The following is a 57,671-nucleotide window of genomic DNA, read 5'->3' as shown; positions in this document are numbered from 1 at the left end:
CCCCCAAAACCCGAAGGTCTTGGGGGTTTTCACGTCTGTTCGCGGGAAAGGTGATCCCGCTAGCGACTAGCGGTAGTCGCTGTAGCCGTAGTCATCCAGCGGCACGGCAGCACCAGTGGCCTGACCGAAGTCCGGGCTGTAGTACTGATCCTCGTAGGACGGGATCGTGTACGCCGCAGCGCGGGCTTCCTCGGTCGGCTGGACCTGGATGTTGCGGTACCGGTTGATGCCCGTACCAGCCGGGATCAACTTACCGATGATCACGTTCTCCTTCAGACCCTGCAGCTTGTCGCTACGGCAATTGATGGCCGCATCGGTCAGCACGCGCGTGGTCTCCTGGAACGACGCCGCCGACAGCCACGAGTCCGTGGCCAGCGATGCCTTCGTGATACCCATCAGCACCGGACGTCCGGCCGCGGGCTCGCCGCCCTCGGCCACGACGCGACGGTTCTCGGTCTCGAACTCGCTGCGCTCGGTCAGCGAACCGGGCAGGAACTCCGTCGAGCCCGAGTCGATGATCGTCACGCGACGCAGCATCTGGCGAACGATGACCTCGATGTGCTTGTCGTGGATCGACACACCCTGTGCGCGGTAGACCTCCTGGACCTCCTTGACGAGGTGAATCTGCACCTCGCGGGGGCCCTGGACGCGGAGCACCTCGTGGGGGTTCGCCGAACCCTCCATGAGCTGCTGGCCGACCTCGACGTGGTCACCATCGGCCAGCAGGCGCTCGGTGCCGTCGTCGTGCTTGAAGACGCGCAGGCGGCGGTTACGACGCGGCAGCTTGTCGTAGACGACTTCCTCGCCACCATCGTCGGGAACGATGGTGATCTTGTAGAACTTGTCGTCCTCCTCCAGCTGCACCCGGCCGGCCACGTCGGCGATCGGAGCGACGTTGCGGGGCACGCGGGCCTCGAACAGCTCCTGCACGCGCGGCAGACCACCGACGATGTCGGCGCCACCGGTAACACCACCCTGGTGGAAGGTACGCATCGTCAGCTGGGTGCCGGGCTCACCGATCGACTGGGCGGCGACGATACCGACGGCCTCGCCGATGTCGACCAGCTTGCCGGTGGCCATGCTGCGGCCGTAGCACTTGGCACAAACACCGGTGCCGGTGGCACAGGTCAGCACCGAACGCACCTTGACGTTGGTGATGCCCGCGGCCAGCAGGGCCTCGATCGCCGGGTCACCGAGATCGTGACCACGCTCGACGATGACGTTGCCGTTCGCGTCGACCGCATCGGTTGCCAGGGTCCGCGCGTAGGCGGACGTCTCGACGTGGGCGTCGCGCACCAGCGAACCGTCGGCCTGAACCTCGGCCAGCGTGACCATGACGCCGCGCTCGGTCTCACAGTCGGTCTCACGGACGATGACGTCCTGCGACACGTCGACCAGACGACGGGTCAGGTAGCCCGAGTCGGCGGTACGCAGAGCGGTGTCGGCCAGACCCTTACGAGCACCGTGGGTGTTGATGAAGTACTCCAACACCGTCAGGCCCTCGCGGAAGGACGACTTGATGGGCCGCGGGATGAACTCACCCTTCGGGTTCGTCACCAGACCCTTCATGCCGGCCAGGGTGCGCGTCTGGGTGAGGTTACCCGTGGCGCCCGACTTCACGATCGTGATGATCGGGTTGTCCGCCGGGTAGTAGTCCTCCAGCGCCTTACCGACCTCTTCCGTGGCCTGCTGCCAGATCTTGACCAGCGACTCGTTGCGCTCGTCGTGGTTCAGACCACCGCGCTGGTACTTCTTCTCGATCGCGTCGGCCTGGCCCTCGTAGCGCTCCAGAATCTCCTGCTTCTGCGGCGGCACCAGAACGTCGGCCATCGAGACCGTCACGCCCGAGCGGGTCGCCCAGTGGAAACCGGCATCCTTCAGCTTGTCGACGGTCTGCGCCACGACGATCATCGGGTAGCGCTCGGCGAGATCGTTGATGATCGCCGCCTGGACCTTCTTGTGCATCTGCTTGTCGACGAACGGGTAGCCCTTCGGCAGCAGCTCGTTGAAGAGCACGCGACCCAGGGTGGTCTCCGCGGTCCACGCGTCGCCCGGCTTCCAGCCGTTCTCGAACAGCTGGGCCTCGATCTCGGCCGGCGGACGCAGGTGCGTCAGGCGGACCTTGATCTTCGCGCGCACCGACAGCGCACCGCGGTCCATGGCCATGATGGCCTCGGCCGGGCTGCTGTAGACGCCCTGCTCGGCGCTGTCCTTCGTGGCGGCCACGAACTCGCCGGTGTCCCCGGGGATTTCGGTGGTCAGGAAGTACAGACCGGTCACCATGTCCAGACGCGGCATGGCGAGCGGACGGCCCGACGCCGGCGACAGGATGTTGTTCGACGACAGCATCAGGATGCGTGCCTCGGCCTGCGCCTCCGCCGACAGCGGAAGGTGCACGGCCATCTGGTCACCGTCGAAGTCGGCGTTGAACGCCTCACACACCAGCGGGTGCAGCTGGATGGCCTTGCCTTCGACCAGCTGCGGCTCGAAGGCCTGGATACCCAGGCGGTGCAGCGTAGGTGCACGGTTCAGCAGCACCGGGTGCTCGGAGATGACCTCTTCGAGGACATCCCACACCTGGGGACGCTGACGCTCGACCATGCGCTTGGCGCTCTTGATGTTCTGCGCGTGGTTCAGGTCGACCAGACGCTTCATCACGAACGGCTTGAACAGCTCGAGGGCCATCAGCTTCGGCAGACCACACTGGTGCAGCTTGAGCTGCGGGCCGACCACGATGACCGAACGGCCCGAGTAGTCGACGCGCTTGCCCAGCAGGTTCTGACGGAAGCGGCCCTGCTTGCCCTTGAGCAGATCGGACAGCGACTTGAGCGGACGGTTGCCCGGACCCGTGACGGGCCGGCCACGACGGCCGTTGTCGAACAGCGCGTCCACAGACTCCTGCAGCATGCGCTTCTCGTTGTTGACGATGATCTCGGGCGCGCCGAGGTCGATCAGTCGCTTCAACCGGTTGTTGCGGTTGATGACGCGGCGGTACAGGTCGTTCAGGTCGGAGGTCGCGAAGCGGCCACCGTCCAGCTGGACCATCGGGCGCAGCTCCGGCGGGATCACCGGAACGGCGTCGAGCACCATGCCCATGGGCGAGTTGCCGGACTGCTGGAACGCGGCGACGACCTTCAGACGCTTGAGGGCGCGCAGCTTCTTCTGGCCCTTGCCGTTCTTGATGGTGTCGCGCAGCGACTCGGCCTCGGCGTCGATGTCGAAGGTCTCGATGAGCTTCTTGATCGACTCGGCACCCATGGCACCGGTGAAGTACTCGCCGTAGCGGTCCTGCAGCTCGCGGTACAGCACCTCGTCGACGATGAGCTGCTTCGGGGCCAGCTTGGTGAAGGTGGTCCAGATTTCGTCGAGCCGGTCCAGCTCACGCTGGGCCCGGTCGCGAAGCTGACGCATCTCGCGCTCGCCACCGTCGCGCACCTTGCGGCGGACGTCGGACTTGGCGCCTTCCTTCTCCAGCTCGGCCAGGTCCTGCTCGAGCTTCTGTGCGCGCTCGGCCAGGTCCAGATCGCGCTGATCCTCGACGGCCTTCTTCTCGACGACCATCTCGGCCTCGAGCGTGGACAGCTCGTTGTGCCGCATCTCGGTGTCGACCGAAGTGATGACGTAGGCCGCGAAGTAGATGATCTTTTCCAGATCCTTCGGGGCCAGGTCCAGCAGGTAGCCCAAACGCGACGGAACGCCCTTGAAGTACCAGATGTGGGTGACCGGCGCGGCCAGCTCGATGTGGCCCATGCGCTCACGACGCACCTTGGCGCGAGTCACCTCGACGCCACAGCGCTCGCAGACGATGCCCTTGAAGCGGACGCGCTTGTACTTACCGCAGTAGCACTCCCAGTCGCGAGTCGGTCCGAAGATCTTCTCGCAGAACAGGCCGTCCTTTTCCGGCTTGAGCGTGCGGTAGTTGATGGTCTCCGGCTTCTTGACCTCGCCGTACGACCAATTACGGATGTCTTCCGCGGTGGCCAGGCCAATGCGGAGTTCATCGAAGAAGTTGACGTCTAGCACGTAACTCCCTTTCCCCTTGCGGGTGTATGAATCAGAAAAAGCTGACTACGGGCGGACGGTTTAGGCGAGGTCTTCAACAGACGCGGATTCGTTCCGCGACAGGTTGATACCGAGGTTCGCGGCGGTGCGCTCGAGGTCCTCGTCATCGCTGTCGCGCATCTCGATCGCGGCGCCGTCCGAAGACAGCACCTCGACGTTGAGGCACAGCGACTGGAGTTCCTTGAGCAGAACCTTGAACGACTCCGGGATGCCCGGCTCGGGGATGTTCTCGCCCTTGACGATCGCCTCGTAGACCTTCACGCGACCGACGGTGTCGTCGGACTTGATGGTCAGCAGCTCCTGCAGCGTGTACGCCGCACCGTAGGCCTGCATGGCCCAGCACTCCATCTCACCGAACCGCTGGCCACCGAACTGCGCCTTACCACCGAGCGGCTGCTGGGTGATCATCGAGTACGGGCCGGTCGAACGCGCGTGAATCTTGTCGTCGACCAAGTGGTGCAGCTTCAGGATGTACATGTAACCGACCGTGACCGGGTACGGGAACGGCTCACCCGAACGACCGTCGAACAGCTGCGACTTGCCGTCCGCGTCGACCATGACGTCACCGTCGCGGTTCGGCAGCGTCGCGCCCAGCAGGCCCTGCAGCTCGTTCTCGCGGGCACCGTCGAACACCGGGGTGGCGACGATGCTGTCGCGCGGGGCGCTGTGCATGCCCTCAGGCAGGTTCCGCGCCCACTCCGGATCGCCCTCGATGTTCCAGCCGGCCTTGGCGACCCACCCGAGGTGGGTTTCCAGAATCTGGCCGATGTTCATACGACGCGGCACACCGTGCGTGTTCAGGATGATGTCCACCGGGGTGCCATCAGGCATGAACGGCATGTCCTCGATCGGCAGAATCTTGCCGATGACGCCCTTGTTGCCGTGGCGGCCGGCGAGCTTGTCACCGTCGGAGATCTTGCGCTTCTGGGCCACGTAGACGCGGACCAGCTCGTTGACACCGGCAGGCAGATCGTCGTCGTCCTCGCGCGAGAACACGCGGACACCGATGACCTTGCCGGACTCACCGTGCGGCACCTTCAGCGAGGTGTCGCGGACCTCACGGGCCTTCTCACCGAAGATGGCACGCAGCAGGCGCTCTTCCGGCGTCAGCTCGGTCTCACCCTTCGGGGTGACCTTGCCGACCAGGATGTCGCCATCGCGGACCTCGGCGCCGATGCGGACGATGCCGCGCTCGTCGAGGTCAGCCAGCACCTCGTCGGAGACGTTCGGGATGTCCCGGGTGATCTCCTCGGCGCCCAGCTTGGTGTCGCGGGCATCGATCTCGTGCTCCTCGATGTGGATCGAGGTGAGCACGTCCTGCTCCACGAGCCGCTGGCTCAGGATGATGGCGTCCTCGTAGTTGTGGCCTTCCCACGGCATGACTGCCACGAGCAGGTTCTTACCGAGGGCCATCTCACCGTTCTCGGTGCAGGGACCGTCGGCGATGACCTGGCCGGCCTCGACGCGCTGCCCCGAGTCCACGATCGGGCGCTGGTTGGCGCACGTGCCGTGGTTCGAGCGGTTGAACTTGCGCATCCGGTAGGTGTGCCGCGAGCCGTCGTCAGCCATGACGGTGACGTAGTCGGCGGACACCTCTTCGATGACACCCGACTTGTCGGCGACGACGACGTCACCGGCGTCGATGGCGGCACGCAATTCCATGCCGGTACCGACCAGCGGGGCCTCGCTGCGCACCAGCGGAACCGCCTGACGCTGCATGTTCGCACCCATGAGGGCGCGGTTGGCGTCGTCGTGCTCGAGGAACGGGATCATCGCGGTCGCGACCGACACCATCTGGCGCGGCGAGACGTCCATGTAGTCGACGTCGTTCGCCGAGACGAACTCGACCTCGCCGCCCTTACGACGGACGAGGATCTTCTCCTCGGTGAAGTGGCCGTTCGCGTCCAGCGGCGAGTTGGCCTGCGCCACGACGTGGCGGTCCTCCTCGTCGGCGGTCAGGTAGTCGATCTGATCGGTGACGATGCCGTCGACGACCTTGCGGTACGGGGTCTCGATGAAGCCGAACGGGTTCACCCGTGCGTACACCGAGAGCGAACCGATCAGGCCGATGTTCGGGCCTTCCGGGGTCTCGATGGGGCACATGCGGCCGTAGTGCGACGAGTGGACGTCGCGGACCTCGAGGCCGGCGCGCTCACGGGACAGACCACCGGGGCCCAGCGCCGACAGACGACGCTTGTGGGTCAGACCCGACAGCGGGTTGTTCTGGTCCATGAACTGCGACAGCTGCGACGTGCCGAAGAACTCCTTGATCGCCGCCACGACGGGACGGATGTTGATCAGGGTCTGCGGGGTGATCGCCTCGACGTCCTGCGTGGTCATGCGCTCGCGGACGACGCGCTCCATCCGCGACAGGCCGACCCGGATCTGGTTCTGGATCAGCTCGCCCACGGTGCGCAGACGACGGTTGCCGAAGTGGTCGATGTCGTCGACCTCGACGGGGACCTCCACGCCGCCGGGGGCGGTCATGGTCTTGTCACCGTCGTGCAGGCGCACCAGGTACTCGATGGTGGCGACGATGTCCTCTTCGGTCAGCGTCGTCGCGGTCACCTGGGCCGGGTTGCCGTCGTGCAGGCCCAGCTTCTTGTTGACCTTGTACCGGCCCACGCGGGCCAGGTCGTAGCGCTTCTCCTTGAAGAACAGGTTCTCCAGCAGGGTCTGCGCCGACTCCTTGGTCGGCGGCTCGCCCGGGCGCAGCTTCCGGTAGATGTCCAGCAGGGCCTCGTCGGGACCGGCGGTCGGGTCCTTCTCGAGGGTGCCCATCATGATCTCGGAGAAGCCGAAGCGCTCGCGGATCTGCTCGTTGGTCCAGCCGAGTGCCTTCAGCAGCACGGTGACGGGCTGACGGCGCTTGCGGTCGATGCGGACACCGACGGTGTCGCGCTTGTCGACGTCGAACTCCAGCCAGGCGCCACGGCCCGGGATGACCTTGACGCTGTGCAGGGTCTTCTCGGTGGCCTTGTCGATGGACTCGTCGAAGTACACACCGGGCGAACGGACGAGCTGCGACACGACGACGCGCTCGGTGCCGTTGATGATGAAGGTGCCCTTTTCGGTCATCATCGGGAAGTCACCCATGAAGACCGTCTGGCTCTTGATCTCGCCGGTGGTGTTGTTGATGAACTCAGCCGTGACGAACAGCGGGGCCGCGTACGTCTGGTCCTTTTCCTTGCACTCGTCGACCGGAGCCTTGACCTCGTCGAAGCGCGGGTCCGAGAAGCTCAGCGACAGGGTGCCGGCGAAGTCCTCGATCGGCGACAGCTCGGCGAGGACCTCTTCGAGGCCACCGACCGGGTTGATGTCACCGCGATCGACTGCCTTCGAGCGCCAGCGGTCCGAGCCGATCAGCCACTCGAAGGAATCCGTCTGCACGTCGAGCAGGCCCGGAACCTCAAGCGGTTCGCGCAGCTTGGCGAACGAAACTCGGTTCGGCGCTCCTGGGACGGAGTTGTTGGAATCTACTGACTTGCTCTCGCGAGAGACTGCCAAGATGCGTCCTTCCAGCACCTGATGCGACCACTCCAGTGCCGGTCGAAACCGGTCCGAAATGCCGCTCTATCTGTGTCGGTCCGGCTGGCGTTCTCACAGTCCGGGCCTTACAAGACACAGGGCACGCGTCTAGATCACTGAGAAAGACTCAGGCTAGAAGGTGTCAGGTGCGGGTGAGGTGGGCAGGATGCAGCCAGCGCAACGTCCAACATTAGCGTAGGACGGCGCATTCCTCAACCACGGCATGCCTGGAGAGAGTTTTAACGGATAACGCTGGCTGGCGTCTGAACCCATTAACAAAACCCTCGAATACATGCTGCCCAACAGATTGGCCCGTTTGCGGGCGTCAGTCAAGACTTGCCACGGTGTTTGGTGTGGAGTTTTGCCGGTAAATCGCGAACCGGGGCGCTCTCATCGTGACGCAGCAGGCGCCGCGGCGCCACCCGCACGGCGCCGCCGGCGGATGCGCCGTGACCAAGATCACCGACCGCCTACGCCCTCGGAACCCCTCGAGTGCGCCCTCAGCGCCCGCGGAGTGGAGATTTCGCGGTCTGTGCGCACGCTCGCCGAAACAAATCGCGCCCGGGCTGGTATCAGCCCGGGCGCGATTTCTCTGGTTCTGCGGATCAGGCCCGCGGAATCTGAGCGGTCACCGGGTCGTCTGCGCCGCGGCCGCTCTTGTTGAGGTCCTCGAGGATGGCGGCCTGCGCGGCGGGCGGCAAGGTGTGGAGGATCGAGCGCACGCGAGCCTGACGGCGGGCCACCGCCTGGCGGACCGGCATTCCCGGGGTCACCTCGATCTGCGGCGGCACACCCTCGATCTCCTCCACACCACCGTCGGAGTGACCGGCGTCGATCGCGGCCTGCTCGGCGGCCGCGGTCGCGGCGTCCTTCTCCTCGGACATACCGATGGGGCCGATACGACGACCGTTGAGGAACTGCTTGACCGCGGGCTCCTCACTGGTCAGCAGCACCTCGCGGGGGCCGAACATGACCAGGTGCTTGCGGTAGAGCATGCCGATGTTGTCCGGCACCGTACGCACGATGTTGATGTTGTGCGTCACGATCAGGACCGTGGCGTCGATCTGGGCGTTGATGTCGATCAGCAGCTGGGACAGGTAGGCGGTACGGACTGGGTCCAGACCGGAGTCCGGCTCGTCGACCAGGATGATCTTGGGGTCGAGCACGAGGGCGCGGGCCAGGCCGGCGCGCTTGCGCATACCACCGGAGATTTCGCCCGGGAACTTGTGACCGTCGTTGGGCATACCCACGACGTCCAGCTTCTCCATGACGATCTTGCGGATCTCGGACTCGGACTTCTTGGTGTGCTCGCGCAGCGGGAAGGCCGTGTTGTCGTAGATGTTCATCGAGCCGAACAGCGCGCCGTCCTGGAACAGCACACCGAACAGGGTGCGGATCTCGTAGAGCTCCTTGGCCGAGCACTCGATGATGTTGGTGCCGTCGATGACGATCGAGCCGCGCTCGGGGCGCAGCAGGCCGATCAGCGATTTCAGGAACACCGACTTACCGGTACCGGACGGGCCCAGCATGACGCTGACCTCGCCGGCGGGGATGGTCAAAGTGACGTCTTCCCAGATCTTCGACGAGCCAAAGGACTTACTCAGTCCCGTTACGTCGATTTGGACGCCCATATGAGATCCCTTCCGCCAGCGCTCGCGCGCCATTTGCTGCCCTGCCTGTGGCTTGAGTCACTGTAGCGCATCGATAGGGAGCTGTTGCACCTTGTTCCAACTATCGGACGGCCCGCCGAAAAGTCACCCCGATGGGTGCGGAGCCAACTCCCCCATGGTCCCCCGGACGGTCCGAAATGCCCCGATTTATATCCCTGAAAAGCGAAATCCCCCGGAGTCCGTGATGGACTCCGGGGGAAAACGTCAGTTCTGGCGAACTTACTTGACGGACACCGAAGCGCCGGCGGCCTCGAGCTTGGCCTTGGCGTCCTCGGCGGCCTCCTTCGAGACCTTCTCCAGCAGCGGCTTGGGGGCGCCGTCGACCAGGTCCTTGGCTTCCTTCAGGCCCAGGCCGGAAACGATCTCGCGGACGACCTTGATGACGCCGATCTTCTTGTCGCCGGCACCCTCGAGGATGACGTCGAACTCGGACTGCTCTTCGGCGGCCTCAGCGGCGGCCGGAGCGGCACCAGCGGCGGCAACGGCGACCGGAGCGGCGGCGGTGACGTCGAAGGTCTCCTCGAACTGCTTCACGAACTCCGAGAGCTCCAGCAGGGTCATTTCCTTGAACGCGTCGAGCAGTTCTTCGGTGGACAGCTTGGCCATGTGAATGGTCCTTCCTTAGTTCTTTATGGGTGGTGGTGGGGTTGGTCAGGCAGCCGAGTCTTCGGCGGCCTTCTTGTCCTGCAGAGCGGCCGCCAGGCGCGCAACCTGGGACGCGGGCGCAACGAACAGCGCCGCGGCCTGGGACTGCTTCGCCTTGAGGGCGCCGGCCAGCTTGGACAGCAGCACTTCGCGCGACTCGAGGTCGGCGATCTTCTCGACCTGGGCCACGGACAGCGCAGCGCCGTCCATGTAGCCGCCCTTGATGACGAGCTGCTTGTGATCCTTCGCGAACTTCTTGAGTGCCTTCGCGGCATCGACCGGCTCGCCGGTGATGAACGCGATGGCGGTCGGACCTGCGAACAGGTCGTCGAGGCCTTCGATCCCGGCCTCCGAGGCGGCGCGCTTGACCAGGGTGTTCTTGGCGACCGTGTAGGTCGTCGAAGCACCGAGGGAACGACGCAGCTCGGCGAGATTGGCAACCGTCAGACCGCGGTACTCGGTCACGACAGTGGCCGTCGAGGCCTTGAACTGTTCGGCGATGTCAGCGACCGCAGTGGCTTTATCAGCCGTGGCCATACATGCCTCCTTGTGGTGTATTCATCGGCCCACTGGAGACTGCCGGGGATTGCGGCCCTGGAAATGCAAAGCGCCCCGACACAGAAAGGTCGGGGCGCGCAGAATCAAAACTCTGGAAACCTCGTCCTCCTGCGTGGGCCGCCAGGCGTTGCCTGGACCTTCAACCGATTGCCGAGCTGCTTACTCTTCGCGCAAGCGGCTCATCGGTGACCGACGGTCTTCGGTGGAACTGGACAAGAGTAGCCGATGGCTTGCCGATCAGCCAAAACGGCAACAGACGCGGCGGGGCTACGGCTGCCCGCGGCGCACCTGGTCCGGTGTCGGCAGCCGCCACTGCCGGCCCTGCTCGAGGTCGAAGCTCATCGGCTCGTACCGCAGCATGCCGGTACCGGGATAGGGCGTGTACTCGCCGAACCACACGTCGCCGTCGACGGCATAGAGGTCGACGCGGATGAAATCCCAGTCGGCGCCCAGCACGCTCGCGATCTCCAGCATCTTGTCCAGCTCGAGCGGGCGTTCTTCGACGGCGACGGGATGGATGCGCCACCGCACCGGCAGTTGGCGCCAGCCGGCGTCCAGGAATGTGGTGGTCTGCTTCTTCCCGAACCGGCCGCGGTTCACCTGGATGAGCTCGACACGGCCGTCGAAGACGAAGAACTTGTAGTCGACGGGCGCTTCGCCGTCCGGGGTCGGGATGCGTTCCTCGAGCAGCAACAACGGGCGGGCTTCGCTGTAGCCCCACTCGCCGAGCTCCAGCGGCGTCTCCTGGAACCAGCTTCTGGTCTGGTCCCGCAGGGCCGTCAGGTCGGTCTGCGGCTCAGGGCCGAACAGCGCCCGTCCGCTGCTGGCATTGGGCTTGAGCACCCAGGGCGGCAGGGACGCCAGGTCCGGCGCGTCCCGCAGATCGGTACCGGACCAGTACGTGGCGGGGATCCGGAGGTCGGCGCCGGGATACGCCGCGCGGGCCATCTCCTTCATCCACATCTTGTCGCAGGCCCGCACGATCCGGTCCCGGCGATCGTGGAAGATGCGCCAGTTCACCTTTTCGTTGAAGGTCGCCGGCTCGCGGAAGTTGCCCGGCTTGCGAATCATCAACAGATAGAGGACGTGGCGCAGGAATCGGACCGGAATCAGCGCGAGCATCCGGCGACGGATGGACATGAGCCACGGCGGCGTCGCGATATATGTCAGCAGCGGCACGGGTTCACGCCTCGCTGGTGAGGTAGCCGCCGCGGCGGAAGAACTCCGTTCCGTCGTGCTCGACCCCGTCAGCCGTGCGGAGCCGGGTGATGACCAGGCCGCGGTTCCCCCCGCGGTGGGCGTTCGGCCCGCACACCACCGCGCCGCCGCCCTCCTGCACGATGACGCGGCCGGGGGTGCCGCCATAGCGGATTTCGGACACCTTGGCCGCGAGCACCTCGATCCGCTCACCGCCGTAGAAGGTGAACGCGGGCGGGTAGGGGTCCGACAGCGCGCGGACGAGGCGCTCCAGATCGTCGGCCGGCCAACTCCAGTCGATGAGGCTGTCGCGTTCGGCGCGCTTGTGGAAATAGGTCCGCTCGGCCTTGTCCTGCGGCCGCCACTGGACGGTGCCGGCTTCCAGCGCGGTCAGCGCCTCGTCGAGCGCGCCGGGAATCAGGTCGATGCCGCGCATCACGAGCTCGGTGCCGGTGTCGTCGGGCCCGATGGACATCGAGCGCTGGACCAGGATGTCGCCGGCGTCGAGCTCGGCGTTCATGCGGTGGATCGTCAGGCCGATGTGCGATTCACCGCTGATCAGCGACCAGATGACCGGCGAGAAGCCGGTGCCCTTCGGCAGCAGGGAGTCGTGCAGGTTCAAGGTGCCGTACGTCGGCAGGTCGTAGAGCTCCTCCGTCATCCGCGTGTACCAGCTGTTGACGACGATGACGTCGGGTTCGGAGCGCTTGACCAGGTCGATGGTCTCGTGGTCGGCCCGCATGGTCAGGTGCACCGGAATGTCGTGCGTCATGGCAAGTTCCTCGACCGAGTCCGAGAAGATCGCCTTGTACGACTCCGTGCTGGTCGGGTGCGTCACGACGAGCGGGACGTCGTGTCCCAGATCGATCAGCGCTTGCAGCGTCTTGACCCCCCACGTCTGGAAACCGAAGAAGACGACGCGCATGCCACTACCTCACTAAGTCTGATTCCGCTGCCGATCGGAGCGATGTTCACCGACCGTCCATCAAGATCAACTTAGCTAAGTCTTACCTAAAATTGTGAGCTACCTGTGAGCACGGCCGCCCCGCGTCATCCGGACATCGCCACGAGGACGAATATCGCCAGCAGCAGCGCCACCCGCACCCAGTGCAACCGGTCCCAGCGGCGGGCGAGGTCCCGACTCGTCGGCGCCTCGTCGGAACCGGCACCCGCCCACGCCGCGACGCGGTTGTTGATCGGGACCAGGGTCGTCAGCGTCAGCACCATCACCACCGCCATCAACACCACCGCGGCGATGGCGCCCGTCGCGGGGGCGAGTACCGCGTCAGCGACCAGCAGTGCGGCCGCGGCCGCGTACCAGAACGGCATCACCGTGCCGAGGATCCGGCTACCGGCGGCGCGCGCCTGGCGGTAGGCCTCGTCGGGCAGCCGTTCCAGGACCGGATTGGTGAATGCGGCAACCCCGAACTCCACGCCGACGAGCGCGCCGACGACGACCACGGTGAGAACTTGCGCAATGTGCTCCATGACATCGAGCCTGGTCACTACACTGACAAATAACAAGGTACTGACAAATTAGTCAGCACTGGAGCTTTGAGGAGCGCAGTCATGGCGGTGTCGAAAAAAGAGATCGGCGAGTGCCCGATCGATGCCGCCCTGTCGGTGATCGACGGCCGGTGGAAGGGCACCATCCTGTGGCGGCTCTCCGACGGGCCGATGCGCACCGCCGAGCTCCGGCGCAGCATTCCCGATATGACGGAGCGCATGCTCATCCGGCACCTGCACGAACTGGTGGCCGACGGCATCATCGAACGCCACGACGCGGGCACGGTGCCGCCGTGCGTGCACTACTCGATCTCCGAATACGGCAAGACCCTGGCGCCGGTGCTCGGCGCGCTCTGCGACTGGGGCCGAAAAGACATGGCGCGCCGCGCCGCTCAGGTCCGCCACAACGCGGCCGCGCCGACGAGCCCGGCATCCCCGCCGAGTTCGGCGGGCACCACCCGCAGGCCGCGCAGGAAGCTCAATCCGGCGTAGCGGGGCAACGCCGCCCGCAGCGGGCCGAACAGCACCTCCCCCGCATTCGCCACGCCGCCGCCGAGCACCACCAGATCCAGGTCGCAGACCGCCGCTACCGAAGCGATGGCGACGGCGATCGCCTCGGCACCACGCGAGAATGCCTGCACCGCAACCGGATTCCCGTGCGCCGCAGCCTCGGCCAGCGCCCTCGCGTCGGCATCCGGCGGCGCGTCCCAGCCGTGCTCGTGCGCCCAGCCCGCCAGGTGCGGACCCGAAGCCACCGTTTCCACGCAGCCGTGGCCACCGCATGCGCACCGCGCGCCGCCGGGTTCCACCACGACGTGCCCGATGTGTCCGGCATTGCCGCTGCGGCCGTGGTACGCCGCGCCATCGAGCACCAGGCCGCCGCCGATACCGGTAGAGACGACCATGCCGAGCATGAAGCGGGCGCCGCGGCCGGCACCTGCCCACCATTCACCCATCGCCATGCACAAGCCGTCACCGCCGAGACGCACCGGCAGGCCGGTGCGATCAGCCACCCGCTGCACGATTGGAAACTGTTGCCAGTCGGCGATATTGATGGGGCTGGTGGTCCCTGCGGGCAGATCGATCGGTCCGGCCGAACCGATGCCCACCCCCTGCACCGCGCGCCCGGCAGCCGCGGCGAGAGCGTTACCGATCAACGCATCGACTGTCGCCCACACACGCTCGCCGTCCGTGTGCGGGGTCGGGAGCTGCTCGCGATGCACGAGTGCGCCGTCGTGGTCGACGAGGGCCGCGGCGATCTTGGTGCCACCGATGTCGAGGGCGAGGGTCAGATCGGACATCACGCGCCTTCAGTGCCGGTGGACGTGGTCGGGCTGACGCGGGTCGCCGGGGTGTTCATAGCCGGGCTCCAGGTGCACCGACTCCGCGCGGCGGGCATCGAGCCAGTGCCGGAAGGCCCGTCGGCGCGCGGACGCGATCAGGTGAGCGGCGATCTGCCGCCGCACCTGAGCCAGTTGCGGGCCGACCGTCGGCGCGGTGGACCAGCCACCGGGGACGGGTACGGGCGGCGCGAACCGCAGGGGGTTGCGGGCGTGGTAGCGCTCGATCTCCTCGTCGGCGATCCGGACCTCGGCGGTCACCCGGACGAACAGCGCCCGCGCCAGCGGCTGTTCGAGCGCGGCGGCGGCGATACTGCCGAGTTCCATCCGCGCAGCGGCGTCGGGGAGTAGGTCGGCCTCCGCCGGCGCCTCCCCGTCCGTCACGCCGAGTTCGTCCGCCGCCACCCGCACGATCTCGTCGGCAACCAGCAGCTGCGCCAACCAGCGCCGCAGTTGCCGGCCCTCACCGGTCCCCGGCCGCGGCAGCGATGACGCCAATGTGCCGGCGCGCAAACGTGATTCACGCTCGTCGAGCGCATCGACCGGAATTTCCCGCCCCGCGACGGTGGCGACGCGGTTCATCGGACCCGCACCGACACCGCCGGCGTGTAGAGCACCCGGCCGGCCGCGGCGATCCGGATGAGCGCCCACCACTGCCCCGGCCCCACCCACGACGGCGGCGCCACGTCGAAGTCGAATGCGACGGTGCCGCCCGCCGGGACGTCGGCGCCGAGCACATTGGGCCCCAACCATTCCCACGTTCCCCACGGACTGATCAGGTGCGCCTCCAGGCTCAGCGGCGCGCCGGCGGCAGAGCCGACGACGACGCTCAGGTCGGCGTGTTCACCGGCGACGACGTCGACGGCTTGAGGTTCCTCGACCAGCCTCAGCAGCGGGGCGTCGCCGGGTTCGCCGACCGTGACGACACAGACGTCCTCGACCATCTGCCGCCACGCGGCCGGAATCTGATGATGTTTGTCGCCGCCGGTGACCGCCAGCTCGACCCGCACCGGATACCGGCCGACGGGGACATCGGCCGGAAGTTCCAGCCGCACTTCGGTTTCCAGATAGCCACCCGGAGGCAGCACGAAGGGCAGTTCGTCCGGGGTGGCCCGCCATCGGTCGGGGCTCAGCACCCGAACGCGGCCGTGGAGTGCGGCGTCGGTGCAGTCGCTGGCGGCGGTGACGCGCAGCCGCAAAGGCGTTCCCGGTTCGACCGACATTTCGGTGGGGTGCACATGCGCCACCGCGGGCAGTCCGCCCAGCGGCGCCGGGCCGCGGTTATGTAGCCAGTATCGGGCGTAAAGCGGTTGGGCGATTTCGGCATCCGGGGCGAGGGTGTCGTTGTCGCCGTTGAGCACGTGCGGCAGGTCGAGCCGAGCCCGTACGGTGGCGATCTCGAAACCGTGCAGCCGCAGGTCATTTCCGGGGGCAGTGACCGGTTGTTCGAGCAGGTCCAGTCGTTCGACGTCCTCAAGGTGCCGCAGCCCTGAGGTGACGTCGACCGCCGTCGGCCGGCCCGAGGTCTGGACCAGGCGCAGGGTGATGCCCGACCTGGGGTCGACGGGAGCGCTGTGGCCCGTGGCGATCGGGTTGCCGGTGGCCTTCAGCGCGGCCAGCGTCACGTCGGACGCGGGTTCCACGCCCAGCAGGGACCCGGTGCCCGGCAATCCGCCGGCCACCGCGGGATGCGCCGTGTGCACCGCGAGCAGTGGCTGCGAGTACTCGGCGCTACGGCCCGGGATGCCGGCGGCGCGCCAGTCTCCGTCGCCGGCGGCGATGGCGTAGTCGAAGGTGTGGGTCCAGTGCTGCAGCTGGAAGTTCGAGCCGTCGGGTGCCGTGCGGCGCGGTGGGTCGATCCAGGTGCCCGACGGCCAGCCGGTGCACGACCGCATCAACGAGGTGTGCAGGGCGCCGTCCGGTTCGACGGCGAAACCCGGTACGCCGCGGTTCAGCAGAGCCACACTGCGGGCCTCGAAGGGTCCGATGCCTGCTGCGACATCCTGCTCGACAGCGATGTCGGCGGTGGCGAGCGCGGCGATCAGCTCGTCGATGGCGCCGGGTCCGGCGACGATCAGCACCGGCAGTGCCCGCACTCCGGTCAGGTCGGCGCCGGGGACCCAGCGCCGTACCAGGTCGGCGTCGGCGGGCACCCAGAGCCGGGCGCTTCCGGTCGTCAGGCGGCGCCGTAGTTCCGCACCGTAGGCCGGGTCGGCCGCGGCCAGAACCGCTGCGGTGAAAGCATTCTCGTCGGGGCCGCCGAGAGAGATGCGGGCGTCGGGCAGGTTGGAGTCGACGGCGAGATCGCCGTAGCGCGGCCTGTCGGCACTGCTGCAGGTGGCCGTCACCCCGGACCGGACGAGCGCGACCATCAGCTCGCGGGCCGGCGTCTCGGGATCGGTATGGGAGTTCCCGGCCGCTGGTACAACCACTTCGGCCACCGACACCGCCCGCACGCTCTCACCCTCCGCGTCGCGGACCCGGGCCCGCACCGCCGAAGACAGCCCGAACCATCCGTAGGCGGGGTTGTCCAAGGTGTAAGGGTGATCGGCCGTGTCGACGGCGTCGTGCGAATCCCGTTGGTGGAGTAGCCCGAAACCCCGGCCGATCACCGCGTCGCCGACCTCGCTGACCGGCAACGCGCCCGGCACCGGGCAGGGCCAGCGCAGTCGCAACAGCTTGTCGGCGCCGGCGAACTCGTCGATCACCGTCCGGCAGTCCACGCGGTCGATGCCGTGCCACAGCGTGATGGTCTGGGTGTAGCGCAGCACGTCGCCGATGCGCCCGGTGACCACCAGCCGCTCCCCCAGCGCGCTGCGGTAGGCCTGCACCGACTCAGCCGCGCGGTCGGCAGAGCCCACCACCGGCCCCTTGGGCAACAGGTGCCAGGGCCCTTCGTGTTCGGTCGGATGCGCGGAATGTTCGTCGTAGACGGCGATCTCGTTGCCGACCCGGCCCGTACCGATCAGCTCGAGGCCATCGCGCACCAGCGACGTCACCGCGCCGCCGCGGGCGGCGTCGACGGTGCAGCCGTACCGATCGTTGCCGATTGTGGTGCCGGACAGCGGTTCCCACGAGCCCGCCGCGCCGGGCCGCACCGCGGCTGCGCCGATCGTGTATCCCCGCCAGCCGAGCGACGGCACGTCGTGAGCCAGCCAGGTGACGGTATGGCCGTCGTCTTCGATCAGGACCGGGACGGGCGTGCCGTCCGCGTCGAGGACCGGCCCAGCCAGTGGTTCGTCGAGGTGGACGGTGACGATGTCGGTTCGGCTGTGCGCCAACGGGTTCCATACCACGATGTCGCCGTCGACGGCCCGCGACAGCAGTGCCACCGCATTGTCGCGGGCGGTCCTGCCGAGTTCCCAGGCGTCGCGCCAGCCGGTGAGCAGGTCGAGGTACACCTGGTCGGATTCCGACCCCGTGATGGCGTCGTGGTGTGCGCCGTAGGCCAGTTGCACCCAGGCTTTGGCCAGGGCGGCCTGCGGATACGTGGCGCCGGTGAGCAGTCCGGCGAACACCGCGAACCGTTCGGCTTCCAGCACGACGTTCTCCGCGGCCCGGTTGGCCTGCTTGGTGTCGATGTACGACACGTCCTTACCCGTGTAGATCGGGTTCATATCCCGCGTCTGTGGCGACGGCTGCGCACCACCGGCCGCGAGTTCGGCACGCACGGCGGCGAAGAACTCCCGCGGCAGCGCACACACGAAGCGGGGCCAGGTGTAGCGCGCCGCCCAGTCGCGGTGAATCTCGGTCACCCATTTGTTCGGCGGGGTGTAATCGGTACCCACCGGAAGGAGCACGTTGCGGGTCAGCGCAACCTTTTTCAGCTTCGCGAACGTGGCGTAGGTGGCCTCCTCGGCCTCCTGCAGCGAAGCCGACGAGTCCATCCACCAGCCGGCCGCGTAATGCGCAGGCATGTAATGGGTCAGCAGCCCGCGGCCCGACGGTGCGATCCAGTCGAATTCGCTCGCGAACTGCATGCGCTCGGGGTCGCCGTCGCGGTGCATCGGACCCCACTGGTGGTGCGGACCGCGGGCCCACGAGCTGGAGGTCAGACCGGCGTCGGCGGCCATACCCGGGAATTGCGGATCGTGGCCGAACACGTCCAGCTGCCAGGCCGTCGCCGGGTCGGCGCCCATGACGTCGCGCTGAAACCCGATGCCGTGCACGAAGTTCCGGATCGCCGTCTCGGGACTGGTGAGATTGGTGTTCGGCTCGTTGTACGTGCCGCCCATGATCTCGACGCGTCCCTCGGCGAGCAGCGCGCGCAGCTGGGCGCGCTGCTCGGGGTGGGTGTCCCAGTAGGGTTTGAGATAGTCGACCTCGGCGAGGACGAACTTGTATTCGGGCTCGCGCCTTGCCATTTCGAGATGCGCGGTGACCAGCTCGAAGCCGTTGGTCTGCCGGCACCGGCCGGGCGGGTCCTCGGTCCACACGCTGGTGTAGGCGGCCTGGGTGTTCCACCACACCGGGTCGTAGTGGAAGTGGCTGATCATGTGCATGGTCCAGCCGGGTTCGGCGACGGCGAACTCGAAGGGCATCTGCTCGCCGCCGATCTCGAGATGCGCGGCCCGGATCTGGCCCGGTTGTCCGCCCTCGACGACCACCGGAATCTCCACGAAGCCGTCGCCCGGTCGAGTCATGGCCTGGCCGCTGAGCCCGTCTCCGGTGACCCGGACCTCGGTGGGCTGCGCGCATCCGGTGTAGTCCACCCGGACGATCTGCAGCGGTTCATCGGCCGGCCCGACGAACAACTCGGTGGAAACTACCGCCGTCACTTGCAGGAGTCGTCCCGTCGACACCCCTGCCACCATACGGCGCATCGGCATCAGCTGGGCGGCATTGCCGCACGCAACCGGTCGGCCACCACGCCGGCCGCGGCGACCACCTCGGGCGGTTCGAGCACCTCGAACCGATAGCCCGGCATCGCAAGATGCAACACGATGCGTTCGGGTTCGTCGCCCCCGGCGGTCACGATGCAGCGGTCCGGCCCGTCCGCCTCGATCTGCGCCGATGACGCGGAAAACACCTGCGCCAGTTGGCTTTCGGATGCCTCATACCGAACCCGCGCGACGTAGCGGTACGGCGAAGCCGTGATGGCATTCCGGACGAACTCAGCCGGATCCGGCGCAGGCCGCGGAGCGAACGTCGTCCCCGCTGCGGTGACGTCAGCCATCCGGTCCAGCCGCAGCGTCCGCCAGTCCTGCTTGTCGCGGTCGTACGCCAGCAGGTACCAGCGGCGTCCGGTGGTGACGAGTTGATAGGGCTCGAGCCGGCGCTCGGTGCTGTTGCCGCGGATGTCGGTGTAGCCGAGTCTGACGTGTTCGCGGTCCCGGCAGGCACGGGCGAGCGTCATCAGGTAGTCAGGTGACACTGTCTCGACCGAGCCGCCGGTCAGCGTCACCGTCGCGTCGTGCACGGCGGACACCTGCGACCGGAGCCGCGCCGGCATCACCTGGTCGAGTTTGGACAGTGCGCGCAGCGCCGATTCGCCGACGCCCGCGACGCTGCCGCCGGCCGCCAGCCGCAGGCACACCGCCATCGCGACGGCCTCCTCGGGGTCGAGCAGCAGTGGCGGCAACGCGGCACCGGCGCCCAATTGATAGCCGCCGTCGCGGCCCTTGCTGGCATGCACGGGATAGCCCAGGTCACGCAGCCGTTCGACATCGCGGCGGACGCTACGGCCGGTGACGCCGAGCCGGTCCGCCAGCTCCTGGCCCGTCCACACCCGGCGCGCTTGCAGCAGCCCCAGCAGTTGCAGCACGCGGCTCGTCGTTTCGGACATGACAACACTCTGCCGCACTCATAGGACAAAAACAGTCCTAATTAGATGTCAGGCTTTCCACGTGACCGAAGAACTGGCCGACCAACTCGACTGGCACTGGCAACACCAGCTGCGTCCCCGTCTCGAGGGACTGACCGACGACGAATACTTCTGGGAGCCGGTACCCGGCTGCTGGACCCTGCACCCCGACGGATCCATCGACTTCAGCTATCCGCCACCACAACCCGAGCCGTTCTCGACCATCGCGTGGCGGCTGGCGCACGTCATCGTCGGCGTCCTGGCCATGCGGAACCATTCACATTTCGGCGGACCACCGGCCGACTACGAGTCATGGCCGTACGCGCTCGACGCCCGCACGGCACTGGAGCAGCTCGATGCCGCCTACGCGAACTGGATCACCGGGGTTCGCACGCTCGACGACGCCGCTCTGGCCCGGCCGTGCGGACCGGCCGAGGGCCCGTACGCCGACTTCTCAATGGCCACCCTGGTGCTGCACATCAATCGCGAAGTCATTCACCACGGAGCGGAAATCGCCTGCATCCGTGACCTTTACACCCACACCCAGAAGGAGAACTAAGCATGCCCGGACAACCCGCACCCGCCGGTGACGAGCGCCAGACCCTCATCAACTTCCTGGCGTTCCAGCAGGATGCCTTCGCGGCCGTCGCCCACGGCCTCACAGACGATCAGGCCCGTTCCACCCCGTCGGTGAGTGCGTTGTCGATCGGCGGCCTGATCAAGCACGTCACCGGCGTTCAGGCCGGCTGGATCGCGCGTGCGGTGGCCGCCCCCGACTTCCCGCCGCGCGACACGCGACCGATGGCCGAGATCATGGCCGAGTACGCCGACCAACACGTCATGCGCGACGACGAGAAGCTCGGCGACCTGCTGGACGCGCTGCGCGCACAGAACGCCGAGACACTGCGGGCCTTCGCGGAACTCGATCTGGACACCCTGGTCCCGATTCCGCACGACGTGCCGTGGTTCCCGACCGACATCGACCACTGGACGGTGCGCTGGGTCGGCATGCACATCATCGAGGAGCTGTCGCGGCATGCCGGCCACGCCGACATCATCCGCGAGTCCATCGACCGCGCGACCATGTACGAACTGCTGGCCGCCGAGGAGGAATGGCCGGAGACCGAGTTCATCAAGCGGTGGCGGCCCGCCGGCACCTAGCGCGAGATCGACGACATGGCTGCCCCGCGGTACCGCGGGGCAGCCATGTCGTCACTCTCGGCGCAGTACCAGTGCCAGCGCGGCGTCGACCACCACGTCCAGATCCGACCCCAAGGAACCGGACAGCCACTGCTGGGCCAGTTCGGCCATGGCGCCGGTGTACATGGCCGCGCCGACGCGCGCGGCGACAGGGTCCGAACCGGGATGTAGCCGGCCGCCCTCGGCCAGCACGGCGTCGAGCAGCAGGTCCTGCGTGACGGCGCGGCGCGCCGCCAGCACGGGGTTCGCGCGAGCTTCGGTGAACAGCACCCGCCCGCGGCGCGGATCGGCCGAACCGAAGCCCAGGACCGCGGCGATGCCCGCCCGGGTCCGGTCTCGCACCGAATCGCCCGCGACGGTGATCGCGGCGTCGACCACGGTGGCCAGTTCAGTGCTGACCTTGTCGTAGACGGCGCCCAGCAGGTCGTCGATGCCGTCGAAGCTCTCGTAGAAGTAGCGGGTGTTCAGTCCGCACTCGCGGCACACCGAGCGGACCGACAGCGCCGTCTCCCCACCGGAGCCGAACAGCTCGAATGCCGCGTCGACCAGTAATCCGCGCCGCTCGGTGCGGCGGTCGTCGAGCGGAACCCCCGCCCACCTGGTCGGTGTCGACATCCCCACAGCCTAGGTCTGGTCACACCCGTCACCAAATACTATTCTGGTTACGACCGTGACCAGAAAGGGTTGACGTGTACCTGCCGCACCAGTTCATCGAGCACCAGCTTCAGCACCGGTTCGACCAGACCATCCGGCGGAACTACTTCCGCGGCATGGAGTTCGCCGGCCCCGCGGGAGATCCGGGCTGGTTCGGCCCCGGCAGCGCCGTCTGGCATGTGCACTCCCACACCGAGGCCCTGATCTTCGGCCTGCAGTGCGCCGCGTTCATCGAGCGCCTCGACCCGTCCATCTACTGGATGGGCATGCACCACTCGCGCCTGGTCCAGCGCGACGAGAACGGCGATGCCGTCCCGGTGATCGACCCGAAGGGCGCGGTCGTCCGGCTGGGCCACTCCATCGCGTTCTTCATCGGCACCGCGTACGGCAGCACCGAAACCGCCGAGAACCTGGCCCGGACCGTGCGCGCCATGCACCACACCATCAAGGGCGTCCGCCCGGACGGCGCCGCATACGACGCCGACGACCCGGACTGGCTGCGCTGGAACTACGCCACCGTCGTGTGGGGCCTCGCGACCGCGCACGAGCTCTACCACCCGAACCCGTTGCGCGGCAAGAAACTTGACCGCTACTACGGCGAGTTCATCCGCGTCGGGCACGCCCTCGGCGGCACCGACCTGCCCACCACCAAGGCCGAGACCCTGGACTGCCTGAAGTCCTATCTGCCCAAGCTGGCACTGACGCACGGCGCCGCCATGGCCACCGGCCCGAATCTGCCGATGCCGCAGAGCGCCGTCGACTGGGCAGTCCGGGACACCATGCCGAAGTGGGCCAAGCAGCTGCTGGGCCACACCGACCCCAACCCGCTCGAGCGCACCGCCCGCCGCGCCGTCGTGTGGTCGATCATCAACGGCCTGCACACCGCTGCCGGACCGTTCCCCGAGTTCCGTCAGGCGAAGGCCCGCGTCAAGGGTGGGGTCGACCCGGAGCTGGCGCCGCACACCGTCCCGACGTACGTGCCCGGCAGCGACCCGGTCCGCAGCCGTGCCGACATCGAGAGCGTCTTCGTCTGATCAGCACCGACGAAAGAGAGTGACGCCGGGCACACCTTTTTGGCGGTACTCGCGGTTTTGAGACACTTCACCAATGGGTTCGAAGACACCGCACCGTGAGGGCGCCCGGCTGGACCGGGTGCCGCTGCCCGTCGAAGCCGCCCGCATCGGTGCCACCGGGTGGCAGCTCGCCCGGACCGGCGTACGCGTCGTCGGCAGCGCCTTCGCCAAAGGCAGCCTGCAGCAGAAGGTGATCAAGCAGGTCCCGAAGACCTTTTCGGACCTGGGCCCGACATACGTCAAGCTGGGACAGATCATCGCATCCAGTCCCGGCGCCTTCGGTGAGCCCCTGAGCCGGGAGTTCCGCAGCCTGCTGGACCGTGTCCCACCCGCCGACAAGGGCCAGGTCCACAAGCTCCTGCGCGAAGAGCTCGGCGGCGATCCGGCCGACCTCTTCGCCAGCTTCGACGACGAGCCTTTCGCCTCCGCTTCCATCGCCCAGGTGCACTACGCGACGCTGCACTCCGGCGAAGAGGTCGTCGTCAAGATCCAGCGCCCGGGCATCCGCCGGCGCGTGGCTGCCGACCTGCAGATCCTCAAGCGCGGCGCGCAGATCGCCGAACTGGCCAAGCTCGGCCAGCGCCTGTCCGCGCAGGACGTGGTCGCCGATTTCGCCGACAACCTCGCCGAGGAACTCGACTTCCGGCTCGAGGCGCAGTCCATGGACGCCTGGGTCGCGCACATGCACTCCTCGCCGCTGGGCCGGAACATCCGGGTGGCGCAGGTCTACTGGGACCTGACCAGCGAACGCGTGCTGACCATGGAGCGCGTGGAAGGCGTCCGCATCGACGACGCCGCCGCGATCCGCAAGGCCGGCTTCGACGGCGAGGAACTGGTCAAGGCCCTGCTGTTCAGTGTCTTCGAAGGCGGCCTCAGGCACGGCCTGTTCCACGGCGACCTGCACGCCGGCAACCTGCACGTCGACAAGGACGGCAAGATCGTCTTCTTCGACTTCGGGATCATGGGCCGCATCGACCCGCGGACCCGGTGGCTGCTGCGCGAACTCGTCTACGCCCTGCTGGTCTCGAAGGATCACGCCGCGGCCGGCCGGATCGTCGTCATGATGGGCGCCGTGGGCACCGTCAAACCGGAGGGCCAGGCGGCCAAGGATCTGGAGGCCTTCGCCACGCCGCTGACCATGAAGTCGCTGGGCGACCTGTCCTACGCCGAGATCGGCAAGCAGCTGTCCACCCTCGCGGACGCGTACGACGTCAAGCTGCCCCGCGAGCTGGTGCTGATCGGCAAGCAGTTCCTCTACGTCGAGCGGTACATGAAGCTGCTGGCGCCGCGGTGGCAGATGATGAGCGACCCCCAGCTGAAGGGCTACTTCGCCAACTTCATGGTGGATATCAGCCGCGACCACAAAAACGCCGAGGAAGCCGAGGACTAAGCCCATGCAGCCCGAACGAGACACCGACACCGAGGTCCGGACCGGATTCGCCCGCTCGGGCGACCTGGACATCGCCTACGAGGACATGGGCAATCCGGACGATCCGGCGGTCCTGCTCATCATGGGTCTCGGCGCCCAGCTGCTGCTGTGGCGAAAAGGCTTCTGCGACAAGCTCGTCGAGAAGGGCTACCGCGTCATCCGGTTCGACAACCGCGACGTGGGCCTGTCCAGCAAGATCGAGGGCAAGCGCTCCGGTTCCGCGCTGTTGCCCCGGATGCTGCGGTCGTACGCCGGTCTGCGCAGCGACGCGGTCTACACGCTGGAGGACATGGCCGACGACGCCGCCGCACTCCTCGATCATCTGAACATCGAGCAGGCGCACATCGTCGGCGGGTCGATGGGCGGCATGATCGCGCAGGTCTTCGCAGCCCGCTACCAGCACCGGACCAAGACGCTCGGCGTCATCTTCTCCAGTAACAACCAACCGCTGCTGCCGCCACCCGGCCCGAAGCAACTCAAGGCCATCACCACCCGCCCGCAGGACACGTCCCGCGCGGGCGTCATCGCGAACGCCGTCAACGTCGGCCGCATCATCGGCAGCCCCGGCTACCCGACGCCGCGCGAGCAGGCCGAGGCCGACGCCGCCGAAAGCTACGACCGCTCGTATTACCCCGTCGGCGTCGTCCGGCACTTCGGGGCCATCCTCGGCAGCGGCAGCCTGCGACGCTACGACGAGATGATCACCGTCCCCACGGTCGTCATCCATGGTCGGGCCGATAAACTGATGCGACCGAGCGGTGGTCGAGCAGTGGCCAAAGCAATCCGGCGCGCTCGGTTGGTGTTGTTCGACGGCATGGGTCATGACCTGCCCGAGCCCCTCTGGGACGACATCGCCGGCGAACTGGCAACCACATTTGCCGAAATCCCATAGACGTATCAGTCCGGTCACAGCCGCCGCCACGCTGGGGGAATGAACGCGGTTTCCGGCCTGAAGGTGGTTACGTTTGCTGTCCGGACTGACCGTGACGGCGCGTTACACCAACGTCAAGGAATCGGTCGGCTGCCAGGTATTGTGCGGTCACGATTGTGATTTAGTGACCGGCATCACCAGTGAGTGAGGAAGGTCAAGTTAGGTGTTACAGATGATTCAGGATTCGACTGGGGCCAAGGACATGCGGCCGCATTTCGAGGACATCCAGGCCCACTACGACCTGTCTGACGATTTCTTCGGGTTGTTCCAGGACAACTCCCGTAAGTACAGCTGCGCCTACTTCACCGGTCCGTTCGTCACGATGGAAGAGGCCCAGCTCGCCAACGTCGACCAGCATCTCGAACAGCTCGACCTCAAGCCCGGCATGACGCTGCTGGAGATCGGCTGCGGCTGGGGCCTGACGATGCAGCGCGCCATGGAGAAGTACGACGTCAACGTCATCGGCCTGACGCTGAGCAAGAACCAGCAGGCGTTCTGCACGGAACTGCTGAGCAACGCCAAGTCGGACCGTTCGCACCGGGTGCTGCTGAAGGGCTGGGAAGAGTTCCACGAGCCGGTGGACCGCATCGTGTCGATCGAGGCCTTCGAGCACTTCGGCTTCGAGCGCTACGACGACTTCTTCAAGAACTGCTACGAGATCATGCCCGCCGACGGCCGCATGACCATCCAGAGCAGCGTGAGCTACCACCCCATGGACATGGCCGCGCGCGGTAAGAAGCTCACGTTCGAGATGGCCCGGTTCATCAAGTTCATGGCGACCGACATCTTCCCCGGCGGTCGGCTGCCCAGCACCCAGATGATGATCGATCACGGCGAGAAGGCCGGCTTCAACGTCCCGGCGCCACTGTCGCTGCGCAACCACTACATCAAGACGCTCGGCGTGTGGGCCGCCAACCTGGAGCACCACAAAGAACAGGCCATCGCGATCTCCGGCCAGGTGAACTACGACCGCTACATGAAGTATCTGACGGGTTGCCAGTACTACTTCCTGGACGAGGTCCTCGACGTCAGCCTCGTCACCTACACGAAGGAAAAGGAAGCCGCGTAGGCATTTTCGACGAGTAGCGCCCCCGACCCGAGGTCGGGGGCGCTATTTTTTCGGGCTCAGTTGGCGGATGCCGACGACTTCGAACTCACGTCGCGGTGACCATGTGAGCGCTTCCCGACGACGGGCGAGGTCGGGTCGGACGCCTCATCGCCCGACTTGTCGGGTTTGGCCGCCTTGCCGTGCGCGCCCTTCGAGTGCGAGCTCGATCCGTCACCCTTGCGGGGTTCGGCGGTGTCCGAGGCTTTGTCGGACGGGTCGGCTGCCGCGACAGCGCCCGAAGCCGGGGTCTTGCCATCGGCGTCGATTGGCGAAGTGGTTGGCGCCGACGTGGTGTCGGCTGTCGCCGACGTGGTTGCCGCGCTGCTGCCGGTAGATACTTTCGGGTGCTTCTTCGTCGCCTTGGCGTCCGTCGACGTCGTCGCGGCTGCGGTGGTGGCCGTCGTGATGGTCGCGGCGGCGGTCGTGATGGTCGCGGCCGCGGTGGCGATGGCGGCCGCCTTCGCCGCGAGCGGCGTGGAGACCGGCAGGGTTCCGGTCAGGTGCGAACTGACCGCAGTCATCCAGGCATTGATGGCCTTGCCGAGCTGCTGGAATTCGCCCTGGATGGCCAGGCTGATCGACTGCAGCAGGCTCGCCAACGACTGGGCGATCGCGGTGACTCCCGAGACCACCCCACCGACAGTGGAGCCGATCCCGCCGGCCACACCGCTGGAGTACTGCTTGATCGCCGCCGCGATGACGGCGACTGCCAGCTTCGGCGTCCAGTCGGCGTTGTAGATGCCGTAACCGTCCGCGCCCGCGACACCGTCCTGCGCGGTGTAGATGAACACCGGACCGGCATACGCGATGGTCTGCCAGGTATCGATGAGGTTCTTGATCAGGTCGGCCTGGGTCTGCTGGCTCACGTCGTTGGTCGACGCGCCGAACTCGCTGATCCAGATCTTCAGGTTGCCGTCGCCGTACTGCTGCAAAAGCTTATAGATCGAATTCAACTGGGTCAGTGGGGAATTCGCGACGCCGGCGCCCGACGAGAAGGGCAACGACTCCTGATACGGGTGGAATGACAACGCGTCGAAGTAACCGGAAGCGCCGGCGGCCAGCATCTGTTTGACGAAAGTCACCGGGTCGAGCGTGATGCTGCCGAAGCTGATTACGCTGCCGAGTGCGCCGGCGACCACGGTGGCAGTGGGGTCGACGGCCTTGATCGCCGGGTATGCCGCCTTGAGCAGCGCGGCGTAGGCGGTGGCGTCGATCGGGTCCGAGGACAGTACGTAATTCGGCTCGTTCCAGATCTCGTATGCCGAGATGGTCGACCCGTAGCGTTTGGCCACCGCGGCCGCGAACGCCGCATACGTGGCGGGGTCCGGTGTACCTGCGCCCGTGATGGATGTGGACGAGCCCGCCCACGTCGGCGTGCTCGCGATCTCCGCCATGACGCCCATGTTCCGGGCCGCGGCCGCCTGCATGACCATGTCCATGTACGACCAGTTGTAGGTGCCCTGAGCCGGTTCGACAAAAATCCACGGGACGAAGACGCGAACATCCTGGACACCGATGGATTGCAGCGTGTCGAGCGTCTGGTCGATCTGAGCCTGGGTCTCGCCGTACAGTCCCGAGTCGGCGATGCCGATGGTCGACGGTGCCGACACGATCTCGGCAGTGTTCTCGACCTGGGCCGTCATCAGATTCGACGGCCCGGTCGACGGCGGGGCGTATGCGCAGATGATCGCGACAGGGAGTGCCGCGATAACGCCACGAAATGTGCAAGCCCGAAGAGATCCGCGCAGCGACCGATACATACCTGCCTCCTCACCCCGAACGACTGGCCAGCGAATTATTACGCGACCGTCGATGAATGGCGAAGACGTTACCGGTATTGCACGCGATAAATCTTCAGAACCGTCACATAAATAAACATACCTATGGTCAATAACCAGGTAGAGAGCTAATATCCATCCACAGTCTACAGAAAGGCGCCTAACAGGAAATACCAATGGTTTGACACAATTGCGATGCATAGCACACGTAATTACCGAATTCAGCAAATACTGATTATTGTTGCCAAACTCGCCGGCGCAGGCGTGAACACACGTCCGGTACATTTTCGAAATAGTTCGGCCGGCGCCGGTGCACATAACAACGACAGGGGCGGTCCATCGCGATGTGGCAGTCAGTTCTGACGTACGCGGGCGCGTTCTCGCTGTGCGCCGCCGTGGCCGGGCTCGCGGTGCGGTGGATTCCGATCGTCAACAGGTCGTTGTTGGCACTCGCGGCCGGCGCGCCGTACGCGCTCCTCGGCGCCCCGGTGGCGGCCATCCTGTTCGGTGTCACAGGAGACTGGCCACTGACAGCGGTCGCGGTCGCGACCACCGTCACCGCGGCCGTCATACAGCTGCCCCTGTTCCGGCGCGCGAAGGCGCCGTCAGGCACCGCGCTGCGGTTCCTGTCGGCCAATCTGCGCTACGGGCGGGCCGACGCCGAAGCCATCGTTCGGTATGCCGAGGATGGCGCGGATATCGTTGCGCTGCAAGAACTTACGCCCGCGGCGTTGACGCGGCTGGAGGCCGCCGGGCTGGACCGGCTGTTCCCGCACCGCGCCCTGCGCGAGATGGACGAACCCGGTGGCGTCGGACTCTGGAGTCGCCACCCGATCAGCGACATCCGCATCGACGACGGCTTCTGGCTGGGAATGCTGGCCGCTGACGTCCACCTGCCCGCCGCACCCGCCCCCACCCGGGTGCTCACCGTCCACCTGTCCGCGCCGTGGCCCGACCCGCTGCAGGGCTGGCGCGACGATCTGGCGCGACTGGCCGGCACGTTGCTGACGGCGGCCCGGGCAAGCACCGGCCCGGTGCTGCTGGCCGGCGACCTGAACGCGACGCCGGATATGCGCGAGTTCCGCCGGCTGCTGCGCCAGGGCTATCAGGACGCGGGCGCGCAGGCCGGCGCCGGCGTGGTGCGCACGCATCCGTCCGACATCGTCGCGCCGCCCGTGTTCGCCGTCGACCACATCCTGACGCGCGGCTACGTGGCCACGTCGCTGCGGACGCTGCAGGTGCCCGGATCCGACCACCGGGCCCTGCTGGCCCAGTTGGTCGCCGGCTGACTCAGTTCACCGGCACGTCGAGGATCGGGCGCGGCTCGGACGCCCCCGGCCCGTTGAAGTGCCACCACTCCCCCGGATACACGCTCAGCCCGCCGGCGACCATGGCGTCACGCAGCCGGGCCCGGTTGGCCTGCTGCTGCGGGGTGACTCCCGTGGTCGCGTAGGCCGTCGCGCGCGGCGTGAAGTCGTCGAAATCGGTGCCCATGTCGACGCCGGTGATGGTCACGTCCACCGACCGACCGGACTCGTGACTGCGCGCGAACTGGCTGGGTTTGGCGACCCAGTTGGGGTCCGGCACGGCCTGGAACATCCGGACCTGCACGTCATGCGGGCGGTAGCAGTCCCAGAACGTCAGCACCTCGCCGCGCGCGCGCAGAATCCGGGCGGCGGTGGCCAGCCCGGGCGCCATGGACTCGTGGATCAGGCAGCGGGCATCGGCCGGATACAGCGGGACCCCGACGAAGTTGTTCGGGGTGGCGTACCGCAGGTCGATCACCGCATCGGGGACGACGGTCCGGACGTCGATCAGTCCGGCCGCGGCGGCCTGCGGTGACACCGGCGGCGGGGCGGGCTGCGGCGCCGCCGAGGCGGCACCGACATCACTCACCGCGAGCGCGGCGCCCAACAGCACCGCGAGGGTTCGCACGAACATGTGTCGAGGTTGCCAGATCCCGGTGCCGGACAACTACCGGATCAGAGATGCGCCGTCGGCGGCGTCGACCGGAAACGACGGAACCCCGCACGACCGTGGGTCGTGCGGGGTTCCGGTGCGAATGCGGATTCGGCTTACGCCTCTTCGGTGAAGTTCCGGGTGACGGCCGGGTCGACCGGGATGCCCGGGCCGGTGGTCGTCGAGAGGGTGACCTTCTTCAGGTAACGGCCCTTCGACGACGACGGCTTGGCGCGCAGCACCTCGTCCAGCGCGGCACCGTAGTTCTCGGCGAGCTTGGCCTCGTCGAACGAGGCCTTGCCGATGATCAGGTGCAGGTTGGCCTGCTTGTCGACGCGGAAGTTGATCTTGCCGCCCTTGATGTCGGACACGGCCTTGGCCACGTCCGGGGTGACCGTGCCGGTCTTCGGGTTCGGCATCAGACCGCGCGGGCCGAGGACGCGGGCGATCTTACCGACCTTGGCCATCTGGTCCGGCGTCGCGATCGCGGCGTCGAAGTCGGTCCACCCACCCTGGATACGCTCGATCAGGTCATCGCTACCGACGGCATCGGCGCCGGCGGCCACAGCGGCCTCGGCTTTCTCACCAACCGCGAACACCACTACGCGGGCGGTCTTACCGGTGCCGTGCGGCAGGTTGACGGTGCCACGCACCATCTGGTCTGCCTTACGAGGATCGACACCCAGCCGGATCGCAACCTCGACGGTCGCATCCTGCTTCTTCGACGACGTCTCCTTGGCCAGTTTGACGGCCTGGAGCGGGGTGTACAGGTTGTCGCGGTCCACCTTCTCGGCAGCTTCGCGGTATGCCTTGCTGTTCTTGCTCATTCAAATCTCCAGTTCAGAGGTTGTGGTTAGCGAGCCGAAGCGGGCTCTTCCACGTATTGCTTGGGTCGAACTATTCGACGGTGATGCCCATCGACCGGGCAGTGCCGGCGATGATCTTGGCGGCGGCGTCGATGTCGTTCGCGTTGAGATCTTCCTTCTTGGTCTCGGCGATCTCGCGGACCTGGTCCCAGCTGATCTTGGCGACCTTGGTCTTGTGCGGCTCGGACGAACCCTTCTGGATACCCGCAGCCTTGAGCAGCAGCCGGGCGGCCGGCGGGGTCTTCAGGACGAACGTGAACGTACGGTCCTCGTAGACGCTGATCTCGACGGGGATGACGTTTCCGCGCTGGCTTTCTGTCGCGGCGTTGTACGCCTTGCAGAACTCCATGATGTTGACGCCGTGCTGGCCGAGCGCCGGACCCACGGGCGGGGCGGGGTTGGCCGCGCCGGCCTGGATCTGAAGCTTGATCAGCCCGACGACCTTCTTCTTCTTCGGGGCCATTGGTGTGGTGTTCCTTTCTAGGTAGTCGCGGCGCGACTACGTTCCTGCTAACCGGGAGCCGAGGCTCACGATTAAATCTTGCTGACCTGTGTGAAGGTCAATTCGACCGGTGTCTCGCGTCCGAAGATGGACACCAGCACCTTGAGCTTCTGCTGTTCGGCGTTGACCTCGCTGATCGACGCGGGCAGCGTGGCGAACGGGCCGTCCATGACGGTGACCGACTCGCCGACCTCGAAGTCGACCAGGATTTCCGGACGCGCCAGGGTGGCTTCGCTGTCGGCAGCCGCGGCGGCCGCGGTCGCCTTGGCGGGCTTCTTCGCGGCGCCCTGCGGCAACAGGAACTTCACGACGTCGTCGAGCGACAGCGCCGACGGCTTCGAGGTCGCACCGACGAACCCGGTCACACCCGGGGTGTTGCGCACGGCGCCCCACGACTCGTCGTTGAGGTCCATGCGCACGAGGATGTAGCCCGGCAGCACCTTGCGGTTGACCTGCTTGCGCTGGCCGTTCTTGATCTCGGTGACCTCTTCGGTCGGCACCTCGACCTGGAAGATGTAGTCGCCGACGTCCAGGTTCTGCACGCGGGTCTCGAGGTTGGCCTTCACCTTGTTCTCGTAACCGGCGTACGAGTGGATGACGTACCACTCGCCTGCCTGACGACGCAGCTGCTTCTTCAGCGCGACCGCCGGATCCTCGTCCTCGGGCTCCTCGGCGGCGGCTTCCACGGTCTCGTCGACGACCACGTCGGTCGCCTCGGGCGCGTCAGCGGCATCGGCCGTGTCCACGGTCTCGGCCGCTTCTTCGGTGTCGGCCGCTTCTTCGAAGGTCTCCACCGACTCGACTGCCTCGGCGGTCACGTCGGACTCGTCCGAAGGTGTCTCGCCATCGAAAGTCACGGTAGTCAGTCCTCTCTTACGTTCTTGAGCTCGTCCCGGCGGGCGCTCGGCGTCAGCCGAACACCCACATGACGAGCTTGGCGAGACCGAAATCGACCCCACCGATCAGCGCCACCATGAAGACCAGGAACACCAGCACGACGGTCGTGTAGCCGATCATCTGCTTGCGGTTCGGCCAGATGACCTTGCGCAGCTCAGCAACGACCTGCTTGAGGTAGTTCCAGACGAACACGAACGGGTTCCGAGTGGGGCCCGTCTTCTTGGACTTGTCAGCCTTCTTCGGCTTGGACTTCTTGCCGGCGTCGGCTGCGCTGTCTTCGGCGTCGGAATCCGTGTCGCCGGTTTCGACGTCCGATTCGGACTCGTCGACCTCGACGGCCCGCCGGGCCCGCTTTCCGGTCGGACGCGCCGGGCGCGTCACAACTGCGGTCTGGCCCTGCGACTCGCTTTCGCCCGCGTCGGTGCCCGCACCAGTACCGGCGCCTGCGGAGCCGGCACTATCGCGCTCGTCGCTCACCGCATGCCTTTCGTCTGTTCCAGGTGGTCACAATTCCAGTGTCCACATCGGTATTCAGTTGAGCAGGGGCGACAGGACTTGAACCTGCAACCTGCGGTTTTGGAGACCGCTGCTCTGCCAATTGAGCTACGCCCCTTCAACACCGACCAGGTCGGCGCTTCCGGTTGGGTCCTCACACAATTCGCGCGCTCCCCGATCGGTCGATGTGTAACCGACGGACAGCGCGCTGAAAAGGGTGGATCCCCGAGGACCGAGTGTACAACGGCCCCAGTCTGAGTTACTAATCCGCTCCGGCGGCCGAGCGCAGCACCTGGCCGCTCTCGCGGTCGTACCGCACCGACACGGAGTTGTCGCCCTCGTGGCCCATCAGCGTGGTGAAGGCCTCCATGATGATGGCGCCATCATCATCGGCAAGGGTGTTGCGGGTGACGACGATGTCGGCGTTGAAGCGGTTGTCCACCGACATGACTTCAAGTTCGGCGTGCAGCCGGTCGCCCACCTTGATCGGGCGGCGGTAGACGAATTTCTGGTCCACCTGGATGATCTGCATCGTCTCGATGCCGACGTCAACATTGCGGAAGAAGTCCTGCTGCACCAGGTTCGCCACGATCGATACGAACGTCGGGCCGGCGACGAGACTGTCATGACCCAGTTCCGCCGCGGCAGCCTCATCGAGGGATGCCGGATCCTCGGACTTCACCGACTTGGCGAACTGCTTGACCTGTTCGCGGCCCACCACGAATACCTCGGGGTACTTGTAGACCATCCCGAGGATGTTTGCTTTCAAAGCCATGTCAGGCCAACTTCGCGGTGGCGACAGCGCGGCCGAAGATCTTCTTTCCGCCGGTGGTGGCCGAAAGCGCGATGGTGACCGACTTGGACTCCTCGTCCACCGACTTCACGCGACCGGTGAAGACAAGTTCGGCGCCGATGCCGTCGTTGGGGACCGGGACCACCGCAGTGAAGCGGACGTTGTACTCGGTGACGGCAGCCGGATCACCGACCCACGAGGTGATGTAGCCGCCACCCAGACCCATGGTCAGCATGCCGTGGGCGATGGCGGTATCGAGGCCGACCTGTTTGGCGATCTCGTCGTCCCAGTGGATCGGGTTCAGGTCGCCGGAGACGCCGGCGTAGTTGACCAGGTCCTGCCGGGTCAGCTTGATGATCTTTTCGGGCAGCTCGTCGCCGACCTTGACCGAACCGAACTCACGAAGTGCCATCTGAGAATCCCTTATCTCCGTCGTCGCCCGACCGACCCGCCAGGGTCGTGTAGGCCTCCTGCACAACCTCACCACGATCGTTGGTGATGATGTTCTTGGTCACGATGATGTCGGTGCCGTGCGCCTGACGAAACGAGTCGACGTACACGTCGTAGAACAGCTTGTCCCCCGCCTTGATCGGCTGCAGGAAAGTCAGCGACTGGTCGATGTGAATGATCTTGGCGTCGGAAATGGCGATACCGGCGTCCTGGAACATCGCCAGCTGCGCCTGATAACCGAAAATGCTGATGAACGTCAACGGTGCCAGCAGCGCGTCATAACCGAGTTCGGCGGCTGCCGACTCCCGGTGGAAGCAGGCGTCGTCGTTCTGGACGGCGATCGCGTGCTCTCGGATCTTCTCGCGACCGACCTCGTAGCACTCGGGATGCCGGTAGTGGTACCCGACAAGTTCCGCCAGACCCACGACGAGTGGCTAACGCGACTCTTTGTGCGGCTGGTGCGTACCGCAGTTCGGGCAGAACTTCTTGATCTCAAGACGATCCGGGTCGTTGCGACGGTTCTTCTTGGTGATGTAGTTACGGTGTTTGCACACCTCGCAGGCCAAGGTGATCTTCGGCCGTACGTCGGTACTCGACGCCACGTCTCTGCCTCTTTCGCTTCGAATCTCTGTTGTGCTGGTAGCGGTGGGGAGGCTCGATCTCCCGACCTCACGATTATGAGTCGTGCGCTCTAACCAGCTGAGCTACACCGCCCCGACAGACACAGGCGGCGCAGCGGCGGCTTTTTACTTCCGTCGCTCCGCTCGCCATATGTCCACCGAGCCCCCTAACGGAATCGAACCGTTGACCTTTTCCTTACCATGGAAACGCTCTGCCGACTGAGCTAAGGGGGCCTGACCCTCGGTTTCGGACTGCCGGTTACGACCGTCTGCCCCGTGGGCCTTAAAGAGGTTACCGTCTCGCTGTTTCACCTGCCAAAACGGCAGCTCAATCACACTATTTTGGCTCGTTGGGGCGTACCTGCGACGGGTTTGCTCCTGGTTTTCCACTTGGCTTCGGCCACGACATGTCGCGCTGTTGCCGACAACTCCGGCCAGTCGGTGCCAGGTGTGCCCGGAAATCAGGTGCGAAAATCCCTGGCTTCCATCACGACCCGCGTTGTCACGCGCCGATTGAAGCCAGGTACTTCTGCGGCGCCGAAACGATCCCTGGGCTCAATCACCGTTCTTCATAGCCGTGCTGATTGCACTCAGGTACTGCTACGCCGCTCGCCACCCACGGCGGTACAAGGCCGCCGACACCCGGGCCAGGACGTCATCGTCGGTGTCCTCCTTGAGCACCTTGATGACGATCCAGTTTCTCGCCTCGAGCTTGGGCAGCGCCTTCACGTCGCGCACATACTGCTCGCGATCGGTCTGATGGTGACCTCCGTCGTATTGCACCCCGACCAGAAGCTGCTTCCACCCCATGTCGAACTTGGTGATCAGGCAATTGCCGTCATAGACCGGGATCTGAGTGTCGGGCGGGCGCATCCCCGCATCGGTGAGGAGCAGGCGCAGCCGCGACTCCCGCGGCGACTCGGCCCCGTCGTCGGCCAGCTCCAGCGCCGTTCGCAGCCGGCCGAGACCGCGCGCCCGCGGATACCGGGCGGCGATCGGCAGAACGTCACACACGCCGACCCGACCCACCCACAACAGTGCGTCGATCCGCGCGACCGCCTCATCGCGGTCGAGGTGCCGACCCAGGTCGAAGATCGTTCGAGCCGGTGTGGTGAGTGGAATGCCGTCATAGGTCGTGACCTCGGCCGCGGTGTACGCCTCGTTCCGGACGATCAAGCCACTCGGCGCATGGCCGTTCGCCCAGAGCAGCTCGATAGGGACGTCGTCGTCGACGTATTTCGCCCAGTGCAGCGCCGACGCCGCCACCCCCGTGACGACACCCCGGCGGCCGGACCACAACCACGCGCCCCGCGCCCGGTCCCGGATGGTGGGCTCAGGCGGTCCGTAGACGCCCGGGAACATGCGCCGGTAGTGCCGCCGCAGGTCATTGCGCGTGACCTTTCCCGCGGCCAACGCCTCGCTGCCGACGAATACCCGCATAGCGCGATGTTGTCGCCGGCCGCCGACACTGCCACGTTCACCGGCTGTCGCCGAGTCCAGACTGTGGATGAACGCCGGACTGTGAATTGCCGGTCCGTCGCGTAATCCCTGGCTTCAATAAGCAAGCGGCCCCACCGCTCCTGATTGACGTCAGGTACGCCGTGAGCCCGAAATCGGTACGCGGTTTCAATCGGCATGCGAAATGCGCCGCGAGATTGCCGCCACGCACTTCAACGCGCGCCGACCACCCTCCTAGGCTGTCGGCATGCCTGATGACCGCCTGTATTTCCGCCAGTTGCTCGCCGGCCGCGACTTCGCGGCGACCGATCCCATCGCGGCGCAGATGCGCAACTTCGCCTACCTCATCGGCGACCGCGAGACCGGCGACTGCGTGGTGGTCGACCCGGCCTACGCCGCGGGCGATCTGGTCGACGTCCTGGAGGCCGACGGCATGCACCTGTCCGGTGTCCTCGTCACGCACCACCACCCCGACCACGTCGGCGGCTCGATGATGGGCTTCGAACTCAAGGGCCTGGCCGAGCTGCTGGAGCGGATGAGCGTGCCGGTGCACGTCAACGCCCACGAGGCGGACTGGGTTTCGCGGGTCACCGGCATCGCGCCGTCGGAGCTGACGTCCCACCAGCACGGCGACGTCGTGCAGGTCGGGGCTGTGCCGATCGAACTGCTGCACACGCCCGGACACACGCCGGGCAGCCAGTGCTTCCTGCTCGACGGGCGATTGGTCGCCGGCGACACGCTGTTCCTGGAGGGCTGCGGCCGCACCGATTTCCCGGGCGGGAACGTCGACGACATGTTCCGCAGTCTGCAGGCACTGGCCGCGTTGCCCGGCGATCCGACGGTCTTCCCCGGACACTGGTACTCCGCCGAACCCAGCGCGCCGCTCGACGACGTCCGTCGCACCAACTACGTCTACCGGGCGCGCGACCTGGACCAGTGGCGCATGCTCATGGGCGGCTAGCGACGCAGCTACCTTTTGCGCTCCGTTGTACAAGTCAACCAGCGAATATTAGTCTCAGTGTCGGATAACCGATCGGTGACTTGACGACTGGATGGCGCGGTGGACTGGATAGCGCAACGCTGGGACGACCTGACAGGGCTGGGATCAGGCAGCTGGCTGGCCATCGCGGCGTGGGCCGCACTGGCATTCGGCATCGTCGTACTGATCGTCGTGAACCGGCAGCTGTCCAAGAATCGGCAGCTCAAGCAGGATCAGGTCCGCCCGCAGGTGACCATGTTCATGGAGCCGCACGCGTCGGACTGGCATCTGATCGAGTTGGTGGTCCGCAACTTCGGGCAGACCGCGGCGCACAACATCTCGTTCGAATTCACCAATCATCCGACGGTCGCCATCTACGAGGATTCCGATCACGACGGCGAGCTCGACGTCACCGAGCTGCGACTGCCCAGCGAACTCTCGGTCCTGGCCCCGGGGCAGGAATGGCGAACCGTCTGGGACTCGGCGATCAGCCGCGAGGAGCTGGGTGGGTCGATCCGGTCCCGGTTCGAGGGGACGCTCACCTACTACGACATGCCGGCGCCTGCGCAGGGTAAGAAATCGCGGTTCGGGCGCAAGCCCCGCGAGTTCGAGTCGAAGGCCGTGCTCGACTGGGCCGCGCTGCAGCCCGTGCAGCGGTTGGAGCTGATGACGACGCACGACCTCGCGAAGCGCGAGAAGCAGAAGCTCGAGCTGCTTCGCAGCGTGCTGACGTACTTCCACTACGCCTCCAAGGAGACGCAGCCCGAAGTCTTCCGCGCCGAGATCGACCGGATGAACCGGGCCGTCCGGGAGACGCAGGACCGGTGGCGCAGTCGCGCCACCGACGAGACCACCGAACTGGAAATCCAGTGGTTCGACGACGGCCCGAAGGGCCGGCACCGCAACGCCGTCCACTGACCGGACGCGACCGACGGCACGTCTAGCATCGGCTCACACCCGTTCCCGGCCCGGGAACCGACCGAGGGAGAACCGATGAGCACCGTCACCTACTCCGTGACCGATGCGGTTGCCACGATCACGCTGGACGACGGCAAGGTCAACGTCCTGAGCCCGACGATGCAACAGAACATCCACGACGCGCTCGACCGGGCCGAGCAATCGGACGAGGTCAAGGCCATCGTCATCGCCGGCAACAACCGCGTGTTGAGCGCCGGGTTCGACCTCGCCATCTTCGGCTCCGGTGACGCGGCAGCCGGGCTGGCCATGCTGCGCGGCGGCGTCGAGCTGAACGTCCGCCTGCTGCGCTTCCCTGTGCCCGTGGTGGTCGCCGCCACCGGACACGCGATTGCCGGCGGCTCGTTCCTCCTGTGCTCCGGCGACCATCGGGTCGGGTCGCCCACGGTGCGCTGTCAGGCCAACGAGGTGGCCATCGGCATGACGGTGCCGCAGTCCTGCATCGAAATCCTCCGCATGCGGCTGACCAATTCGGCCTTCCAGCGGGCGGTCGGCCTGGCCGCGACGTTCACCGGTGAAGAGGCACGCGCCGGCGGCTGGCTCGACGAGGTCGTGGCGCCGGAGGACGTGCTGAGCCGCGCGCAGGAGGTGGCCGCCGGATTCGCCGCGACGCTGCACACCCGGCACCACCTGGCGAGCAAGCTCAAGGCCCGCGCCGACGGACTGGCCGCGATCCAGGCCGGCATCGACGGCCTGGCCGCCGAGTTCGGCGGGTAAGGCCACACATCGACAAAGCTGTCGGTCGCCCGGCCTAGGGTGAGCCGATGGCGCTACACCTGCACCGAGCCGAAGACACCGGCGCGCTGGCCGCCGGGCTGGGTGCGCTGCTCGCCGAACCGCTGTCCGACCCGTTCGCGGCCGAGCTCGTGCTGGTGTCCGCGCGCGGCATGGAACGCTGGCTCAGCCAGCAGCTGTCACATGTGCTCGGCAGCGGCGCGGCGCACGACGGCGTGTGTGCGGGTATCGAGTTCCGCTCCCCCACATCGCTTCTCGCCGAGATCACCGGCACGGTGGATGACAACCCGTGGGAGCCCGACGCGCTGGTGTGGCCGCTGCTCGAGGTCGTCGACGCCGCGGTGGTGAGTCGTCCGGCGTGGGCGAACACCCTCACCGCGCATCTCGGCTGCGCAGAACTGGGCAATCCCGAGGAAACCCAGCTGCGGCAGGGCCGCCGGTACGCGGTGGCCCGGCGGCTGGCGGGCCTGTTCGACGCCTACGCCAAGGCTCGGCCGGCGATGCTCGCCGACTGGCTGGCGGGCGGCGACTCCGACGGCGCGGGCGGCCGGCTGGACGACGACCTGCTCTGGCAACCGCAGCTGTGGCGAGCGACCGCCGCACACGTCGACGCCGACCCGCCGCCGGTACGGCAGGCGAAAACCCTGGCCCGGCTGATCGATTCGCCGTCCGAGCTGCCACCGCGGCTGTCGCTGTTCGGGCATACCCGGTTGCCCGCGGCAGACCTCGAACTGCTCGGGGCCTTGGCCACGCATCACGATCTGCACCTGTGGTTGCCGCACCCCAGCGACCCGTTGTGGCAGTCGCTGTCCGACCTGCACGGTCAGGAGCCGCGGCGCGCGGACACCAGCCGGTTGCGGGTGGGCCACCCACTGCTGCAGACCCTCGGCCGCGACCTGCGGGAGCTGCAACGCGGCCTGCCCGCCGCACAGACCGATCAGTTCCACCCCCGTACCGGATTCCCGGACACGCTGCTCGGCCGGCTGCAGTCCGACATCTCGGCCGACGCGGTGCGTCCCGGCGGCCGACAGCTCGCAAAGGACGACCGGTCCGTGCAGATCCATCGCTGTCACGGCGCGGCCCGGCAGATCGACGTCCTGCGCGACGTGCTGCTGGGTCTGCTCGACGACGACGAGACGCTGCAGCCGCGCGACATCCTGGTGATGTGCCCCGACATCGAAACCTACGCGCCACTGATCACCGCGGCGTTCGGGGCGGGTGAGCATGCCGACCTCGGCCACCCGGCGCAAGGCCTGCGGGTCCGGTTGGCGGACCGCGCGCTGACCCAGACCAATCCCCTGCTCGGGGTGCTGGCCGAACTGCTCGACATCGCCGACGGCCGGGCCACCGCCAGTGCGGTGCTGAGCCTGGCGCACAGCGAGTCGGTGCGCCGCCGCTTCGCGTGGGGCGACGACGATCTGGTGGACCTCACCGAATGGGTTGGCGCAGCCGGTATTCGGTGGGGTTTCGACGCTGCGCACCGCACCCCGTACGCGCTGCAGCGGTACCCGCAGAACACCTGGCAGTTCGGGGTCGACCGCCTGCTCGTGGGCGCGGCGATGTCCGACGACTCGCAGGACTGGCTGGGTACCGCGTTGCCACTCGACGACGTCGACTCGAACCGCGTCGAACTCGCCGGCCGGCTGGCGGAATACGTGCAGCGGTTGTGCGGCGTCGTCGACCGCCTCACCGGCGCGCAACCGCTGGACAGCTGGGTCGAGGTCCTGCGCGACGGCGTCGCGCTGCTCACCCGGGTCGGCCCCGACGAACAGTGGCAGCAGGCGCAACTCGACCGCGAACTGGCGAAAGTGTTGTCCCACGCGGGCTCTCGGTCCGGCACGACGCTGCGGCTACCCGATGTGCGGTCCCTGCTGCACCGGCAACTGGCCGGCCGCCCGACCCGCGCCAACTTCCGCACCGGCACGCTGACGGTGTGCACCATGGTCCCGATGCGCTCGGTGCCGCATCGCGTGGTGTGCCTTGTCGGGCTCGACGACGGGGTCTTTCCGCGCACCAACATCGCCGACGGCGACGACATCCTGGCGCGTCGTCCGCTGACCGGTGAACGCGACATCCGTTCGGAGGACCGGCAGTTGCTGCTCGATGCCATCTGCGCGGCCACCGACACCCTGGTCATCACGTACACCGGCACCGACGAGCACTCCGGTGAGCATCGGCCGCCCGCGGTCCCGGTGCAGGAACTGCTCGACGCGCTGGACCGGACCACGACCGAACCTGTCCGCAACCGCATCGTGGCCGATCACCCGTTGCAGCCCTTCGATATTCGCACCGTCAGCGCCGCGCCTGACGGGCTGGTGCCGGACCGGCCGTTCACCTACGACCCGGCAGCGCTGCGCGGGGCCAGGGCCGTCCTCGGGGAACGCCGGCCGAAGCCGCGGCTCATCGACGGCCCGCTCGAGGAATCACCATGCGGAGACGTCGAACTCGCCGAGCTATTGAGGTACTTCGCGAACCCGGTGAAGGGGTTCTTCCGGGCGCTGGACTACACGCTGCCGTGGGACGCCGACGAATTGTCGGACGCCATCCCGGTCGCCATCGACGGCCTCGGTAGGTGGGAAGTCGGGGAACGCATGCTCGACGACCTCAAGATCGGCCGGGACCCCGACTTCGTCATCGGTGCCCAGTGGCGGCGCGGCACGCTGCCGCCGGGCCGGCTCGGCTGGCGTCAGGCCAACGAAATCCGCGGTGAGGCCATGGAACTGGCGACGGCCGCCCGATCGTTGCAGCGGGGCGAGGCGAGCGCGCTGGACATCAGTGTCGACATCGGCGGCGAACCGGGCATGGGCCGCCGGCTCACCGGCACCGTCGCCCCGTTGTGGCAGGACCGCACAGTGACGGTCACCTATTCGAAACTGGGTGCCAAACATCGGCTGCAGGCCTGGGTCACCCTGGTGGCGTTGGCGGCGGGTGTACCGGGGCGCGCGTGGGAGGCGTACTGCATCGGGCGTGGCCCGCGGGGCGGCGTGCATGCCACGGGGTATCAGCCTCCCGAGCAACCGCTTTCGGTGTTACGGGACCTGGTCGCGATCTACGACGCGGGTCGCCGCGAACCGCTGCCGCTGCCCTTGAAGACGTCCCTGGAATGGGCCCGGGCACGCCAATTCGACGACCCGGCACCGGAGCGGAGCGCCGAGTCGGAATGGCGGTTCGAGAAGGACGGCGCCGAAAACGTCGAGGTCTGGGGTCCGGCGGCGCCGTTGCACATGCTGCTCGATCCGCTGCGGCCCGACGAGGTCGCCGTCCGGGGTGAGACCACTCGACTGGGCGCCTACGCGCGCCGGCTGTGGCAGCCGCTGCTCGACGCGGAACGGCGGATCTGATGGACGCGTTCGACCTGCTCGGCCCGCTGCCGGAACGCGCGTCGACGACCGTGCTGGAAGCCAGCGCCGGTACCGGCAAGACCTATGCCCTCGCCGGTCTGGTGACGCGGTATATCGCCGAGGGCGCGGCCAAGCTGGACGAGATGCTGCTGATCACGTTCAGCCGGGCGGCCACTCGGGAACTGCGGGAACGGGTGCGGGCACAGCTTGTGAAGACCGTTGCCGCGCTGGATGATCCGTCCGAGGACGACGACGACCTCATCCGTCACCTCGCGACCGCGGGGCCCGACGAACTCGTGCTGCGCCGGGCCCGCCTGCGCGACGCACTGTCGGATTTCGACGCCGCGACCATCGCCACCACGCACGAGTTCTGCGGGCTGGTGCTGCGTTCCCTCGGCATCGCCGGCGACACCGATTCCGGCGCCCAGTTGGTGGAGAGCCTCGACGATCTGGTGGCCGAGATCGTCTCCGACCTGTACCTGACGACCTACGGTGACCAGCGCGAGGAGCCGGCACTGAGCTTCGCTGATGCGCTGGACCTGGCCAAACGGGTGGTCGGCGATCCTGGCGCGCAGTTGCGGCCCACCACGGCCGACCCGGACAGTGTTGCGGCGCAACGCCTGTCGTTCGCCCGGGCGGTGCTCGAGGAACTCGAACACCGCAAGCGCCGGCTGGGGGTGCTGAGCTTCGACGACCTGCTGAGCCGGCTGGCCACCGCGCTCGAGGACCCCGACGCGCCGGCCCGCGACCGGATGCGCCGGCGCTGGCCGATCGTCATGGTCGACGAATTCCAGGACACCGACCCGGTGCAATGGCAGGTGATCTCGCGGGCCTTCGTCGGGCACAGCGCCGTCGTGCTGATCGGGGACCCGAAGCAGGCCATCTACGCGTTCCGCGGTGGCGACATCGTCACCTACCTGGATGCCGCGCGCAGTGCCGACCAGCGACTGACCCTGGCCGAGAACTGGCGCAGCGACAAGGTCCTGGTGGACCGGCTGCAGACCGTGCTCAAGGGTGCGGCGCTCGGCGACGACGACATCGTGGTGCACCCCGTCGAGGCCCGCACCGACCGCCACCGGCTCACCGGGGCCCCGCGCAACGACCCGTTCCGGCTGCGGGTCGTCGCGCGCACGGAGTTCGGCACGCCGCAGCGCCGGATGGTCCCGATCGGCCAGTTGCGGCCGTACATCGCGAAGGATCTCGCCGCCGACATCTCGGTGCTGCTGGCCAGTGGCGCACAGTTCGACGGCCGCGCGCTGACCGCCGGTGACATCGCGGTGATCGTCGACAGCGGCCTCGATGCCATCCCGTGCCGGGATGCGTTGCTGGACTTGGGCATTCCGGTGGTGTACTCGGGCGACACCGATGTGTTCGCCTCGACGGCGGCGGCGGAGTGGCTGCGGCTGCTCGACGCTTTCGACACCCCCAACCGCAGCGGCGTGGTGCGGGCTGCCGCGACCACCATGTTCTTCGGCCACCGCGCGGCCGATCTCGCCGCCGGCGGTGACCAGCTGACAGACCAGATCACCACCACCATCCGGCAATGGGCCGGCCTGGCCAGGGACCGGGGCATCGCGGCGGTGTTCGAGGCGGTGGTGTCGTCGGGCCTCCCGGAGCGCGTACTAGGACAGCGGGGCGGGGAACGGCACATGACCGACCTGGCGCACGTCAGCCAACTCCTGCACGAGACCGCCCATCGCGAGCGCTATCACCTGCCCGCCCTGCGGGATTGGCTGCGCCGCCAGATGAAGGACCGCGGCGGTCCCGCCGAACGCAACCGCCGGCTCGACAGCGACGCCGCGGCGGTCCAGATCATGACGGTGTGGCGCAGCAAGGGACTGCAGTTCCCTGTCGTGTATCTGCCGTTCGGGTTCAACCGCTTCACCAAGACCGACACGGTTTTGCGGTTCCACGACACCGATGGCACGCGATGCCTTCATGTCGGTGGTGCCGGGGCCACAGACCGGGCCGCAGCCGAGGAGGCGGGCCTGGCCGAGACCGCCGGGGACAACGTGCGGCTGACGTATGTGGCGCTGACCCGGGCACAGTCGCAGGTGGTCGCCTGGTGGGCACCGTCGCGGGACGAGCAGAACGGCGGGCTGTCGCGGCTGCTGCGGGGCCGCCGGCCCGGCGCCACCGCGGTGCCGGATTGCGCCACGCCCCAAACACTTTCCGACGACGACGCGCTGGCGTGCTTCACCGCGTGGGAGCACGCGGGTGGCCCGGTGGTCGAGGCGGCCGAGCCCGTCACGCCGATGGCGCCGCCGGCGCCCGAGGCACCGGTGGACCTGGACGTGCGGCATTTCCATCGCAGCATCGACACGCATTGGCGACGGACGTCGTACTCGGCGCTGGTGCGCGTCGTGCACGACGACGGGCACGCGGTGAGCAGCGAACCGGACACCGCGCTGCGGGACGACGAATCAGCCGACGTCGTCCCCGAGGCGCCGCCGCCGCTGCCCGGCGACCTGCCGTCGCCGATGGCGCAGCTGCCCGCCGGCGCCGCCTTCGGCTCGCTGGTGCACGCCGTGCTCGAGCGTGCCGACCCGCTGTCCCCAGATCTGACGGCAGAACTGGCGGCCCGGATCGACGAGCAGGCCGGGCTGTGGAACGTCGAGGTGCCGACCGGTGAACTGGCTTCGGCCCTGGTGCCGATGCACGACACCCCGCTCGGTCCATTGGCGCCGGGCCTGACGCTGCGGCAGATCGGGTTGCGAGACCGATTGCGGGAACTGGATTTCGAGATGCCACTCGGCGGTGGCCAGGACCGGCCCGACGCCGCGCGGGACATCCGGCTCGGCGACGTCGGCGCGCTGGTGAGCGCGCTGCTGACGGCCTCGGATCCGCTGGCCGCCTACGGCGCGCGACTGCAGGCCGAACCGCTCGGGCACCAGCGGTTGCACGGCTATCTGTCGGGTTCCATCGATGCGGTGCTGCGGGTGCCGGACAAGGGCGGCCATAAGTATCTGGTGGTCGACTACAAGACCAACCGGCTGGGCGACTTCGGCACCGAGAACACCGCGGCGGACTACACCGCACCCCGCCTCGCCGAGGCGATGATGCATTCCGACTATCCGCTGCAGGCGCTGTTGTATTCGGTTGTGCTGCATCGGTTCCTCCGGTGGCGGTTGCCCGGCTATGCGCCCGCCCGACAGCTGGGTGGCGTGGCCTATCTGTTCGTCCGGGGCATGTGTGGCGCGGCGACTCCCCTGGTCGACGACCACCCGTGCGGTGTGTTCAGCTGGCAGCCCCCGGTCGAGCTGGTGACCCGGCTGTCCGATCTGTTGGACCGAGGAACGGCAGCATCATGACGACACCCATGGCAGCACCGGACCGGCTCCCCGATCCCATGGACTGGCGGCAGGTGCCCGCGGCCACCGGACTGCTGGCGGCGTTCAACGCCGCCGGCGTGCTGAATGCCGCTGATGTGCATGTGGCCCAAAGGTGTTGCGCGTTGGCGGAGGAGGCCCGCGATGTGGTGGCCCTCGCGGTCGCGCTGGCGGTCCGGGCGTTGCGGGAAGGGTCGGTGTGCGTCGACCTCACCACCGTCGCCGACGACATCGGCGGTGACCTGCCCTGGCCGGCACCCGGAGAGTTGATCGCCGCCGTCGCGGATAGTCCGTTGACAGGCAAGGCCATCCGGCTGGACCAGGAACGGTTGCTGTACCTGGACCGCTACTGGCGCGAAGAACAGCAGGTGTGCACCGACCTGCTGGCGCTGTCGGCACAACCATCGCAGCCGGTCAGTGACGCCGAACTCGAACGGCTCTTCCCACCACCGGGTTTCGCCGAGCAGCGCGCCGCCGCACAACTCGCGCTGACGCAGCCGGTGACCGTCCTGACCGGCGGTCCCGGCACCGGCAAGACCACGACCGTGGCCCGGCTGCTCGCGCTGCTGGCGCAGGCCGCGCACCCGGGCCGGCTGCGGATCGCGCTCGCGGCACCGACCGGAAAAGCTGCCGCCCGGCTGCAGGAGGCCGTCTCGGCCGAGGTGGCCAGACTCGAGCCCGCAGACCGGGAGCGGCTCAGCGGGCTGCGGGCCGTCACGCTGCACCGGTTGCTCGGCGGGCGGCCCGACAGCGCCTCGCGGTTCAAGCACCACCGCGGCAACCGGCTGCCGCACGACGTCGTCGTCGTCGACGAGACCTCGATGGTGTCACTGACACTCATGGCCCGGCTGCTCGAAGCCGTGCGGCCCGACACCCGGCTGCTGCTGGTCGGCGACCCCGACCAGTTGACGTCGGTGCAGGCGGGCGCCGTGCTGGCCGATCTGGTCGACGGCCTCACCGACCACCCATCGATCAAGATCGCCGCGCTGCACACCACGCACCGGTTCGGGGCGGCGATCGGCGCTCTGGCCGAAGCGATCCGGTCCGGTGACGCCGATCAGGTGCTCACCCTGCTGCGGGCCGGCGATGCGGCCATCGAGTTCATCGAGGATTCCGAGCCGGCCGCGTTGCTGCGCCCGGTAGTGGTGGGCCACGCGCTTAAGGTGCGCGCCTGCGCACTGTTGGGTGCGGGCGCCGAGGGTCTCGCGGCCATGGACGAACACCGCCTGCTGTGCGCACACCGCGACGGGCCCTACGGGGTACGGCACTGGAATCGTCAGGTGGAGCGCTGGATCACCGACGAGACCGGGCAGGCCACGTGGTCGCCGTGGTACCCCGGCCGCCCGCTGCTGGTCACCGCCAACGACTACGCGCTGGGCATCTACAACGGCGACACCGGCCTGGTCGCCGCGGAGCCCGACGGCGTCCAGGTGTACATCGCGGGTGCGACTGCGACGCAACGGTTCTCGCCGAGCCGGATCGCCGAGGTCGAGACCATGTACGCGCTGACCATCCACAAGAGCCAGGGCTCGCAGGCCGACGAGGTGACGGTGATCCTGCCGCCCGCCGACTCCCGGCTGCTGACCCGCGAGCTGTTCTACACCGCGGTGACGCGCGCCAAGAAGAAGGTGCGCATCGTCGGATCCGCCGACGAGGTGCGGGCCGCGGTGCAGCGGCAGGCGCTGCGCGCGTCAGGCCTGCGGGACCGGCTGCGCGCCGACGCCTAGGGCCGCACCGGGTGCCGGCTCAGGATCGACACCCGGTTGAAGGCGTTGATGGCGGTGGCGACCCAGATCACCGCGGAGATCTCGTCGTCGTTCAGTACCGCTCGCGCACTGGCGTATTCGCGTTCGGCGGTGTCGTGGTCGGGCAGCGTCGTGGTGATCTCGGCCAGCCGCAGCGCGGCCTGTTCCGGCTCGGAGAACAGATCGGTGTCCCGCCAGGCGCGCAGCGTGGCCAGCTGCTTGTCCGTCACCCCGGCCTTCACCGCACGGCGGTGGTGGATCTCCAGGCACGACGGGCAGCCGTTGATGAGTGAGACGCGGGTGTTGATCAGCTCGACCAGCGCCGGCGATAACCCGGCCTCGGCAGCGGTCTTGGTGACCGCGGTCGCGACCGCCACCAATGTCCGGTAGGCGTGGGGTGACTGCTTGTCGATGTGCACGTGCGCGAGGCCCGGTTCGGTGGTGTCCATCGCCTACTTTCAGGTTGTGGCCAGGACGGCGCGGGTATGGTCTGAGCGAACGCGACGATGGTACGCAGCCGGGAAGGCGAATCGTGAGCAATCTTGAGGCAGACCCCGTCGAATACGACTGTGCCGCCGGGCCTCCCAACCGAATCGAGATTCTGGAGCCGCGTGAGGTGCCGCTGGGCGGGCCGCGCGCCATGATGGTCCGTCGCACGTTGCCGCAGCGCGACCGCTCGCTGGTCGGCGCGTGGTGTTTCGCCGATCATTACGGTCCGGAAGACGTGCGTACCAAGGCCGGGATGGACGTCCCGCCGCATCCGCACACGGGTCTGCAGACGGTCAGCTGGTTGTTCAGCGGCGAGATCGAGCACCGCGATTCGCACGGCATCCACGAAATGGTGCGCCCCGGCGAGCTGAATCTGATGACGGCCGGTGCCGGCATCTGCCACTCCGAGGTCTCCACGCCCGAGACGACGATCCTGCACGGTGTCCAGTTGTGGGTCGCACTGCCCGAGGCCGCCCGCCACGGTGCCCGCGACTTCGACCACTATGCGCCCCAGCCGGTTTCATTCGGCGCCGCCACGGTGTCGGTGTTCCTGGGTGCGCTGGCCGGGCAGCAGTCGCCGGTGCGCACGCACACGCCACTGCTGGGCGCGCAGGTCGATCTACCGGCCGGCGCGACCGTCGAGTTCGAGGTCGATCCCACTTTCGAGCACGCCGTGCTGCTCGACCAGGGCGCGCTGACCGTCGCCGATACGCCGGTGCAGCCGTACGAAATGGCTTATCAGGGCGTCGGATCCACGCGGCTCACCCTCGCCAACACCGGCGGTGAGCCGGCGCGCGCCGTCATCCTCGGCGGCACGCCCTTCACCGAAGAGCTGCTGATGTGGTGGAACTTCGTGGGGCGCACCCACGACGAGATCGTCGAATACCGCAACCAGTGGCAGGCCGAGTCCGCCCAGTTCGGCGAAGTCATCGGCTACCAGGGCGAGCCGGCGCGGCTGCCCGCTCCCCCGCTACCGACCACCCGCCTGGTTCCGCGGAAACCACCCACCGGAGGAAAGGCCCGAGTGATGCTCACCGACAAGAACGGCGAACCTGTCGAGGTTGCGCAGGAAGCCGACCGATTCAGCATCGCGGTCGACGGAAAGCCCGTGGGGCTCACCGCCTTTGTCGAGCACGGCGAGCAGCGGGTGTTTTACCACACCGAGGTCGACCCGGCGTTCGGCGGACGCGGACTGGCCAGCGTCCTGATCGCTCAGGCGCTGGCGACCACGCGGCAGCAGGGCAAGCGCATCGTGGCGGTCTGCCCCATGGTCAAGGCGTACGTCGAGAAGCATCACGACTTCGACGACATCCTCGATCCGCGGACGCCGGAGATTCTGCGGCTGCTGCCGCACTAGGCCTTCGAACGGTCAGCCTGCGTGCAGGCGCCGTTCGGGATGTTCGGCCAGCCACCGCTGTTCGACTCGCTTGACCCGCAGGTGCTCGAACGTGATGATGAGCGCCCCCGCGGTGACCAGCGCACCGGCGATCAGGCCCAGCGGGAGCTCAAGTCCCGTGTGGCCGAACGCGGTTGCGAAGACGAAGCCGGCGATGGTGACGATGCCGAGTGCGATCAGGCCCAGGCCAGGCAGCCACAACGTGTCGATGAAGGATTCACCGGCATGTGGTTGCGTGGTTCGGGAATGGTCGACCGGATCATGAAACGCGCCCTTCATGTCGCATCTCCCTCCTTGCCGAAGATGCCCTAAGGCTACGCCCGAATCCCGGCCATTGTGAGATAGTTCACACTTGCCTGGCGCTGTTCCCGCGAACACGTCCGGCAGTTCCCGCGAGGGACAGGTGCGCCCAGTTCGCGACTGGAACGTGCCCTCAGTTCGGCGGGCGACTAGCGCGGGGGCAGCGGCGCGGCGACGGGCGTGGCGGGCGCGGGCGGCGGGGGCAGCGCGGAGCCGCGGACCCATTGGTCCCACGGCATGCTCCAGTCACCGTTCTGGCTCAGCATCTGCGGCGGGCCACCGGTGAACTTGACCTCGACGACGTCGCCGGGCACCGAGAAGTCGTAGAACCACTTGGCGTTCTCGCTGTTGAGGTTCAGGCAGCCGTGCGAGGTGTTCTGTTTGCCCTGCGCCCAGATGGTCGCATTCAGCTGGTGCAGGTAGATGCCGTCATGGCTGATCCGGGTGGCCCACGGGATCGTCTCCTTGTAGCCGAGGCGGCTACTGGTCGGCAATCCGAACGTCGACGAGTCCATGATCACCGGGTTGGCCTTGTCCATCACGGTGTAGACACCGGGCGGCGTCCAGAAGGAGATGACCGTATTGCCGATCGTCTCGGTGCCGCCCATGCCCATCGAGGTGGGCATGGTGCGCACCAGCTGGCCGTTATCGAAGACGCTGACCTGGTGCGTGTGGTCGTCGGCGACGGAGACGTGGGCATTGCCGATCCGGAACGAGACGCGCTCGTCCTGCTGGCCGTAGGTGCCCTCGCCCAGCCGCACGCCGTAAATCTTGGCCGCGACGGTGACAGTCGTGTTGGGTGCGTAGTACTTCTCGGGCCGCCAGTGCGCGTTGGCGTCGTCGACCCAGTGCCACGAGCCGGGAACCGGCGGGTTGGTGGTGACGACGAGGTTGCGCTCTGCGGCGGCCTTGTCCTCGATCTTCTCGTCGAAGTGTGCGGTGACCACGACGCCGACGCCGTAGGTGCCACCCTCCTGCAGCTGCGCACCGGACACAGTGTTGAGGTACACCGCGGTCTGATACGTGGGGTCCAGCGTGGTGAAGCTCGACGTCTGCCGCGACGGCATGCCCGAGGGGCCCCGCGCCTCGATGGTCATCGTGTACTTGCGGCCGTAGCCGAGCTGCTCGGCGGGCGTCCAGGTCTTGGCGTCGGCTGCGAGCGTCCCGGGAATCTCTTTTCCGGCGCCGTTGACCATCGACACGGCGGTGATGGTGCCGGTCGCCGCGGTGACGTTCACGGGCGCCGCGGGGCTGACGTCCTTCGCTCCGCCGGCCGGCGTGACGCGCACGACGGCGGGCTCCGGCGCGGCCGGCTGCGAGACGGACAGATCGCGCGACGCGGCGACCACCTTGCAACCTTCCTGGCAGCGCGACGTCGACGACACCACGGTCCCACCGAGCACGGCAAGGACGGCCAGCGCAGCCGCCAGCCAGGCGCCACGGACACGGCGGGATGAGGTCAACACAGCTCCAAAGTTCGGCGTCGGCCAGGGATTGTCGGATGGGTGTACTCGAGGTACTGCATCAGGGTAAGCGGTCGGCCGGGCTCTTTGCACGTCGGATCAGGCTCGTCTCGATTTCGCCACGGCGCCGCTTCGGCGTGTCGGCTGGCAAACGCCCGCGATTGTGTGATAGGCGTCGATTTCCGGCGAATTCACCGCCACCGGACGGCGACGCGCTGACCTGCAATTTCGGTCAAACATAGTGCCCGCCAACAAGTTTCGGTACCCCAGCCGCCCTCACAGCTGAATATGTTCCAGCACAACGCAATTCACGACACGAAGTGGACTCCGCGTCGTGAATTCAGTGCCGGACCGCGGGCTACTGCGCCGCGAATCGCCTGAGGGTGCCGCCGTGCATCGCGCGTCCGGCGCGGGCTTGCCGGAAGCCGATCAGCCCACCGGCGCCGGTCAGCACCAACAGGCCGGTGAAACCCGGAACCGCGACGGCGGCGACCTCACTGAGGCCCGCCGCGCGGAGGTCGTCGGAGTACCCGGCCCGGTACGGCGCTGCCGCGACGATGGCGTTGTCGGCCGCGAAGACCTTGTCAGCCGGTTCGGGTCCCCGTTCCGGCAGGTCCCCGGTGACGCCGGTGTGGCCGGCGAAACGTGAATCCGTCTGCGCCCCACCGGATGCCGGGGCCTGGACGCGGGCCGGGAGGTCCCGGCCGACGGACACGACGCGTGGCACTCCGGAGGGCGTGCCGGCCGCGGACGACAGCTCGGCCACCGCGGAGGCCCACCCGTCGACGACCGACGACGCCTGCGCGACAGCAAATCCGGGCAACGCGGCCACGCTTCGGATCGGATCACCCACTGCCGCGGGCAACGGCCCCGTCAGCGCGGTCACCGGCGCCAGCGGCGCATCCGCCACGACGAGGGCTGCCTGACCGGCCGCGGCGGTCGCCGCGACGAACGGGGCGGACACCGACTGGACCGAGGGCACGGCGGCAGGCGTTGCGGCAACGGACTCGGGTTCGCTGACAGGCGCGCTCTGGGTGGTGTTGACGACACCCGAGGGCAGGCCGGACGACGCAGTCGAGGACGACGTCGCAGACGAGACGTTGGAGCCGTTGCGGCCGTCGCCGAACTTCGGCGTCAGTTGCTGGCCGGGCGACTGCGTCACGCCGAAACCGGTGAGGGCACCGGTTCCGACGGTGGTCGCGGTGGTCGTCAGCCCGCCGAGCGCCTTGCGCAGATCCCCGATGGAGGACAACCCCGGATGCGACGTACCCGAGCCGTCCCCACCTGCATCACCAGAAACACCAGGCGAAAGCGGCACATCGATCGGTGCAGCGCTCGCCATACCGGCGCCGATGATCGGCGCGGCAACCAGCCAGGTCACCGCCGCCATGCGCAGGTGCGTCGCCACGCTGCATCCATCCTCTCGATGCCGCCTTGTCGGCGGCCTCAGTCCAGTTTGCCACGAGAATTTGCTATTGCGAAAATTTCATTGGCACCAGTAACCATATTAGGGCAGTCGGCGCCAGAAATCAGAACGGCACAGTCGGCAGGTACTTGCCGTCCAGTGTGATGACAGCGCGTTCGCCACCGTCGGGATCAGCAACCTTCTTCACATCCAGCCGGAAGTTGATGGCGGAGATGATGCCGTCACCGAACTGCTCGTGGACCAGCGCCTTGAGTGTGGTGCCGTAGACCTGCAACATCTCGTAGAAGCGGTAGATGGTCGGGTCGGTGGGCACGCCACCCGGGATCGATCCACGGGTCGGGATGGTCTGCAGCAACCGCACCGCGTCGTCGTCCAGTCCCAGCAGGCTACCGACGGCTTCGGCCGACTCCGCCGGAAGCGCGTGCTGGCCGAGAACGGCGGCCGTTGTGAAGGCCACCGACAGGCCGGCGGCGTCGGCGATCTGCTGCCAGGACAGGTCCTTGCGGGTCTTGGCTTCGACGGCCGCAGCGGCGAGGAGCTGACGAGCGGTCGGGTCGAACTGGGCGTGGATCATGATGAGGTTCCTTTCAGGGGGCGGTCGATGATTGGGAGTGGATCGCTGTGCGGATCAATGCTGCGCCCAAGTGCCGTACGGCACCATCGGGCTGGTCCCGAAGGGCACGTACGGGTTGGCGCCACCGAGGAACGTGTCCTGCGCATAGACCGGAGCCGGCCCGGGCAGCGCCACGGATCCGCCGGTGTCGGCCGTCGCCGGGGCGGCCAGTCCGATCCCGAGTGCGGCGAGCGCGCCGGCTGCCATTCCGGTGGTCACGGCGACGAGTTTGTTCTTCTTCATGATGGTGTCCTTTCTTGCTGCACTCACCATGTACGAACAGCACCTATAACGTCCAATAGCTGTTTTTCGCATCACCCATAGACAACATCTATATTTGAGGTCATGGCTGGACTCGAGCTCCGTCACCTGCGGTATCTCCTCGCCGTCGCCGAACACGGCAACTTTTCCCGCGCCGCCGAAGAGCTATATGTGTCGCAACCCACGCTGTCCCAGCAGATCAAACAGCTGGAAACAGCGCTCGGCGTCCAGTTGCTCGACCGGGGCGGGCGTGCCGTGCGGCTGACGGATGCCGGCGCCGCGTTCGCGGAGCGTGCCCGCGGCGCACTTCGCGAACTGGCCGCCGCCGAACGTGCCATCGAGGACGTCCAAGACCTTTCCCGCGGGCACCTGCGTCTGGGCATCACCCCGACGTTCATCACCTATCTGATCGGCCCGCTCACCGCCGAACTGCACGCCCGCCATCCCGGGATCAGTCTGACCGTGGTGGAGACGTCCCAGGACAGCATCGAAGCGGGCCTTCTCGCCGACGACCTCGACGTCGGCGTCGCGTTCGTCGGCGCCCCCGTCGCCGGCATCGACTTCGTCGCCCTGTTCACCGAGCACCTCGGGCTCGTGACCAGCGACCCCCGGGCCCGGAACCTGGCGGACCCCCTGCCCGTCCGTGCGCTGGAAGACGTCCAGCTGGCGCTGCTCACCAGTGACTTCCTCACCCGGACCCACGTCGACACCTATTTCGCCGCGCACCATGTGGATCCGCGGATCATCGTCGAAGCCAACTCCGTCCAGGCCCTTACCGAGATCGTGCAGCGCACAGCGCTCGCGACGGTCCTGCCGGACGCCGTCACCCACGACCATCCGCACTTGACGCCGGTGCCGCTTGACCCGCCCATACCGACCCGAACCGTCGCTCTCCTGCGCCGCGCCGGCGGCTTTCACAGCGCCGCGGCCTGCGCGTTCGTGCAGCTCACCCAGGAACTCGTCGCGGCTCGCGGCTACGCGCCGCCCGGGTGATCTTCAGAAAGCCGTGTCGCGCAACGAGATTCGCGTGCCGACCGTACCGGGGAACGTCGCCGTGGGCGTTCCTCCCACTCTCAATTTATGGCAGATACCGGGGCTTGCCGCAAGACCCCGGTGGTGCCGCACAATCGTCCGGACCTGGTGATGAGACGAATGGGGAAGTCATGACCAACACACCGAAACCTTTCGAACCGCACGAGTCGGGCGCACTGCTGCACGGCACCAAGGCCGATCTCGCGATCGGGGATCTGCTGGTGCCCGGACGCGCGTCGAACTACGAAGAGGGCCGGGTCTCGAACCACGTCTACGTCACGCGGACGCTGGACGCCGCGGCATGGGGAGCCGAACTCGCGGCCGGTGACGGCCGGGGCCGCATCTACATCGTCGAGCCGCTCGGCGAGGTGGAGGACGACCCCAACGTGACGGACAAGAAGCTGCCGGGCAACCCGACTCACTCCTACCGGACCCGGGAGCCGGTGCGTGTCGTCGGGGAGCTCACCGATTGGGTCGGGCATTCACCCGAGCAGATTCAGGCGATGTGCGACGGGCTGGCCGACCTCCAACGGCGCGGCCTCGCCGTCATCTACGACTGATAGCGGGCCCTTCCCATCGGAAATCCGTAAGTCTAAACTTACCGTTAGTGACCACTTACGAAACTGCTGACCCCTGGGGCGCTCTCGCCGACCGCACCCGGCGGACGATCTTCAAGCGATTGGCCGCCGGGCCCCTCGCGGTCGGCGAACTGGCCGAAGGGCTGCCCGTCAGTCGACCGGCGGTGTCCCAGCACCTCAAGGTGCTGCGCTGTGCCGGACTGGTCACCGACCGACAGGTGGGCACCCGACGCCTCTACCAGGTCGATCCCCGCGGGGTCGAAGCCCTGCGGGCCGAGCTGGACGGGTTCTGGGACCAGGCATTGACGGCCTTCAAACAGATCGCCGACGAAGAAGGGAAGCAGTCATGACCGAGGTGGCACCGATCCGCAAGAGCGTCGTCGTCGCGGCACCGATCGACAGAGCGTTCGCGTTGTTCGTCGGCCGCTTCGACGCCATCAAGCCCCGCGACCACAACCTTCTCTCGGTACCCATCGTGGAGACGGTGTTCGAGACCCACGTGGGCGGCCACATCTACGACGTGGGCGCCGACGGCAGCACGTGCCGGTGGGCGCGCGTGCTCGCCTACGAGCCACCGAGCCGGGTGCTGTTCTCGTGGGACATCGGGCCCACGTGGCAAGTGGAATCAGACCCCGGCAAGACCAGTGAGGTCGAAGTGCGGTTCACCGCCGAATCCGACGGGCGCACCCGCGTCGACCTGGAGCACCGGCACCTGGAACGCCACGGCGCCGGCTGGCGGTCGGTGGCCGACGGCGTCGACGGCGACGCCGGCTGGCCGTTGTACCTGAATCGGTACCACGACATCGTCGCCGCAGAGGCGTGACGATGCCGGCGCAGCGTTCCCTGATGGACCTCGCACACGACGAGCGTCGCGACCTCGCCGCCTATCTGCGGACACTGTCCGACGCTGACTGGCAGGCCCCCACGTTGTGCACCGAGTGGTCGGTGAAAGACGTTGTCGCACATGTCGTGAGCTACGAAGAGCTCAGCGTCCTGGGACTGTTGCAGCGCTTCGCCCGAGGCCGGATCGTGCGCGCCAATGAGGTCGGCGTGCACGATTTCGCGGCCTGCACTCCCGCGCAGTTGATGGACTTCCTCGAGGTCCACCTGCGTCCGCAGGGCCTGACGTCCGGATTCGGCGGGATGATCGGGCTGGTGGACGCGACGGTCCATCACCAGGACATCCGCCGGGCGCTCGGCCACCCGCGCACCATTCCCGCCGAACGCCTCGAACGCATCCTGCCGACGATCCCGGGCAATCCGAGACTCGGCGCAGGCAGGCGGATCCGCGGGTTGCGTCTGCGGGCCACCGACGTCGCCTGGCAGCACGGCAGCGGACCCGAGGTGACCGGAACCGGAGAGGCCCTACTCATGGCGATGACCGGACGCCGCGACTCGCTGGACGAATTGCGCGGTCCCGGCCGTGCGCGGCTCGCGCTGAGGCTGTCCTAGTGCGCGTGCTCGTGGTGGCCCTCATGACCCGCGTCGGGTGAGCCGCCCATCATGCGCAGCATCGGGATGCCGCCGGTGCGCACGAAGCGGATCACCAGCACCGCGGCCAACAGTAGGAAGACGATGTTGAGCCAGGTGGTGTAGTTCCACGAGATGCCGCTCTCCATCACCATGGCATTGCGCTGGGTCGGGATGAGACCCGTTGCACCGAAGAGCAATTCGACGAGATAGCCCGCCGCGACCATCGAGATGTAGAAGGTGGCCAGCAGCGTCAGCATCATCCGGGTGCCGTAGTACTTCCGGTAGATGTTGAGGATCGGCAGGATGAGCAGGTCGGCGAAGATGAACGCCACGACACCGCCGAAGCTGATGCCGCCGTTCCACAGCACCGCCGCCAGGGGCACGTTCCCGATGGAGCAGACGAACGACACGACCGCCACGGCCGGCCCGACGAGCGGTCCCCAGACCGCCGCCCAGGTCGGGTCGTCGGCGAGGAAGAAGTTCTCCCAGAACGTATTTGGCACCCACGCGCCGATGGCGCCGGCGATGAGCAGACCGAGGACCAGATCCCGCAGGATCGCCGCCCACTCCATGACGAACACGTGCGAGACCGATGTGAGGCCGGGTCCGGAGAACAGGCGCTTGGCGAACGAGCCCTCGCCCTGCACCGACATGTCCATGGCGGCATGGCCTTCCATCGAGCCGGCGATGCCGTGATCCGCCTGCACGCGGGCCTCGTCGATGAGACGACTTCGGACGAACAAGCGGAACAGCACCGCCAGGACGACGATCATGATCGGGCCACCGACGAATTCCGCCGCGGTGAACTGCCAACCCATCAGCAGGGCCAGGATGATGCCGAGTTCGACGACGAGGTTGGTCGAGCCGATCTCGAACGCCATCGCCGCGGTGAAGTTGGCGCCTTTGCGAAACAGTGAGCGCGCCAACGCCACTGCCGCATACGAACACGACGACGATGCCGCGCCGAGTCCCGCGGCCACCGCGAGGGTTTTCGGCTTGTCGTCACCGAGGAGG

At 67.4% G+C, this 57,671-nt stretch carries 51 protein-coding genes, 3 tRNA genes and 1 pseudogene (1 of these 55 running past the window's edge); 21 read left to right on the top strand and 34 right to left on the bottom strand.

What is annotated here, in order from left to right:
- Positions 1-66: 66 nt before the first annotated feature.
- From QRN63_RS03355 to QRN63_RS03320, 8 genes are all read right to left on the bottom strand, one after another.
- Positions 67-4,023 (bottom strand): DNA-directed RNA polymerase subunit beta', encoded by a 3,957-nt coding sequence (locus QRN63_RS03355; RefSeq protein ID WP_267318915.1) that lies wholly within the window; start codon positions 4,021-4,023, stop codon positions 67-69.
- Positions 4,024-4,083: 60 nt separating this feature from the next.
- The gene (gene rpoB / locus QRN63_RS03350) at positions 4,084-7,587 is read right to left on the bottom strand and encodes a DNA-directed RNA polymerase subunit beta (protein WP_267318914.1); all 3,504 of its coding nucleotides are present in this window, start codon (positions 7,585-7,587) and stop codon (positions 4,084-4,086) included.
- 608 nt (positions 7,588-8,195) lie between these two features.
- Positions 8,196-9,221: an ABC transporter ATP-binding protein gene (locus QRN63_RS03345; protein WP_267318913.1), complete on the bottom strand. Its 1,026-nt coding sequence runs from the start codon at positions 9,219-9,221 to the stop codon at positions 8,196-8,198.
- Positions 9,222-9,479: 258 nt separating this feature from the next.
- Positions 9,480-9,866 carry a 50S ribosomal protein L7/L12 gene (rplL, locus tag QRN63_RS03340; protein WP_138250490.1) on the bottom strand — a complete coding sequence of 129 codons (387 nt, stop codon included), beginning with the start codon at positions 9,864-9,866 and terminating at the stop codon, positions 9,480-9,482.
- A 45-nt stretch (positions 9,867-9,911) separates the two neighbouring features.
- Entirely contained in the window at positions 9,912-10,442 is a 531-nt protein-coding gene (gene rplJ / locus QRN63_RS03335; RefSeq protein ID WP_135356861.1) for a 50S ribosomal protein L10, read from the bottom strand.
- Between the two features lie 288 nt (positions 10,443-10,730).
- Positions 10,731-11,642: an ATP-grasp fold amidoligase family protein gene (locus tag QRN63_RS03330; RefSeq protein WP_285029193.1), complete on the bottom strand. Its 912-nt coding sequence runs from the start codon at positions 11,640-11,642 to the stop codon at positions 10,731-10,733.
- A 4-nt stretch (positions 11,643-11,646) separates the two neighbouring features.
- On the bottom strand, positions 11,647-12,585 hold the full coding sequence (locus QRN63_RS03325) for a methionyl-tRNA formyltransferase (RefSeq protein WP_285029192.1): 939 nt from the start codon (positions 12,583-12,585) through the stop codon (positions 11,647-11,649).
- A 125-nt stretch (positions 12,586-12,710) separates the two neighbouring features.
- The gene (locus QRN63_RS03320) at positions 12,711-13,148 is read right to left on the bottom strand and encodes an anthrone oxygenase family protein (protein ID WP_285029191.1); all 438 of its coding nucleotides are present in this window, start codon (positions 13,146-13,148) and stop codon (positions 12,711-12,713) included.
- 81 nt (positions 13,149-13,229) lie between these two features.
- Here QRN63_RS03320 and QRN63_RS03315 point away from each other — a divergent pair, with 81 nt between their 5' ends.
- A complete protein-coding gene (locus tag QRN63_RS03315) occupies positions 13,230-13,658 on the top strand; it encodes a winged helix-turn-helix transcriptional regulator (RefSeq protein ID WP_267318909.1) in 429 nt (142 codons plus the stop codon).
- On the opposite strand, the gene QRN63_RS03310 is transcribed toward QRN63_RS03315, so the two are convergent.
- The 4 genes from QRN63_RS03310 to QRN63_RS03295 are packed head-to-tail and all read right to left on the bottom strand — an operon-like array spanning position 13,559 to position 20,291.
- Positions 13,559-14,467, bottom strand: coding sequence for an ROK family protein (locus QRN63_RS03310; RefSeq protein ID WP_285029190.1), 909 nt, complete (start codon positions 14,465-14,467; stop codon positions 13,559-13,561). The two genes, QRN63_RS03315 and QRN63_RS03310, sit on opposite strands and share 100 nt — an antisense overlap.
- 9 nt (positions 14,468-14,476) lie before the next feature.
- Positions 14,477-15,088: a DUF7158 domain-containing protein gene (locus QRN63_RS03305; RefSeq protein WP_285029189.1), complete on the bottom strand. Its 612-nt coding sequence runs from the start codon at positions 15,086-15,088 to the stop codon at positions 14,477-14,479.
- Positions 15,085-19,290, bottom strand: a complete 4,206-nt coding sequence (locus QRN63_RS03300) for a glycoside hydrolase family 38 N-terminal domain-containing protein (protein ID WP_502888085.1) — start codon at positions 19,288-19,290, stop codon at positions 15,085-15,087. The genes QRN63_RS03305 and QRN63_RS03300 overlap by 4 nt, the downstream gene beginning before the upstream one ends.
- 44 nt (positions 19,291-19,334) lie before the next feature.
- The gene (locus tag QRN63_RS03295) at positions 19,335-20,291 is read right to left on the bottom strand and encodes a helix-turn-helix transcriptional regulator (protein ID WP_285029187.1); all 957 of its coding nucleotides are present in this window, start codon (positions 20,289-20,291) and stop codon (positions 19,335-19,337) included.
- A 61-nt stretch (positions 20,292-20,352) separates the two neighbouring features.
- On the opposite strand from QRN63_RS03295, the gene QRN63_RS03290 reads away from it, so the two are divergent.
- Both QRN63_RS03290 and QRN63_RS03285 read left to right on the top strand, forming a co-directional pair.
- On the top strand, positions 20,353-20,868 hold the full coding sequence (locus tag QRN63_RS03290) for a DinB family protein (RefSeq protein WP_285029186.1): 516 nt from the start codon (positions 20,353-20,355) through the stop codon (positions 20,866-20,868).
- A 2-nt stretch (positions 20,869-20,870) separates the two neighbouring features.
- On the top strand, positions 20,871-21,470 hold the full coding sequence (locus QRN63_RS03285) for a DinB family protein (RefSeq protein ID WP_285029185.1): 600 nt from the start codon (positions 20,871-20,873) through the stop codon (positions 21,468-21,470).
- A 51-nt stretch (positions 21,471-21,521) separates the two neighbouring features.
- On the opposite strand, the gene QRN63_RS03280 is transcribed toward QRN63_RS03285, so the two are convergent.
- Complete coding sequence (locus QRN63_RS03280; protein WP_285029184.1) at positions 21,522-22,124, bottom strand: TetR/AcrR family transcriptional regulator; 603 nt, start codon at positions 22,122-22,124, stop codon at positions 21,522-21,524.
- Between the two features lie 74 nt (positions 22,125-22,198).
- Between QRN63_RS03280 and QRN63_RS03275 the strand changes: the two genes are divergently transcribed.
- The 4 genes from QRN63_RS03275 (at position 22,199) to QRN63_RS03260 (ending at position 26,665) form a co-directional block, all read left to right on the top strand.
- On the top strand, positions 22,199-23,197 hold the full coding sequence (locus QRN63_RS03275; RefSeq protein ID WP_267318902.1) for an oxygenase MpaB family protein: 999 nt from the start codon (positions 22,199-22,201) through the stop codon (positions 23,195-23,197).
- Between the two features lie 73 nt (positions 23,198-23,270).
- On the top strand, positions 23,271-24,626 hold the full coding sequence (locus tag QRN63_RS03270; RefSeq protein WP_285029183.1) for an ABC1 kinase family protein: 1,356 nt from the start codon (positions 23,271-23,273) through the stop codon (positions 24,624-24,626).
- Between the two features lie 4 nt (positions 24,627-24,630).
- The gene (locus QRN63_RS03265; RefSeq protein WP_285029182.1) at positions 24,631-25,557 is read left to right on the top strand and encodes an alpha/beta fold hydrolase; all 927 of its coding nucleotides are present in this window, start codon (positions 24,631-24,633) and stop codon (positions 25,555-25,557) included.
- 211 nt (positions 25,558-25,768) lie between these two features.
- The gene (locus tag QRN63_RS03260) at positions 25,769-26,665 is read left to right on the top strand and encodes a cyclopropane mycolic acid synthase family methyltransferase (RefSeq protein ID WP_267318899.1); all 897 of its coding nucleotides are present in this window, start codon (positions 25,769-25,771) and stop codon (positions 26,663-26,665) included.
- Between the two features lie 56 nt (positions 26,666-26,721).
- Here QRN63_RS03260 and QRN63_RS03255 read toward each other — a convergent pair whose 3' ends face one another.
- Positions 26,722-28,347, bottom strand: coding sequence for a cellulase family glycosylhydrolase (locus tag QRN63_RS03255; protein ID WP_285029181.1), 1,626 nt, complete (start codon positions 28,345-28,347; stop codon positions 26,722-26,724).
- A 479-nt stretch (positions 28,348-28,826) separates the two neighbouring features.
- Between QRN63_RS03255 and QRN63_RS03250 the strand changes: the two genes are divergently transcribed.
- Positions 28,827-29,771, top strand: coding sequence for an endonuclease/exonuclease/phosphatase family protein (locus QRN63_RS03250; RefSeq protein ID WP_285029180.1), 945 nt, complete (start codon positions 28,827-28,829; stop codon positions 29,769-29,771).
- A 1-nt stretch (position 29,772) separates the two neighbouring features.
- Here the strand turns inward: QRN63_RS03250 and QRN63_RS03245 are convergent, their stop codons facing one another.
- The 13 genes from QRN63_RS03245 to QRN63_RS03185 all read right to left on the bottom strand — a co-directional run bounded on the left by QRN63_RS03245 (position 29,773) and on the right by QRN63_RS03185 (position 36,504).
- Positions 29,773-30,423, bottom strand: coding sequence for a M15 family metallopeptidase (locus QRN63_RS03245; RefSeq protein WP_267318895.1), 651 nt, complete (start codon positions 30,421-30,423; stop codon positions 29,773-29,775).
- Between the two features lie 134 nt (positions 30,424-30,557).
- Positions 30,558-31,268 carry a 50S ribosomal protein L1 gene (rplA, locus tag QRN63_RS03240; protein WP_267318894.1) on the bottom strand — a complete coding sequence of 237 codons (711 nt, stop codon included), beginning with the start codon at positions 31,266-31,268 and terminating at the stop codon, positions 30,558-30,560.
- 70 nt (positions 31,269-31,338) lie between these two features.
- Entirely contained in the window at positions 31,339-31,770 is a 432-nt protein-coding gene (rplK, locus tag QRN63_RS03235) for a 50S ribosomal protein L11 (protein ID WP_020101322.1), read from the bottom strand.
- 71 nt (positions 31,771-31,841) lie between these two features.
- Positions 31,842-32,666, bottom strand: a complete 825-nt coding sequence (gene nusG / locus QRN63_RS03230) for a transcription termination/antitermination protein NusG (RefSeq protein ID WP_285029179.1) — start codon at positions 32,664-32,666, stop codon at positions 31,842-31,844.
- 52 nt (positions 32,667-32,718) lie between these two features.
- The gene (gene secE, locus QRN63_RS03225; RefSeq protein WP_285029178.1) at positions 32,719-33,183 is read right to left on the bottom strand and encodes a preprotein translocase subunit SecE; all 465 of its coding nucleotides are present in this window, start codon (positions 33,181-33,183) and stop codon (positions 32,719-32,721) included.
- Positions 33,184-33,246: 63 nt separating this feature from the next.
- Positions 33,247-33,319, bottom strand: a tRNA-Trp gene (locus QRN63_RS03220).
- A 144-nt stretch (positions 33,320-33,463) separates the two neighbouring features.
- Positions 33,464-33,976, bottom strand: coding sequence for a (3R)-hydroxyacyl-ACP dehydratase subunit HadC (gene hadC / locus QRN63_RS03215; RefSeq protein ID WP_285029177.1), 513 nt, complete (start codon positions 33,974-33,976; stop codon positions 33,464-33,466).
- Between the two features lies 1 nt (position 33,977).
- Positions 33,978-34,406, bottom strand: coding sequence for a (3R)-hydroxyacyl-ACP dehydratase subunit HadB (hadB, locus tag QRN63_RS03210; RefSeq protein WP_267318890.1), 429 nt, complete (start codon positions 34,404-34,406; stop codon positions 33,978-33,980).
- Positions 34,393-34,869, bottom strand: coding sequence for a (3R)-hydroxyacyl-ACP dehydratase subunit HadA (gene hadA / locus QRN63_RS03205; RefSeq protein WP_267318889.1), 477 nt, complete (start codon positions 34,867-34,869; stop codon positions 34,393-34,395). The genes hadB and hadA overlap by 14 nt, the downstream gene beginning before the upstream one ends.
- Before the next feature lie 9 nt (positions 34,870-34,878).
- Positions 34,879-35,046, bottom strand: coding sequence for a 50S ribosomal protein L33 (gene rpmG, locus QRN63_RS03200; protein ID WP_003881823.1), 168 nt, complete (start codon positions 35,044-35,046; stop codon positions 34,879-34,881).
- Between the two features lie 35 nt (positions 35,047-35,081).
- Positions 35,082-35,158, bottom strand: a tRNA-Met gene (locus QRN63_RS03195).
- Between the two features lie 67 nt (positions 35,159-35,225).
- Positions 35,226-35,298: transfer RNA gene (locus QRN63_RS03190), tRNA-Thr, on the bottom strand.
- A gap of 366 nt (positions 35,299-35,664) precedes the next feature.
- Positions 35,665-36,504 carry a putative endonuclease domain-containing protein gene (locus tag QRN63_RS03185; RefSeq protein ID WP_285029173.1) on the bottom strand — a complete coding sequence of 280 codons (840 nt, stop codon included), beginning with the start codon at positions 36,502-36,504 and terminating at the stop codon, positions 35,665-35,667.
- A gap of 265 nt (positions 36,505-36,769) precedes the next feature.
- Here QRN63_RS03185 and QRN63_RS03180 point away from each other — a divergent pair, with 265 nt between their 5' ends.
- From QRN63_RS03180 to recD, 6 genes are all read left to right on the top strand, one after another.
- Entirely contained in the window at positions 36,770-37,483 is a 714-nt protein-coding gene (locus QRN63_RS03180; RefSeq protein ID WP_285029172.1) for an MBL fold metallo-hydrolase, read from the top strand.
- A gap of 99 nt (positions 37,484-37,582) precedes the next feature.
- Positions 37,583-38,419, top strand: coding sequence for a DUF8453 domain-containing protein (locus QRN63_RS03175; RefSeq protein WP_502888072.1), 837 nt, complete (start codon positions 37,583-37,585; stop codon positions 38,417-38,419).
- Positions 38,420-38,494: 75 nt separating this feature from the next.
- Entirely contained in the window at positions 38,495-39,193 is a 699-nt protein-coding gene (locus tag QRN63_RS03170) for a crotonase/enoyl-CoA hydratase family protein (RefSeq protein ID WP_267318886.1), read from the top strand.
- 47 nt (positions 39,194-39,240) lie between these two features.
- Entirely contained in the window at positions 39,241-42,552 is a 3,312-nt protein-coding gene (recC, locus tag QRN63_RS03165; RefSeq protein WP_285029171.1) for an exodeoxyribonuclease V subunit gamma, read from the top strand.
- Positions 42,552-45,863, top strand: a complete 3,312-nt coding sequence (locus QRN63_RS03160) for a UvrD-helicase domain-containing protein (RefSeq protein WP_285029170.1) — start codon at positions 42,552-42,554, stop codon at positions 45,861-45,863. The genes recC and QRN63_RS03160 overlap by 1 nt, the downstream gene beginning before the upstream one ends.
- Before the next feature lie 8 nt (positions 45,864-45,871).
- The gene (gene recD / locus QRN63_RS03155; protein WP_502888084.1) at positions 45,872-47,608 is read left to right on the top strand and encodes an exodeoxyribonuclease V subunit alpha; all 1,737 of its coding nucleotides are present in this window, start codon (positions 45,872-45,874) and stop codon (positions 47,606-47,608) included.
- On the opposite strand, the gene QRN63_RS03150 is transcribed toward recD, so the two are convergent.
- Positions 47,605-48,075 carry a carboxymuconolactone decarboxylase family protein gene (locus QRN63_RS03150; RefSeq protein WP_285029169.1) on the bottom strand — a complete coding sequence of 157 codons (471 nt, stop codon included), beginning with the start codon at positions 48,073-48,075 and terminating at the stop codon, positions 47,605-47,607. The two genes, recD and QRN63_RS03150, sit on opposite strands and share 4 nt — an antisense overlap.
- Before the next feature lie 83 nt (positions 48,076-48,158).
- Between QRN63_RS03150 and QRN63_RS03145 the strand changes: the two are divergent.
- Both QRN63_RS03145 and QRN63_RS03140 read left to right on the top strand, forming a co-directional pair.
- Positions 48,159-49,124 (top strand): annotated as a pseudogene (locus QRN63_RS03145) (pirin family protein); the annotation flags it as partial.
- 18 nt (positions 49,125-49,142) lie between these two features.
- Positions 49,143-49,472, top strand: a complete 330-nt coding sequence (locus QRN63_RS03140; protein WP_285029681.1) for a GNAT family N-acetyltransferase — start codon at positions 49,143-49,145, stop codon at positions 49,470-49,472.
- A gap of 12 nt (positions 49,473-49,484) precedes the next feature.
- Here QRN63_RS03140 and usfY read toward each other — a convergent pair whose 3' ends face one another.
- The 5 genes from usfY to QRN63_RS03115 form a co-directional block, all read right to left on the bottom strand.
- Entirely contained in the window at positions 49,485-49,790 is a 306-nt protein-coding gene (usfY, locus tag QRN63_RS03135) for a protein UsfY (protein ID WP_267318882.1), read from the bottom strand.
- A 170-nt stretch (positions 49,791-49,960) separates the two neighbouring features.
- The gene (locus QRN63_RS03130; protein ID WP_285029168.1) at positions 49,961-51,277 is read right to left on the bottom strand and encodes a L,D-transpeptidase; all 1,317 of its coding nucleotides are present in this window, start codon (positions 51,275-51,277) and stop codon (positions 49,961-49,963) included.
- Between the two features lie 355 nt (positions 51,278-51,632).
- On the bottom strand, positions 51,633-52,682 hold the full coding sequence (locus QRN63_RS03125) for a hypothetical protein (protein WP_285029167.1): 1,050 nt from the start codon (positions 52,680-52,682) through the stop codon (positions 51,633-51,635).
- Positions 52,683-52,803: 121 nt separating this feature from the next.
- On the bottom strand, positions 52,804-53,274 hold the full coding sequence (gene cynS, locus QRN63_RS03120; RefSeq protein ID WP_267318879.1) for a cyanase: 471 nt from the start codon (positions 53,272-53,274) through the stop codon (positions 52,804-52,806).
- A gap of 54 nt (positions 53,275-53,328) precedes the next feature.
- Positions 53,329-53,556: a hypothetical protein gene (locus QRN63_RS03115; RefSeq protein WP_285029166.1), complete on the bottom strand. Its 228-nt coding sequence runs from the start codon at positions 53,554-53,556 to the stop codon at positions 53,329-53,331.
- Positions 53,557-53,658: 102 nt separating this feature from the next.
- On the opposite strand from QRN63_RS03115, the gene cynR reads away from it, so the two are divergent.
- The 5 genes from cynR to QRN63_RS03090 all read left to right on the top strand — a co-directional run bounded on the left by cynR (position 53,659) and on the right by QRN63_RS03090 (position 56,636).
- On the top strand, positions 53,659-54,567 hold the full coding sequence (gene cynR / locus QRN63_RS03110; protein ID WP_285029165.1) for a transcriptional regulator CynR: 909 nt from the start codon (positions 53,659-53,661) through the stop codon (positions 54,565-54,567).
- 170 nt (positions 54,568-54,737) lie between these two features.
- On the top strand, positions 54,738-55,166 hold the full coding sequence (gene arr, locus QRN63_RS03105; protein ID WP_285029164.1) for an NAD(+)--rifampin ADP-ribosyltransferase: 429 nt from the start codon (positions 54,738-54,740) through the stop codon (positions 55,164-55,166).
- 47 nt (positions 55,167-55,213) lie between these two features.
- Positions 55,214-55,534 carry an ArsR/SmtB family transcription factor gene (locus tag QRN63_RS03100; protein ID WP_267318875.1) on the top strand — a complete coding sequence of 107 codons (321 nt, stop codon included), beginning with the start codon at positions 55,214-55,216 and terminating at the stop codon, positions 55,532-55,534.
- Entirely contained in the window at positions 55,531-56,007 is a 477-nt protein-coding gene (locus tag QRN63_RS03095; protein ID WP_267318874.1) for an SRPBCC family protein, read from the top strand. The genes QRN63_RS03100 and QRN63_RS03095 overlap by 4 nt, the downstream gene beginning before the upstream one ends.
- A 2-nt stretch (positions 56,008-56,009) precedes the next feature.
- Complete coding sequence (locus tag QRN63_RS03090; RefSeq protein ID WP_285029163.1) at positions 56,010-56,636, top strand: maleylpyruvate isomerase family mycothiol-dependent enzyme; 627 nt, start codon at positions 56,010-56,012, stop codon at positions 56,634-56,636.
- Here QRN63_RS03090 and QRN63_RS03085 read toward each other — a convergent pair.
- A protein-coding gene (locus tag QRN63_RS03085; RefSeq protein WP_285029162.1) for a permease crosses the window boundary here: on the bottom strand, positions 56,633-57,671 show its 3' portion. Its footprint extends 128 nt past the window's final position; the window shows 1,039 of its 1,167 coding nt (coding positions 129-1,167); its start codon lies beyond the right edge, outside the window — the gene reads right to left on this strand; its stop codon occupies positions 56,633-56,635. The genes QRN63_RS03090 and QRN63_RS03085 overlap by 4 nt on opposite strands.

This window comes from Mycolicibacterium sp. lyk4-40-TYG-92 (genome assembly GCF_030209435.1).
Classification (GTDB): domain Bacteria; phylum Actinomycetota; class Actinomycetes; order Mycobacteriales; family Mycobacteriaceae; genus Mycobacterium.
Note: the sequence above shows the minus strand (reverse complement) of the source record. Positions and strands in the feature narration are given on the sequence as shown.

Excerpts from the sequence above, each read along its gene's own strand:
- QRN63_RS03345 (WP_267318913.1), bottom strand. The coding sequence starts at position 9,221 with ATGGGCGTCCAAATCGACGTAACGGGACTGAGTAAGTCCTTTGGCTCG.
- rplL (WP_138250490.1), bottom strand. The coding sequence starts at position 9,866 with ATGGCCAAGCTGTCCACCGAAGAACTGCTCGACGCGTTCAAGGAAATG.
- rplJ (WP_135356861.1), bottom strand. The coding sequence starts at position 10,442 with ATGGCCACGGCTGATAAAGCCACTGCGGTCGCTGACATCGCCGAACAG.
- QRN63_RS03325 (WP_285029192.1), bottom strand. The coding sequence starts at position 12,585 with ATGCGCGTCGTCTTCTTCGGTTTCCAGACGTGGGGGGTCAAGACGCTG.
- QRN63_RS03320 (WP_285029191.1), bottom strand. The coding sequence starts at position 13,148 with ATGGAGCACATTGCGCAAGTTCTCACCGTGGTCGTCGTCGGCGCGCTC.
- QRN63_RS03315 (WP_267318909.1), top strand. The coding sequence starts at position 13,230 with ATGGCGGTGTCGAAAAAAGAGATCGGCGAGTGCCCGATCGATGCCGCC.
- QRN63_RS03310 (WP_285029190.1), bottom strand. The coding sequence starts at position 14,467 with ATGTCCGATCTGACCCTCGCCCTCGACATCGGTGGCACCAAGATCGCC.
- QRN63_RS03305 (WP_285029189.1), bottom strand. The coding sequence starts at position 15,088 with ATGAACCGCGTCGCCACCGTCGCGGGGCGGGAAATTCCGGTCGATGCG.
- QRN63_RS03295 (WP_285029187.1), bottom strand. The coding sequence starts at position 20,291 with ATGTCCGAAACGACGAGCCGCGTGCTGCAACTGCTGGGGCTGCTGCAA.
- QRN63_RS03285 (WP_285029185.1), top strand. The coding sequence starts at position 20,871 with ATGCCCGGACAACCCGCACCCGCCGGTGACGAGCGCCAGACCCTCATC.
- QRN63_RS03280 (WP_285029184.1), bottom strand. The coding sequence starts at position 22,124 with ATGTCGACACCGACCAGGTGGGCGGGGGTTCCGCTCGACGACCGCCGC.
- QRN63_RS03270 (WP_285029183.1), top strand. The coding sequence starts at position 23,271 with ATGGGTTCGAAGACACCGCACCGTGAGGGCGCCCGGCTGGACCGGGTG.
- QRN63_RS03265 (WP_285029182.1), top strand. The coding sequence starts at position 24,631 with ATGCAGCCCGAACGAGACACCGACACCGAGGTCCGGACCGGATTCGCC.
- QRN63_RS03260 (WP_267318899.1), top strand. The coding sequence starts at position 25,769 with ATGATTCAGGATTCGACTGGGGCCAAGGACATGCGGCCGCATTTCGAG.
- QRN63_RS03255 (WP_285029181.1), bottom strand. The coding sequence starts at position 28,347 with ATGACGGCCCAGGTCGAGAACACTGCCGAGATCGTGTCGGCACCGTCG.
- QRN63_RS03250 (WP_285029180.1), top strand. The coding sequence starts at position 28,827 with ATGTGGCAGTCAGTTCTGACGTACGCGGGCGCGTTCTCGCTGTGCGCC.
- QRN63_RS03245 (WP_267318895.1), bottom strand. The coding sequence starts at position 30,423 with ATGTTCGTGCGAACCCTCGCGGTGCTGTTGGGCGCCGCGCTCGCGGTG.
- rplA (WP_267318894.1), bottom strand. The coding sequence starts at position 31,268 with ATGAGCAAGAACAGCAAGGCATACCGCGAAGCTGCCGAGAAGGTGGAC.
- rplK (WP_020101322.1), bottom strand. The coding sequence starts at position 31,770 with ATGGCCCCGAAGAAGAAGAAGGTCGTCGGGCTGATCAAGCTTCAGATC.
- hadC (WP_285029177.1), bottom strand. The coding sequence starts at position 33,976 with ATGGCTTTGAAAGCAAACATCCTCGGGATGGTCTACAAGTACCCCGAG.
- hadB (WP_267318890.1), bottom strand. The coding sequence starts at position 34,406 with ATGGCACTTCGTGAGTTCGGTTCGGTCAAGGTCGGCGACGAGCTGCCC.
- QRN63_RS03185 (WP_285029173.1), bottom strand. The coding sequence starts at position 36,504 with ATGCGGGTATTCGTCGGCAGCGAGGCGTTGGCCGCGGGAAAGGTCACG.
- QRN63_RS03180 (WP_285029172.1), top strand. The coding sequence starts at position 36,770 with ATGCCTGATGACCGCCTGTATTTCCGCCAGTTGCTCGCCGGCCGCGAC.
- QRN63_RS03170 (WP_267318886.1), top strand. The coding sequence starts at position 38,495 with ATGAGCACCGTCACCTACTCCGTGACCGATGCGGTTGCCACGATCACG.
- recC (WP_285029171.1), top strand. The coding sequence starts at position 39,241 with ATGGCGCTACACCTGCACCGAGCCGAAGACACCGGCGCGCTGGCCGCC.
- QRN63_RS03160 (WP_285029170.1), top strand. The coding sequence starts at position 42,552 with ATGGACGCGTTCGACCTGCTCGGCCCGCTGCCGGAACGCGCGTCGACG.
- recD (WP_502888084.1), top strand. The coding sequence starts at position 45,872 with ATGGCAGCACCGGACCGGCTCCCCGATCCCATGGACTGGCGGCAGGTG.
- QRN63_RS03150 (WP_285029169.1), bottom strand. The coding sequence starts at position 48,075 with ATGGACACCACCGAACCGGGCCTCGCGCACGTGCACATCGACAAGCAG.
- QRN63_RS03140 (WP_285029681.1), top strand. The coding sequence starts at position 49,143 with ATGCTCACCGACAAGAACGGCGAACCTGTCGAGGTTGCGCAGGAAGCC.
- usfY (WP_267318882.1), bottom strand. The coding sequence starts at position 49,790 with ATGAAGGGCGCGTTTCATGATCCGGTCGACCATTCCCGAACCACGCAA.
- cynS (WP_267318879.1), bottom strand. The coding sequence starts at position 53,274 with ATGATCCACGCCCAGTTCGACCCGACCGCTCGTCAGCTCCTCGCCGCT.
- QRN63_RS03115 (WP_285029166.1), bottom strand. The coding sequence starts at position 53,556 with ATGAAGAAGAACAAACTCGTCGCCGTGACCACCGGAATGGCAGCCGGC.
- cynR (WP_285029165.1), top strand. The coding sequence starts at position 53,659 with ATGGCTGGACTCGAGCTCCGTCACCTGCGGTATCTCCTCGCCGTCGCC.
- arr (WP_285029164.1), top strand. The coding sequence starts at position 54,738 with ATGACCAACACACCGAAACCTTTCGAACCGCACGAGTCGGGCGCACTG.
- QRN63_RS03095 (WP_267318874.1), top strand. The coding sequence starts at position 55,531 with ATGACCGAGGTGGCACCGATCCGCAAGAGCGTCGTCGTCGCGGCACCG.
- QRN63_RS03090 (WP_285029163.1), top strand. The coding sequence starts at position 56,010 with ATGCCGGCGCAGCGTTCCCTGATGGACCTCGCACACGACGAGCGTCGC.